57 protein-coding genes and 1 other annotated feature (2 of these 58 cut by a window edge) are annotated in these 57,671 nt (G+C 37.0%); of the genes, 32 read left to right on the top strand and 25 right to left on the bottom strand.

Going from position 1 to position 57,671, the window contains the following annotated elements; genetic code table 11:
* A protein-coding gene (locus tag AB1279_RS18420; protein WP_429751469.1) for an ornithine--oxo-acid transaminase crosses the window boundary here: on the bottom strand, nucleotides 1–17 show its beginning. 1,174 nt of this gene lie to the left of the window's left edge; the window shows 17 of its 1,191 coding nt (coding positions 1–17); the start codon lies at nucleotides 15–17; its stop codon lies beyond the left edge, outside the window.
* A 151-nt stretch (nucleotides 18–168) separates the two neighbouring features.
* Between AB1279_RS18420 and AB1279_RS18415 the strand changes: the two genes are divergently transcribed.
* Nucleotides 169–522 carry a YisL family protein gene (locus tag AB1279_RS18415; protein WP_429760246.1) on the top strand — a complete coding sequence of 118 codons (354 nt, stop codon included), beginning with the start codon at nucleotides 169–171 and terminating at the stop codon, nucleotides 520–522.
* Between the two features lie 67 nt (nucleotides 523–589).
* Here the strand turns inward: AB1279_RS18415 and AB1279_RS18410 are convergent, their stop codons facing one another.
* Nucleotides 590–1,141 carry a DUF2777 domain-containing protein gene (locus AB1279_RS18410; protein ID WP_429760244.1) on the bottom strand — a complete coding sequence of 184 codons (552 nt, stop codon included), beginning with the start codon at nucleotides 1,139–1,141 and terminating at the stop codon, nucleotides 590–592.
* A 142-nt stretch (nucleotides 1,142–1,283) separates the two neighbouring features.
* Here AB1279_RS18410 and asnB point away from each other — a divergent pair, with 142 nt between their 5' ends.
* A complete protein-coding gene (asnB, locus tag AB1279_RS18405; protein ID WP_429760242.1) occupies nucleotides 1,284–3,131 on the top strand; it encodes an asparagine synthase (glutamine-hydrolyzing) in 1,848 nt (615 codons plus the stop codon).
* 116 nt (nucleotides 3,132–3,247) lie between these two features.
* On the opposite strand, the gene AB1279_RS18400 is transcribed toward asnB, so the two are convergent.
* From AB1279_RS18400 to AB1279_RS18380, 5 genes are all read right to left on the bottom strand, one after another.
* Entirely contained in the window at nucleotides 3,248–4,072 is an 825-nt protein-coding gene (locus tag AB1279_RS18400; RefSeq protein ID WP_429760240.1) for a metal ABC transporter permease, read from the bottom strand.
* Nucleotides 4,018–4,725, bottom strand: coding sequence for a metal ABC transporter ATP-binding protein (locus AB1279_RS18395; RefSeq protein WP_429751459.1), 708 nt, complete (start codon nucleotides 4,723–4,725; stop codon nucleotides 4,018–4,020). The genes AB1279_RS18400 and AB1279_RS18395 overlap by 55 nt, the downstream gene beginning before the upstream one ends.
* Before the next feature lie 79 nt (nucleotides 4,726–4,804).
* Nucleotides 4,805–5,755 carry a metal ABC transporter substrate-binding protein gene (locus AB1279_RS18390; protein WP_429760238.1) on the bottom strand — a complete coding sequence of 317 codons (951 nt, stop codon included), beginning with the start codon at nucleotides 5,753–5,755 and terminating at the stop codon, nucleotides 4,805–4,807.
* 529 nt (nucleotides 5,756–6,284) lie between these two features.
* Nucleotides 6,285–6,545: a DUF3947 family protein gene (locus AB1279_RS18385; RefSeq protein ID WP_429761471.1), complete on the bottom strand. Its 261-nt coding sequence runs from the start codon at nucleotides 6,543–6,545 to the stop codon at nucleotides 6,285–6,287.
* 431 nt (nucleotides 6,546–6,976) lie between these two features.
* Complete coding sequence (locus tag AB1279_RS18380; RefSeq protein WP_429760236.1) at nucleotides 6,977–8,263, bottom strand: ammonium transporter; 1,287 nt, start codon at nucleotides 8,261–8,263, stop codon at nucleotides 6,977–6,979.
* Nucleotides 8,264–8,541: 278 nt separating this feature from the next.
* Between AB1279_RS18380 and AB1279_RS18375 the strand changes: the two genes are divergently transcribed.
* On the top strand, nucleotides 8,542–9,834 hold the full coding sequence (locus AB1279_RS18375; protein WP_429761470.1) for an alpha-amylase family glycosyl hydrolase: 1,293 nt from the start codon (nucleotides 8,542–8,544) through the stop codon (nucleotides 9,832–9,834).
* A 22-nt stretch (nucleotides 9,835–9,856) separates the two neighbouring features.
* Here the strand turns inward: AB1279_RS18375 and AB1279_RS18370 are convergent, their stop codons facing one another.
* Nucleotides 9,857–10,348, bottom strand: coding sequence for a YajQ family cyclic di-GMP-binding protein (locus AB1279_RS18370; RefSeq protein ID WP_429751449.1), 492 nt, complete (start codon nucleotides 10,346–10,348; stop codon nucleotides 9,857–9,859).
* Between the two features lie 403 nt (nucleotides 10,349–10,751).
* Between AB1279_RS18370 and AB1279_RS18365 the strand changes: the two genes are divergently transcribed.
* Complete coding sequence (locus AB1279_RS18365; protein ID WP_429751447.1) at nucleotides 10,752–11,606, top strand: CvfB family protein; 855 nt, start codon at nucleotides 10,752–10,754, stop codon at nucleotides 11,604–11,606.
* Nucleotides 11,607–11,646: 40 nt separating this feature from the next.
* Here the strand turns inward: AB1279_RS18365 and prsA are convergent, their stop codons facing one another.
* Nucleotides 11,647–12,498 carry a peptidylprolyl isomerase PrsA gene (prsA, locus tag AB1279_RS18360; RefSeq protein ID WP_429760234.1) on the bottom strand — a complete coding sequence of 284 codons (852 nt, stop codon included), beginning with the start codon at nucleotides 12,496–12,498 and terminating at the stop codon, nucleotides 11,647–11,649.
* A 129-nt stretch (nucleotides 12,499–12,627) separates the two neighbouring features.
* Nucleotides 12,628–12,759 carry a DUF3941 domain-containing protein gene (locus AB1279_RS18355; protein ID WP_377882427.1) on the bottom strand — a complete coding sequence of 44 codons (132 nt, stop codon included), beginning with the start codon at nucleotides 12,757–12,759 and terminating at the stop codon, nucleotides 12,628–12,630.
* A gap of 98 nt (nucleotides 12,760–12,857) precedes the next feature.
* Between AB1279_RS18355 and AB1279_RS18350 the strand changes: the two genes are divergently transcribed.
* Nucleotides 12,858–13,715, top strand: coding sequence for a YitT family protein (locus AB1279_RS18350; RefSeq protein ID WP_429760232.1), 858 nt, complete (start codon nucleotides 12,858–12,860; stop codon nucleotides 13,713–13,715).
* Nucleotides 13,716–13,776: 61 nt separating this feature from the next.
* Here the strand turns inward: AB1279_RS18350 and AB1279_RS18345 are convergent, their stop codons facing one another.
* The 3 genes from AB1279_RS18345 to AB1279_RS18335 all read right to left on the bottom strand — a co-directional run bounded on the left by AB1279_RS18345 (nucleotide 13,777) and on the right by AB1279_RS18335 (nucleotide 15,022).
* A complete protein-coding gene (locus AB1279_RS18345) occupies nucleotides 13,777–13,974 on the bottom strand; it encodes a DUF3813 domain-containing protein (protein WP_429751441.1) in 198 nt (65 codons plus the stop codon).
* Nucleotides 13,974–14,114, bottom strand: coding sequence for a hypothetical protein (locus AB1279_RS18340; protein ID WP_020059838.1), 141 nt, complete (start codon nucleotides 14,112–14,114; stop codon nucleotides 13,974–13,976). The genes AB1279_RS18345 and AB1279_RS18340 overlap by 1 nt, the downstream gene beginning before the upstream one ends.
* Nucleotides 14,115–14,212: 98 nt before the next feature.
* Nucleotides 14,213–15,022: a Cof-type HAD-IIB family hydrolase gene (locus AB1279_RS18335; RefSeq protein WP_429760230.1), complete on the bottom strand. Its 810-nt coding sequence runs from the start codon at nucleotides 15,020–15,022 to the stop codon at nucleotides 14,213–14,215.
* A 398-nt stretch (nucleotides 15,023–15,420) separates the two neighbouring features.
* Between AB1279_RS18335 and AB1279_RS18330 the strand changes: the two genes are divergently transcribed.
* Nucleotides 15,421–15,600 (top strand): YjzC family protein, encoded by a 180-nt coding sequence (locus AB1279_RS18330; RefSeq protein WP_429751437.1) that lies wholly within the window; start codon nucleotides 15,421–15,423, stop codon nucleotides 15,598–15,600.
* Between the two features lie 164 nt (nucleotides 15,601–15,764).
* Nucleotides 15,765–18,371 carry an ATP-dependent chaperone ClpB gene (gene clpB, locus AB1279_RS18325; RefSeq protein WP_429760228.1) on the top strand — a complete coding sequence of 869 codons (2,607 nt, stop codon included), beginning with the start codon at nucleotides 15,765–15,767 and terminating at the stop codon, nucleotides 18,369–18,371.
* Between the two features lie 83 nt (nucleotides 18,372–18,454).
* Here the strand turns inward: clpB and AB1279_RS18320 are convergent, their stop codons facing one another.
* Nucleotides 18,455–18,640: a YjzD family protein gene (locus tag AB1279_RS18320; RefSeq protein WP_429760226.1), complete on the bottom strand. Its 186-nt coding sequence runs from the start codon at nucleotides 18,638–18,640 to the stop codon at nucleotides 18,455–18,457.
* 156 nt (nucleotides 18,641–18,796) lie between these two features.
* Here AB1279_RS18320 and AB1279_RS18315 point away from each other — a divergent pair, with 156 nt between their 5' ends.
* Genes AB1279_RS18315 through AB1279_RS18305 form a run of 3 tightly spaced genes read left to right on the top strand, consistent with a single transcriptional unit; the run spans nucleotide 18,797 to nucleotide 20,656 of the window.
* On the top strand, nucleotides 18,797–19,528 hold the full coding sequence (locus AB1279_RS18315; protein ID WP_429760224.1) for an alpha/beta hydrolase: 732 nt from the start codon (nucleotides 18,797–18,799) through the stop codon (nucleotides 19,526–19,528).
* Nucleotides 19,529–19,578: 50 nt separating this feature from the next.
* Nucleotides 19,579–20,436: an NAD-dependent epimerase/dehydratase family protein gene (locus AB1279_RS18310; protein WP_429760222.1), complete on the top strand. Its 858-nt coding sequence runs from the start codon at nucleotides 19,579–19,581 to the stop codon at nucleotides 20,434–20,436.
* A 40-nt stretch (nucleotides 20,437–20,476) separates the two neighbouring features.
* Nucleotides 20,477–20,656, top strand: a complete 180-nt coding sequence (locus AB1279_RS18305) for a ComZ family protein (RefSeq protein ID WP_429751427.1) — start codon at nucleotides 20,477–20,479, stop codon at nucleotides 20,654–20,656.
* Nucleotides 20,657–20,707: 51 nt separating this feature from the next.
* Here AB1279_RS18305 and AB1279_RS18300 read toward each other — a convergent pair whose 3' ends face one another.
* On the bottom strand, nucleotides 20,708–23,836 hold the full coding sequence (locus AB1279_RS18300) for an efflux RND transporter permease subunit (RefSeq protein ID WP_429760221.1): 3,129 nt from the start codon (nucleotides 23,834–23,836) through the stop codon (nucleotides 20,708–20,710).
* Between the two features lie 275 nt (nucleotides 23,837–24,111).
* Here AB1279_RS18300 and AB1279_RS18295 point away from each other — a divergent pair, with 275 nt between their 5' ends.
* The 5 genes from AB1279_RS18295 to AB1279_RS18275 all read left to right on the top strand — a co-directional run bounded on the left by AB1279_RS18295 (nucleotide 24,112) and on the right by AB1279_RS18275 (nucleotide 29,531).
* Nucleotides 24,112–24,984, top strand: a complete 873-nt coding sequence (locus tag AB1279_RS18295; RefSeq protein ID WP_429760219.1) for a TetR/AcrR family transcriptional regulator — start codon at nucleotides 24,112–24,114, stop codon at nucleotides 24,982–24,984.
* Nucleotides 24,985–25,062: 78 nt separating this feature from the next.
* Nucleotides 25,063–25,995 carry a beta-ketoacyl-ACP synthase III gene (locus AB1279_RS18290; RefSeq protein ID WP_429760217.1) on the top strand — a complete coding sequence of 311 codons (933 nt, stop codon included), beginning with the start codon at nucleotides 25,063–25,065 and terminating at the stop codon, nucleotides 25,993–25,995.
* Nucleotides 25,996–26,023: 28 nt separating this feature from the next.
* The gene (gene fabF / locus AB1279_RS18285; RefSeq protein ID WP_429760215.1) at nucleotides 26,024–27,262 is read left to right on the top strand and encodes a beta-ketoacyl-ACP synthase II; all 1,239 of its coding nucleotides are present in this window, start codon (nucleotides 26,024–26,026) and stop codon (nucleotides 27,260–27,262) included.
* Nucleotides 27,263–27,485: 223 nt separating this feature from the next.
* Nucleotides 27,486–28,274 carry a DUF2268 domain-containing protein gene (locus AB1279_RS18280; RefSeq protein WP_429760213.1) on the top strand — a complete coding sequence of 263 codons (789 nt, stop codon included), beginning with the start codon at nucleotides 27,486–27,488 and terminating at the stop codon, nucleotides 28,272–28,274.
* A 510-nt stretch (nucleotides 28,275–28,784) separates the two neighbouring features.
* Nucleotides 28,785–29,531, top strand: a complete 747-nt coding sequence (locus AB1279_RS18275) for a YjbA family protein (protein ID WP_429760212.1) — start codon at nucleotides 28,785–28,787, stop codon at nucleotides 29,529–29,531.
* Between the two features lie 228 nt (nucleotides 29,532–29,759).
* Here AB1279_RS18275 and trpS read toward each other — a convergent pair whose 3' ends face one another.
* Nucleotides 29,760–30,749 (bottom strand): tryptophan--tRNA ligase, encoded by a 990-nt coding sequence (gene trpS / locus AB1279_RS18270; RefSeq protein ID WP_429760211.1) that lies wholly within the window; start codon nucleotides 30,747–30,749, stop codon nucleotides 29,760–29,762.
* Between the two features lie 128 nt (nucleotides 30,750–30,877).
* Nucleotides 30,878–31,094 (bottom strand) — a binding site (T-box leader).
* Between the two features lie 55 nt (nucleotides 31,095–31,149).
* Nucleotides 31,150–31,527, bottom strand: a complete 378-nt coding sequence (locus AB1279_RS18265) for a DUF3899 domain-containing protein (protein ID WP_429760210.1) — start codon at nucleotides 31,525–31,527, stop codon at nucleotides 31,150–31,152.
* An 856-nt stretch (nucleotides 31,528–32,383) separates the two neighbouring features.
* Here AB1279_RS18265 and opp3b point away from each other — a divergent pair.
* The 5 genes from opp3b to AB1279_RS18240 all read left to right on the top strand — a co-directional run bounded on the left by opp3b (nucleotide 32,384) and on the right by AB1279_RS18240 (nucleotide 38,291).
* Nucleotides 32,384–33,313, top strand: a complete 930-nt coding sequence (opp3b, locus tag AB1279_RS18260) for an oligopeptide ABC transporter permease (RefSeq protein WP_429760208.1) — start codon at nucleotides 32,384–32,386, stop codon at nucleotides 33,311–33,313.
* Nucleotides 33,310–34,326, top strand: a complete 1,017-nt coding sequence (opp3C, locus tag AB1279_RS18255; RefSeq protein ID WP_429761469.1) for an oligopeptide ABC transporter permease — start codon at nucleotides 33,310–33,312, stop codon at nucleotides 34,324–34,326. Before opp3b ends, opp3C begins: the two co-directional genes overlap by 4 nt.
* A 20-nt stretch (nucleotides 34,327–34,346) precedes the next feature.
* The gene (locus AB1279_RS18250) at nucleotides 34,347–35,390 is read left to right on the top strand and encodes an ABC transporter ATP-binding protein (protein ID WP_429760206.1); all 1,044 of its coding nucleotides are present in this window, start codon (nucleotides 34,347–34,349) and stop codon (nucleotides 35,388–35,390) included.
* Nucleotides 35,383–36,318, top strand: coding sequence for an ABC transporter ATP-binding protein (locus AB1279_RS18245; protein WP_377882403.1), 936 nt, complete (start codon nucleotides 35,383–35,385; stop codon nucleotides 36,316–36,318). Before AB1279_RS18250 ends, AB1279_RS18245 begins: the two co-directional genes overlap by 8 nt.
* Before the next feature lie 335 nt (nucleotides 36,319–36,653).
* On the top strand, nucleotides 36,654–38,291 hold the full coding sequence (locus tag AB1279_RS18240) for a peptide ABC transporter substrate-binding protein (protein WP_429760203.1): 1,638 nt from the start codon (nucleotides 36,654–36,656) through the stop codon (nucleotides 38,289–38,291).
* A 134-nt stretch (nucleotides 38,292–38,425) separates the two neighbouring features.
* On the opposite strand, the gene AB1279_RS18235 is transcribed toward AB1279_RS18240, so the two are convergent.
* Nucleotides 38,426–38,629 carry a hypothetical protein gene (locus AB1279_RS18235; RefSeq protein ID WP_429760201.1) on the bottom strand — a complete coding sequence of 68 codons (204 nt, stop codon included), beginning with the start codon at nucleotides 38,627–38,629 and terminating at the stop codon, nucleotides 38,426–38,428.
* A gap of 437 nt (nucleotides 38,630–39,066) precedes the next feature.
* Here AB1279_RS18235 and spx point away from each other — a divergent pair, with 437 nt between their 5' ends.
* Complete coding sequence (spx, locus tag AB1279_RS18230) at nucleotides 39,067–39,462, top strand: transcriptional regulator Spx (RefSeq protein ID WP_020059817.1); 396 nt, start codon at nucleotides 39,067–39,069, stop codon at nucleotides 39,460–39,462.
* 200 nt (nucleotides 39,463–39,662) lie between these two features.
* On the opposite strand, the gene AB1279_RS18225 is transcribed toward spx, so the two are convergent.
* A complete protein-coding gene (locus AB1279_RS18225; protein ID WP_429751406.1) occupies nucleotides 39,663–40,331 on the bottom strand; it encodes a TerC family protein in 669 nt (222 codons plus the stop codon).
* 438 nt (nucleotides 40,332–40,769) lie between these two features.
* Between AB1279_RS18225 and mecA the strand changes: the two genes are divergently transcribed.
* From mecA to pepF, 4 genes are all read left to right on the top strand, one after another.
* Nucleotides 40,770–41,438 (top strand): adaptor protein MecA, encoded by a 669-nt coding sequence (gene mecA / locus AB1279_RS18220; RefSeq protein WP_429760200.1) that lies wholly within the window; start codon nucleotides 40,770–40,772, stop codon nucleotides 41,436–41,438.
* 75 nt (nucleotides 41,439–41,513) lie between these two features.
* Nucleotides 41,514–43,058, top strand: a complete 1,545-nt coding sequence (gene cls / locus AB1279_RS18215; RefSeq protein WP_429751403.1) for a cardiolipin synthase — start codon at nucleotides 41,514–41,516, stop codon at nucleotides 43,056–43,058.
* Nucleotides 43,059–43,380: 322 nt separating this feature from the next.
* Entirely contained in the window at nucleotides 43,381–44,622 is a 1,242-nt protein-coding gene (locus tag AB1279_RS18210) for a competence protein CoiA (RefSeq protein ID WP_429760198.1), read from the top strand.
* 46 nt (nucleotides 44,623–44,668) lie between these two features.
* The gene (pepF, locus tag AB1279_RS18205) at nucleotides 44,669–46,495 is read left to right on the top strand and encodes an oligoendopeptidase F (RefSeq protein WP_429760196.1); all 1,827 of its coding nucleotides are present in this window, start codon (nucleotides 44,669–44,671) and stop codon (nucleotides 46,493–46,495) included.
* A 35-nt stretch (nucleotides 46,496–46,530) separates the two neighbouring features.
* Here pepF and AB1279_RS18200 read toward each other — a convergent pair whose 3' ends face one another.
* The 4 genes from AB1279_RS18200 to AB1279_RS18185 form a co-directional block, all read right to left on the bottom strand.
* Entirely contained in the window at nucleotides 46,531–46,704 is a 174-nt protein-coding gene (locus tag AB1279_RS18200) for a hypothetical protein (RefSeq protein ID WP_429760194.1), read from the bottom strand.
* Between the two features lie 230 nt (nucleotides 46,705–46,934).
* On the bottom strand, nucleotides 46,935–47,828 hold the full coding sequence (locus AB1279_RS18195; RefSeq protein WP_429760192.1) for a ClpXP adapter SpxH family protein: 894 nt from the start codon (nucleotides 47,826–47,828) through the stop codon (nucleotides 46,935–46,937).
* Nucleotides 47,828–48,223, bottom strand: coding sequence for a globin (locus AB1279_RS18190; RefSeq protein ID WP_253628950.1), 396 nt, complete (start codon nucleotides 48,221–48,223; stop codon nucleotides 47,828–47,830). The genes AB1279_RS18195 and AB1279_RS18190 overlap by 1 nt, the downstream gene beginning before the upstream one ends.
* A 319-nt stretch (nucleotides 48,224–48,542) precedes the next feature.
* Nucleotides 48,543–49,121: a CYTH domain-containing protein gene (locus AB1279_RS18185; protein ID WP_429760190.1), complete on the bottom strand. Its 579-nt coding sequence runs from the start codon at nucleotides 49,119–49,121 to the stop codon at nucleotides 48,543–48,545.
* A gap of 143 nt (nucleotides 49,122–49,264) precedes the next feature.
* Here AB1279_RS18185 and AB1279_RS18180 point away from each other — a divergent pair, with 143 nt between their 5' ends.
* From AB1279_RS18180 to AB1279_RS18165, 4 genes are all read left to right on the top strand, one after another.
* On the top strand, nucleotides 49,265–49,636 hold the full coding sequence (locus AB1279_RS18180; protein ID WP_429760186.1) for a hypothetical protein: 372 nt from the start codon (nucleotides 49,265–49,267) through the stop codon (nucleotides 49,634–49,636).
* Between the two features lie 130 nt (nucleotides 49,637–49,766).
* Nucleotides 49,767–50,402, top strand: coding sequence for a GTP pyrophosphokinase (locus tag AB1279_RS18175; RefSeq protein WP_429751392.1), 636 nt, complete (start codon nucleotides 49,767–49,769; stop codon nucleotides 50,400–50,402).
* A 21-nt stretch (nucleotides 50,403–50,423) separates the two neighbouring features.
* A complete protein-coding gene (locus tag AB1279_RS18170) occupies nucleotides 50,424–51,221 on the top strand; it encodes an NAD kinase (RefSeq protein WP_429751390.1) in 798 nt (265 codons plus the stop codon).
* A gap of 160 nt (nucleotides 51,222–51,381) precedes the next feature.
* Nucleotides 51,382–52,272: an RluA family pseudouridine synthase gene (locus AB1279_RS18165; RefSeq protein ID WP_429761467.1), complete on the top strand. Its 891-nt coding sequence runs from the start codon at nucleotides 51,382–51,384 to the stop codon at nucleotides 52,270–52,272.
* A 15-nt stretch (nucleotides 52,273–52,287) separates the two neighbouring features.
* Here AB1279_RS18165 and prpE read toward each other — a convergent pair whose 3' ends face one another.
* Together prpE and AB1279_RS18155 are read right to left on the bottom strand one after the other, a co-directional pair.
* A complete protein-coding gene (prpE, locus tag AB1279_RS18160) occupies nucleotides 52,288–53,028 on the bottom strand; it encodes a bis(5'-nucleosyl)-tetraphosphatase PrpE (RefSeq protein ID WP_429760184.1) in 741 nt (246 codons plus the stop codon).
* A gap of 77 nt (nucleotides 53,029–53,105) precedes the next feature.
* Nucleotides 53,106–54,266: an FtsW/RodA/SpoVE family cell cycle protein gene (locus AB1279_RS18155; RefSeq protein ID WP_429760183.1), complete on the bottom strand. Its 1,161-nt coding sequence runs from the start codon at nucleotides 54,264–54,266 to the stop codon at nucleotides 53,106–53,108.
* Between the two features lie 535 nt (nucleotides 54,267–54,801).
* Here AB1279_RS18155 and AB1279_RS18150 point away from each other — a divergent pair.
* The 3 genes from AB1279_RS18150 to AB1279_RS18140 all read left to right on the top strand — a co-directional run.
* The gene (locus AB1279_RS18150) at nucleotides 54,802–55,617 is read left to right on the top strand and encodes a TylF/MycF family methyltransferase (RefSeq protein WP_429760182.1); all 816 of its coding nucleotides are present in this window, start codon (nucleotides 54,802–54,804) and stop codon (nucleotides 55,615–55,617) included.
* A gap of 375 nt (nucleotides 55,618–55,992) precedes the next feature.
* Nucleotides 55,993–57,321, top strand: a complete 1,329-nt coding sequence (locus AB1279_RS18145; protein WP_429760181.1) for a glycosyltransferase — start codon at nucleotides 55,993–55,995, stop codon at nucleotides 57,319–57,321.
* Between the two features lie 44 nt (nucleotides 57,322–57,365).
* Nucleotides 57,366–57,671: the beginning of a class I SAM-dependent methyltransferase gene (locus AB1279_RS18140; protein ID WP_429760179.1), read on the top strand. Its footprint extends 378 nt past the window's final position; 306 of the gene's 684 nt are visible here — the first part of the coding sequence; it begins with the start codon at nucleotides 57,366–57,368; its stop codon lies off the right edge, out of view.

Genomic DNA, 57,671 nt, shown 5'->3' with positions numbered 1-57,671 from the left:
TCTTTTGTTTGAATCATGCTAGTTCCCCCTTTTGCTTTTACAAGAAGTTTGTAAATACTCTAAATATTATATCATTTAAACGTGAAAAAAGCTAAATGTTTCCTGAAAAGAAATGAACGTGGTATCATATAAAGTGAAAAAATGTGTAAAAGAGGAGGAAAGGTTTATATGTTACATATGCATATTACTGCATGGTCGTTAGGGATTATTTTGTTTTTTGTAACATATTCGATGTATAAGAATGGAAAGCAAGCAAAACCAATGCACATGGTGGTTCGTTTGCTATATATCTTGATTATTGTATCAGGATTATTAGTTTACAAAGACGTTCACTGGATGCCTATGCTATATGGGATGAAAATGCTCGGTGGTATTTGGGTAATTGCTGCGATGGAAATGGTTCTTGTGAAAGCAAGCAAAGGAAAATCGACAAGAGCGCTTTGGATTCAATTTGTTATTGTGTTGTTAGTTGTGTTATATCTTGGTTTACGATTACCACTAGGGTTTTCGCCGTTTGCTTAAAACACAAAATGAGGATGTTTTCAAAAGTAAGTATTCAATTACTTTTGAGACATCCTCGTTTTTATTTTTAATTGCTAATATGTAGTTCATCCCCATCTGCTTTTGTAATTTTAAATATATCCTTATTATGTGTAGAATAACGGACATAATGGTGATGAAGGGAACAAATCATTTCTTCATTATCAAATAAGAGAAAATTAACTCCTTCGCATGGCTGATCTTTTGGCTGGAAAGACAAAAAATTATGGGAATATATACAGTCGTATAAAGAATAACCTAGTGATTGTAATATTTCCGTTATAAGTGAAAAAGATGAATCTGGAAGTTCTTCTAGCCACTCATGGTAGCTTGTCATTAACTTTTTTCGGATACGAATTGTTTCGCCGTTTTGCAACGGATGATGTTCATCTGCTACTTGCAGAATATTGTGCTCATAAAAACGAGCAGGTAACCAATTATTGTTATATAAAACTTCAAATCCATCTTCAATCATATCTTCTAATAAAGAAGCTTCATCGCTTTCTTCATCGAAAAATACCCATTCATCGTTTATATATTCAACATTTCCGATTGTATGAGCACGCGGTTGGCTATACAAAATATGTTTACGCTGTTTCATTCCTGCGCCCTCCTTTTTTATAGAAGTTTTCTATTCTTGTTATAGACAGTTCGGTCTTTCTTTATAACCAAGGCACATAGAATTGAAATTGGGCATAAAATAAAAACAGACTGCAGATATGAGATGAGAAAGGGTGATTGGGATGTGTGGAATTACGGGGTGGATCGAGTATAAAAAAGTGTTATCAGAAGAAAAAGAGACAATAACGAGGATGGCAGAAACGCTCACGAAGAGAGGACCGGATGATACGAACGTTTGGCTGATGAATCATGTTGCTTTTGGACATAAACGGTTAATTGTTGTCGACCCAGAAGGCGGAAAACAACCGATGACGCGGATGAAAAAAGAAGAACGCTATACCGTTTCTTATAATGGAGAGTTATATAACACAGAAGATATTCGAAAAGAATTAAGGGAAAGAGGCTATACGTTTCAGGGACATTCAGATACAGAAGTATTATTAACAGCTTATATAGAGTGGAAAGAACAGTGTGTTGAGCATTTAAATGGTATTTATGCATTTGCTGTATGGGATGCGGAAGAAGAAAAAGTTTTTATTGCGCGCGATCGATTAGGAGTGAAACCATTATTTTACAGATGTGATGTAGGGCGATTGTTATTCGGCTCAGAATTAAAAGCGATTTTAGCTCACCCAGATATCAAAGCGGAGGTTACGACAGAAGGGTTAGCGGAAGTGTTTGGATTGGGGCCGTCCAGAACCCCTGGGCATGGTATATTTGCTGGAATTGAAGAATTGCGTCCAGGTCATGCGCTTACGTTTTCCAAAAACGGTTTAAAAGTTTGGCGTTATTGGAATGTCGTAAGTAAAGAGCATACACATAATTTTGAAGAAACAGTAGAACAAGTTCGTTTTCTATTGCAAGATGCGATTACAAGACAGTTAGTATCGGATGTTCCGTTATGTACATTTTTATCAGGAGGCGTCGATTCCAGTGCGATTACTGCATTTGCAGCGATGGCGTATGAACGGGAAGGAAAAGGGAGGCTTCATACGTATTCGATTGATTATGAGGATAATGAAAAATATTTTAAATCGAATGCATTTCAGCCGAATTCAGACGCTCCGTTTATTACGTTAATGACAAATACATTTGATACGATCCATCATCGCTGCGTTATTTCGAACGAAAGCTTAGCTCAGCATTTAACAGAAGCTGTTCTTGTTCGAGACTTGCCGGGGATGGCGGATATTGATTCCTCACTGCTTTGGTTTTGCCGAGAAATTAAACAAGATTTTGTTGTAAGTTTGTCAGGTGAATGTGCCGATGAAATTTTTGGTGGTTATCCGTGGTTTTACCGTGAAGATGACTTACAATCAAGTGCGTTTCCGTGGATGCGATCAACAGAAGCGCGTGAACAATTGCTAAAAAAAGAATGGCGTAAAAAACTAAAATTACAAGAGTATGTACAGTATCGTTATGAAGAATCTGTGCGCGAAACACCTGCGTTAGAAGGGGAAAGCATACTTGATGCCAAAAGAAGGCAATTATTTTATTTAAATATGATTTGGTTTATGACGACCCTTCTTGATCGAAAAGATCGAATGAGTATGGGAGCTAGTTTAGAAGTGCGTGTACCATTTGCTGATCATCGTCTTGTCGAATATGCATGGAATATTCCGTGGGAAATGAAAATGTATAAAAAACGCGAAAAAGGTCTATTACGTAAGGCACTAGAAGGTGTATTGCCAGATGATGTGTTGTATAGAAAGAAAAGTCCATACCCGAAAACACATAATCCGCATTATACGAAGGCAGTTACTTCATGGCTGCAAGAGTTGTTAACGGATAAACAGTCCATTCTTCATGAATTATTTGATAACGAGCAGTTGCAAGGGTTAATTGAATCAGGGGGCAGTGCATTTCAAACGCCGTGGTTCGGGCAATTAATGACGGGGCCGCAGCTGTTGGCACATTTAGGGCAAATTCATGTTTGGTTTAAGGAGTATAATATAAATATTAAAGAATAGAACTGAGGGTCATAGCGTGTAAACTATGACCCTCAGTTTTAATAAGTGTATTTTGGGAGCTGTTCTGCTTCTGTTGTCGTTAAGACAATACGTGACAGATTGTAATATCTCTCACTTTATGCGCGATTAAAACGAATATATTTCCAAACCCATTGAATGCACAAGCCGCAAAGTAAAAATAATACAAGGACAAGTGTAATAGTTGCCCCGGGCGGTGTCCCTAATTTATATGACGACGTGAGTCCTAAAAACATACTAATGACACCTATTGCCATACTAGATAGAATAGCTATTTTGAATCCTTTTACCAGACGCATCGCAATAGCAGCTGGTAATATCATAAGCGCTGATACAAGCAATGCACCTATAATAGGCATCATAACGGAAATGGTTAGCCCTGTTAATACGCTAAAGGACAAGGATAGCCATTTTGTAGGTAGTCCGCTTGTAAAGGCTGTATCTTCATCAAACGTCAGTACGTACATAGGGCGTTGAAACACTAGATAATAGATTCCTACCAAGATACAAACTACTACTAAGAAACGAAGCTGTTCTTGGCTAATTGTGATAATAGATCCAAACAGATATTGTTCTACATTCGTTGAAATACCGCCTTGATTTAAACTCATTAGGACGAGAGCTAAGGATAATCCAGCTGCCATAAGGATAGCTACGGATACTTCTGAATACGTACGATAAGTATTTCTCATATATTCAATTCCTAATGCACCAATAATAATGACGATAATCGTAACTACATTAACATTGGAATGAAGCGTTAGACCAAGTGCTACTCCAGCTAACGAAATATGCGAAAGGGTATCAGCCATTAAAGATTGGCGTCTTAAAATCAAAAACATTCCTAATATGGGAGCTATCATGGCAATTAATCCGCCTGCCCAAAATGCTCGCTGCATGAACCCAAAGTGAAGCATCTCCATTGTGTGTTCTCCTTTCTTTCTAAATAAATGTTTCGATCTGCATACGGTTTTACATCATCCAAGTCATGTGTAACCATGATGACCGTTCGCCCATGTTCTGTGACATGATGTCTCATCAATTGATAAAAATGATTGCGACTTTCAAAATCCATACCGGTAGTGGGTTCGTCTAAAACTAGAATGTCTGGTTCGGAAGCTAGGACACGAGCAATACAAATGCGTTGCTTTTGTCCTCCTGATAACTCTCCAATTTTGCTGCTGCGAAATTTCCACATATCGACGCCAAGTAGCGCTTGCTTAACATGCTCATGATCTTCTTTAGAAAGTGAACGAAACCATTTTCCGCGAGGGAAACGGCCAGATTGTACAAGCTCTAACACGGTACTTGGAAATCCTGCATTAAAGGAAGAAACTTGTTGAGGGACGTAACCAATGATAAGTTTCTGTCCTTGTTCATTTTTTTTACTGATGTTTACGGTTCCTCTCCAGGGCTTTAATAAGCCTAACATAATTCGTAACAGAGTAGATTTTGCTGCTCCGTTCGGCCCAGTCAGTGTAACAAATTCACCACTATTTATATCGAGAGAAATATCTTCTAAAATGGTTTCATTTCCATACTTAAATTGAACCTGATTCATAGATATGATTTTCATGAAATCTGCCTTTTCCTTTCTTTAGGTGTAAGTAGAAAAAGTGCGTTTTACATGATTGTAAAACGCACTACTATTGCTATTACATAATAGATTGTTTTAGTGCATCCAAGTTCTTTTTCATATAGCTAATATAGTCATTTCCTTTTGCTTGTTCTTCTTTTGTAATTCCTTCAATTGGACTTAATACAACTGTTTTTGCTCCCGTTTCATCCGCAAGAGTTTTTGCTATTTTTGGAGAAGCTACTTCCTCAAAATAAATGATCTTAATATTGTTGTCCTTCACATACTTTTGAAGTTCTGCTAATTTAGCTGGACTTGGTTCCTGATCAGGAGCAAGACCAGCAATTGGAACTTGAGTAAGACCATATTCTTTTGCTAAGTACCCAAATGCCGCATGTTGTGTTACGAATTCTTTATGTTTTGCATTACCGAGAGTTGTTCTAAATTGGTTATCTAAATCTTTTAGCTTTGCAGTAAATTGATCTGTGTTTTTTTCATAATCTTGTTTATGAGTTGGATCTGCTTCTATAACTGCTTGTTTAATATTTTCTACTTCTTTTTGGGCTAAAACTGGATCTAACCATACATGAGGATCCATTGGATGTCCTTGTTCCTTAGCGGTATGCTTATCTTTTTCATCCTCAGCGGTTCCTTCCATAAGTGAAATACCCTTACTTGCATCTACCACTTTTATATTTTTATTATCAAGGCTTTTTAGTACTTTAGGTACCCATGTTTCCATAGAGTCACTGTTGTATACAAACACATCGGCACTTTCAATTTTAGCAATATCTTTTGGAGAGGGTTCAAAATCGTGTGGTTCTGTCCCCGCAGGAATTAACACATCTACTGTTCCATTGGAGCCAACCACATTTTTAGTAAAGTCGTACATAGGGTAAAATGTTGTTACGACCTTAAGAGACTTGTCTTGTTTTGTAGTACCTTTTGCCTCATCTTGTTTAGAACAGCCCGCAATAGCAGTCGAAAGGGCTAAAGCAGTTACTAATGCACCAAATTTCCATTTTTTCATGATGTACTCATTCTCCTTTATACAAATATGAAACTTAATATAAATAATAGTAATTACGATTTACAAAAAGAATACTACCATCTGAGGTTAACCGCTTTTTAAATTGTCTCCTAGATAGTGGAGGAATATCCTGGATTGTAATAGTTTTAATTTTATTGCGATGTTCATGGTCACAGGAGTGATGATCTTGTTTATCTAAAACGAAATCGTTTTGATTTAGATTATAGCAAGTATATAGTAATAGGTACATACTTTATATTGACACTGCCTTTTAAAAATATTGTACGAATTGTAAGGAAGAGTTTTCGTATTGTAGGAAACAGCCTATCTGATGAGATTCACCAATGGACAAATGAAATGTTTTTATAGTCTATTAGAAACAGTGAATTTTGAAGGTGTATTGGATATACGGTTTATCCTGTAAAAGTTCGATTTGGCGGGATTCCGCTTAGTGGGGGATGGAAAAACCCTCACTGATGGAAGTTTCACTTTATTCGTGCAAAGAAAAAAGGAAAGGCGAAAGCTTTCCTTAGAGATAATATATTGAGCCAAAGGGAATTGCCGAGAGAGCAGCTGGATATATGACATGATGGGATATCACAGGGGGATGTACAATATAATGGGGCATAGCATAATGGTGTACGACATGTGTAAAAAGAGGATCTGCTGCCATCACCTGATGAATTGCGTGAAGTGTTTGTTGGGCAGAACTAAATGTGACGGCAGCACCTGCGCCCACACCCGCGCCTGTGCCTACTTGCCTTGTGTTGTTAAAGAATGGATTTATCATCATATTTCATAGAGCTCCTTCGTAGTAGTTGAATTCCTTGTTACATGTTATGACCGATATCTAGGGAAAGAGCGTATCTTTAATTAAATTAGGTAGATTACCTGTTAAATAATTTTATGAATCCACTTCAAAAAATTCGAATGTTGTAAATTGAAGAAGTATATAATGAAGAATTTTAAAAACATTGTTCAAAATCTAAATGGATTAGGATCCATTACAAATGTAAAAAATAATTTTTTTATTAATATAAGAGAATATTAACCGTTATATATCTTTTGTTGATTTTAGAAAAAGGCGCAGTAATAGTAGGAGTATGAAAGGTTTGTTTTTATCTTAGTGGGCATGAGTCAATTTTTCTATCTAGCTCTAATCATAGAAAAAAGAGGATTTCGTTATGAAATCCTCTTTTCGTCATTTCGTTTAAACGCGACCTATTTTGGAGAATTGTAAACACTTTGTTTTAACTTGCCGTCTAAAATATCTCCAATAAGTGGAGTTTCGACTTGTTCATATGCTCTTTCTCCGTGAAGGGAAAGATCGAGTCCCATTTTTTCTTCATGTTCATGCGCGCGAACAGGCAGGAATAAACTAATACCTTTAATAATTGCATACGTCGCTATGGCTGTGAAAGCATAGGTTGCTCCGATTGCGAGCAGTTGTTTCCAAAAAAGTGCTGCATTTCCGTAAAATAATCCGTCTGCACCTGCGCTGTTAACGGATTTTGTAGCGAATAGTCCTGTTGCAATGCCGCCCCAAGTTCCGCCGATGCCGTGGCAACCGAAGGCATCTAGTGCATCGTCGTAACCGAGCTTGTGTTTTAAGAAATAGACGGCCCCGAAGCAAAGAGCACCGCCAATTGCACCTATAATAAGGGCAGATAATGGTGTTACAAAGCCGCAAGCTGGTGTAATTGCAACGAGGCCGGAAATAGCTCCGCAAGCAGCACCTAGTACAGTTGGTTTTGCTTGAAAGAGCCATTCTGTAAGCATCCATGTAAGTGCAGCAGCTGCAGCAGCTGTATTTGTATTAATAAAAGCCGTGAGCGCAACGTCATTTAATGTTAATGTGCTACCGACGTTAAAGCCGAACCAACCAAACCATAATAATCCTGCGCCCAAGATTGTGAATGGTAAGTGATGGGGTGAAGAGTCGTGGGCATCTTTACGTTTTCCGAGGAAAATAGCTAACACAAGACCTGCGACGCCAGATGTAATATGAACAACATTTCCTCCTGCAAAATCGAGTGCTCCGAGTTCTCGAAGCCATCCTCCGAGCCCCCAAACCCAATGAGCAACAGGATCGTATACAAGTGTCGTCCAAAGTAAGATGAAAATAAGGAAAGCGGAAAATCGCATTCGTTCTGCGAATGCACCAGAAATTAAAGCGGGAGTTAAAATTGCAAACATGAGTTGAAACATCATGAATAAGTTATGTGGAATTGTAGCGCTGTAGGCCTCATTTGGCGTGAAAGTAACATGTTGTAGTCCGAACCAATCAAAATTACCAATAAGTCCATTCCAATCCGGCCCGAATGCTAAAGAGTAACCGATGAAAATCCATTGAATAGACACGATTGCCATTGCGCTATAACTGTGCATCGTTGTACTAAGTACGTTTTTACTGCGAACCATTCCTCCGTAAAACAAAGCAAGCCCGGGTGTCATAATCATTACCATCACCGTAGATAAAAAAAGAAATACTGTATCTCCCATATTCATCTTTTCCCCTCCAGTTATGTTATATAAATTAACATTAAAAGTTATATTTAGTATCATATTCATTTTTTAAAAATAAATCAACAGATTTTTCAGAAAATTTATTTTTTATGTAAGGAAATATAACATGAGAAATCTTTAGGTAAGGGAAAATATTGCTTTTGTGTAATCGAAATGCATGAGTATACGAGATAAAGATAAATTGTTATACTTTTCATATAATTTAAAAATTTGGGGGAAGCAATGTGAAGAGGGATTTTGGAAAGTATTTTTTATGTTTTATGTGTCTGTTATCTTTATTTCAATTACCGATTCATGTATCAGCGAAGGAAACGAGGCAGTGGCAAGATGAAATTGTGTATTCTATTATGATTGATCGTTTTAATAATGGTGATCCAAGAAATGATCAGGGGATGAATACGAATAATTTAGAGGCGTATCAAGGTGGAGATATACAAGGGATTATAAAAAAACTTGATTATATAAAAGAGATGGGTTTTACTTCTATTTTGTTATCACCGCCTACTGAAAGTAGTGGTTATGATGGTTACCATCCTACTGATATAACAAAAATGAATGAACATTTTGGAAAGATGAAGGACATGCAGCAACTTGTCCAAGAAGCACATAAACGAGATATGAAAGTCATGTTTGAATTTGTAGTGGATCATGAAGATGAAACGAGCACTATTGAAGGTGCTAAACGGTGGATTAAGGAAACGGATATAGATGGTTACCGACTGATACATACCGAGAGTGTTACAAAGGAATTTCTGAGTGAAGTAATGAAAGCTGTACAGGGTGTGAAACAAAATTTCTTTGTAATAGAGGATACGCAAAGTGGAGGAGGATTTAATCAGGCTTATCAGCAGCGTATTACAGAGGCATTTGCAAAACCGAATATTTCTGTAAAGCCATTGTATGATGTGACGAAAATTGGCAGCGATCGTATGGAAGGGACGTTTATAGATAATAGTCAAACGGAGCGTTTTGTTAGAATTGCAAAAGAAAATAAATATTATCCACCGACCCGTTTGAAATTAGCACTTGCCTATTTATATACATCACCGGGTGTTCCGATTGTATACTATGGTACTGAAATTGCGCTAGATGGAGGGAAGACACCGGATAATCGCCGTTTAATGGATTTTAAAACGGATGAGAAGTTTTTGCAGTATATAGAGAGGCTAGGAGAACTTCGAAAAACATTACCATCACTTCGGTACGGAACGTTTGAACTATTGTATGATAAAGATGGCATGAGTATTATAAAGCGTATGTATAAAGATGAAACAACATTTATTGCTATTAATAATACAACAGAAACACAAAAGGTGACGCTTGCTGCAAGTGAACTTGGAGAAAATCGTGAACTGCGCGGGTTATTAGAGGATGATATGGTACGAGAAGAAAACGGAGAATATTATCTTGTGTTGAAAAGAGAAACGGCTAACGTATATGCGCTTGCAGAAAAAACGGGGTGGAACTGGTCGTTTATTTTGGCGCTAGTTTGCGTTTATTTATTGTTCATGATTTTTATTGTATTAGTAAAGAAACGAAAAAAATCCTCTTAATTAGAGGATTTTTTATGTATGATTATCGATAGTTGATAAATTGTACGTCGATTGATAAGTCAGCACCGCGCACAGCTGCGATAACTGCTTGTAAGTCATCTCGGCTTTTACCCGTTACGCGAACTTGATCGTCTTGTACTTGCGTTTTTACTTTTAATTTTAATTCTTTAATAATGTTATTGATTTTTTTCGCGTTTTCTTTGTCAATGCCTTGTTGTAACTTTGCACGTTGGCGAACTGTACCGCCAGAAGCACTTTCAACTTTTCCGTAATCTAAGTTTTTAATAGGAACTTCACGCTTAATTAATTTTGAAATAAGAACGTCTTTTACTTGATCAAGTTTATACTCATCATCAGAAGTTAAAACGATTTCCTCTTTTTCTAATTTAATATCACTTTTGCTTCCTTTAAAGTCATAACGATTTTGAATTTCTTTTAACGCGATGTTAATAGCATTTGTTACTTCTGGAAATTCTACTTTTGAAACGATATCAAAAGAACTATCTTTTGCCATAGTAAGCACCTCCAAATTAAATTCTAATTCTTCCCCTGCCTTAACGGCAGTAATGTCCAGATTAAAGTATAGCGAAAAATACATGAGTTGGATAGGGAATTATCAGCCTATAAAGGCCTAATTGGTTCGACTAATAATCAGTGAGAGAGACTCCCTTACCGATTAAAGTCTCACCTTATTATAGTTAATTTTGGCGTGTTGGACAAATAAAGGAAAAAACGTGTATAATGAAACTTTGTTTGGAATGATAAAAAAATAAAGTAAAACTTCCATCGGTGGGGGCATTCCCACTGATAGTCAGTTATGTTAATTTAGTTTTATGAGCTGTTTTTACATGAAGAAACAATAAGGATACTACCCGTTAGAATAAGATAAATTTTATATAGAGAAGGGAATTTAAAATATGAAGCTACAACCAGGAGCGATTGAACAAGTAACAGTTTTACGCGAAACAGAAATTGGGTATATGGTCGGTTACGAAGAAAATGAAGTGTTTTTACATAAAAATGAAGTAGCTGGAGAGATTGCAGAAGGCGACACAATTGAAGTGTTTTTATACCTTGATCACCAAGAACGAATTGCTGCAACAATGAAGACACCGCTTATTACAACAAATGATTGGAACTGGGTTAAAGTTGTGGAAGTAAAGCCTCGTCTAGGTGTGTTTGTTGATATTGGTGTTTCAAAAGATATATTAATTCCAGCTGATGAGTTTCCGATTTATACGCCGGTTTGGCCGGAAGAGGGCGATGAATTATACTGTACATTAAAATTAACGAATCGTGGTCGTCTTATTGCTCTTCCGGCAAGGGATTCAGATATGCAAGAAATTGTAGTAGACGCAACGCCATCTATGCTCAATAAAAATATAAACGGTCGAGTGTACCGTTCTTTGCAAGTAGGATCATTTGTATTAACGGATGAACATTTCCGTGCATTCTTACACCATTCTGAGCGTAAAGAGCAAGTGCGTATTGGAGAGCGCGTAACAGGACGTATTATTGATGTGAAAGAAGATGGAACGATTAACATTTCTCTTCTTCCTCGTAAACAAGAAGGAATGGAAGATGATGCAGCGGTTATTTATGAGTATATGGAAAGCCGCGGCGGTGCAATGCCATTTTGGGATAAGAGTTATCCGGAAGATATTCAAGAGCGCTTTAACATGAGTAAAGCAGCCTTCAAACGTGCTCTTGGTAAATTGATGAAAGAAGAAAAGATTTATCAAGAAGAAGGTTGGACATACTTTAAAAAATAATGAGAAAACAGCCGAACAAATTAGATTTGTTCGGCTGTTTTCATGATTGTAGAGCATGTGTAAATGTATCTTTTAAGTCACTATCTTTTACTTTGATATTTGCTTTCTTTAATTCGTCTGTTAATACTTTTTGGCGCCACGTATTATCTTGTATACGTTCGTTTTCAATCGTTTTACGAATAGAATCTTTTACTTCATCATATGGTTTTAATGGTTTTTTATCTGTTAATTTAATAATATGGTAGCCCTTTGATGATTTTACAGGATCGCTAATTTCACCGACATTTAATTTATAAGCGGCTTCTTCAAATTCGGGTACCATTTTTCCTGGACTGAAGTAACCTAAATCTCCGCCGTTTGCTTTTGAAACCGTATCTTCGGAATATTGTTTTGCTAATTCTTCAAATGATGCTCCGCTGTTCAGTTGTTGTTTTATGTCGTTAGCTGTTTGTTCGTCATTTACCAAAATCTGGCTAGCTCTAATGTCTGGTTTATAGCGTGCTTTTATGTCTTTTTCTGTTACTGTTTCTTTAATTGCTTTGTCGATGGACAAGCTTGAACGAATTTGTTTTTTTAAGTCTTCTTCGTCTTTCATCCGATTGCTTTCGAGAAATGTTTTAAAATTATCACCGGCTTGATCTTTTACTTTTTTAAATTCCTTATCAACTTCCTCATCGGATACTTTATATTTTTTTATCATAATGTCTTGTGCCATCATTTCATAAAGCATATCTTTTCCGAAACGTTCTTTTAATGCTTGATCAAATTCTCCTTTTGTTACCGTACCAGCAGTTGAAGTTGCGATTGGATCAGAACTTTCCTTTGGATCGCATGCAGATAACATTAATGTCCCGAGCGTGGCTGCAGCGATAAATAATTGTCTTCGTTTCATGTAAACACCTCATCCAAAAATCGTTATTACTATTGTAGAAAACGGAAGTGAACATGATGTGAATTTGAGATGGTTTTTTGCATAAAAAAGTACATCAACGAAAATGTTGATGTACGAGGAGGGGTTATTTCATAGATGATCAGTCTTTTTGGAGTAAGCGTATTTTCCTTGTTGTATATTTTTTTGCTGTTCTTCATTTTTTTGCGTGCGTTTTGCGTTGTTATCACGCGCTTTTTTGTCGTTGTCGCTTGTGTGAGGCATATGGTTCAACTCCCTTCGTAACAGTTGTACGTTTATCATTTCCGTTTTCGTTAAGACTATGTATACAATGCAATTCATATAAAGGTGGGCTAGGAGATATGGATTTAAAGCTAAACTATGGTGAACTTGTAAAAAAATTAGTCGTTGTTATCGTTGCTGGTTTGTTGAATGCAATTGGGATGAACTTATTTTTAACACCAGCGAAAGTGTATGCGAGTGGTTTCGCTGGATTGTCACAATTACTCTCGCAAGTGTTAGCGGATTTTATGTCAATTCATATTTCGACAGGAGTTCTTTTTAGCTTATTCAATATCCCAGTTGTTATTTTAGCTTGGAAAAAAGTAGGAAAGTCATTTACTATATTTAGTTTTTTAAGTGTTGTATTTATGACGCTGTTTTTAGAAATAGTGCCAGTAAAAGCAATCTCTCACGATATCATTTTAAATGCTATTTTTGGAGGAATCATTTCTGCGTTAGGGGTAGGGATTGCTTTGAAGTGGGGAGCTTCAACTGGCGGTCTAGATATCATTGCGATGATTTTATCCAGAGTAAAAGATAAGCCAGTTGGAACGTATTTTTTCTTTTTTAATGCTATCATTATTATCGCGGCCGGTTATTTATATGGCTGGGAAAAGGCGCTCTATACGTTAGTGACATTATATGTATCTTCACGTATTATTGATGCCATACATACGCGCCATGTGAAAATTACTGCATTTATTGTAACGAAAAATGGGGGAGCAGTGCGAAAGGCAATTCATGAACGGTTAGTTCGCGGAATTACAACCATTCCAGCGATAGGTGGGTTTACGAATGAAAATAAAGAAATGCTAATGATTGTTATTACTCGCTACGAACTTTACGAATTAGAAAGGGTTATAAAAAAAGTAGATCCAGGTGCATTCACGAATGTTATCCAAACGGTTGGAGTGTTTGGATTGTTCCGTAAAGAATGAATAAAAGAGGACCATATGTGGTCCTCTTTTATTCATCTAGTCGGAGTTGCTTTGCTAAGCTTTACTCAGCTGTTGAAATACTTTGAAGTTCATCTTGCATTTCGTGTAATTGTACTTTTTCGGCAGTAGAAGAATTGGTATAAGCGGACAGCAAAGCATTTTTCGCTTTAGCAACAAGTGCTTGTTGTTCGCTATGGTTTGAACAAGATACAGCTTGTGAAACAGCATCTCGTGCTTGTTGGAACAGTAAGTTACCCATTAGAACCCTCCAAGAGAAGAGTTATTTCGTTCTTTTTCTGCTTCAGCTAATGTACCACGGTATGGGAATCTTGCGTCATGCTGCATAACAGAATCTGCCCCTTGTTGTACGAAACGTTTTGACTTATTCTTTTTGCCCATTCGTAATTCCCCCTTTTAGCAGAAAAGCATTGACACATTTGCTGTGTCTCCTATAGTATGTGCGCTTGGCGTCATACTATAAGCAGGGAATTTTCGCCTTACAATCCAAGTACCTCCTCTAAATAAAGAGCAATTCCATCTTCTTCATTTGTTAATGTTACGTAATTTGCTAATGATTTTAACTCTGGAATGGCGTTCCCCATTGCGATTCCGTGTCCGGCGAATTCAATCATTTCAAAATCATTGTCTTCATCGCCAAATGCGATGATATGTTCTTTTGGAATATTATAGTAACTTGAAATTTTTTGTAAGCCAATTGCTTTATTTAACCCGCTTTTTACAATTTCAATAATCGGCCAAGGAGCGCCCCATTTGCGGTGATCGATAACTTCTGCATGCATATCTGTCAAATGTTGGCGGATGGAATCCGATTTTGATTCGTGTGCATCGATTAATAAACATGTAGGATGTTCTTGTAAAATATCGAGTAAATCACCTGTGAAAATTTTAGGCGATCCAAATTCGAAAATATGTTTTTTATCTGAATCAATTTGTTTCACATATACATCATCAATAACTTCCGCGTAAATATTTTCTACACCAAAATCCATACATGCGCGAACGATTTCTTGCGCGGTAGCAAGCTCAAGCGGAGAGTGATGTGTTCCCCAATTTCTATCAAGTGGGTGATGGACGTATGCACCGTTGAAATTTACAATCGGTGTGTTCAATCCAAGTTCTTTATAATATGCATGACTCGCACGAAATGGACGACCGGTTGAAATAACTACGATATGACCTTGTTCTTTTGCTTTTGCAATAGTTTGTTTTGTACGCGCTGAAATCATTTTTTGATCTGTAAGTAAAGTACCATCTAAATCTAATGCAATTAAATGTTGTTTTTTCATGCGCCTCTCACCTTTTATAAAAAGTTTTGTATATCATATTCATCTTAATTCCTGCATTCTTGTGCTGTCTACTATTTGTCACTGGTAAATGGAAAAGTCAAGTTGTTTTCTGAAAGTTTGAATAATGTTTCTTTCATTTTGTACAATTTGTGAAAAGGGTTACAATGAACAGATTATTGTGTTTATAATGAGAGTGTAATCTTCTCGTAATAAGTTGTTTGACTCTCCTTTGGCACTGGTCGTTATGGCCAGTTTTTTTTGTTTCTACATATACTGATGTATCTCCTGCTAAAATGTGTAATTTCATTATATGAGTACGGTTTCCTAAACATAACAGAAAAGGTTTTCTAAAATGGGACATACTAAAGATGCAATGATGGAATGGAAGGAGAATGAATATGGGACAAAGTCATCGATTCCGAGCTGGTCAAAAAGCACCAAACGACGGCATATATGTTGAAATTGGTGAAACAGGAAGCATGGTAAAAGATCCACAAATGGTAAAGCTTTCTGCTGGGGATAGATTTCCGGAAGTTAAAAACCAAAACAGACAATGGACATATAAAAGAAAACCGTAATAAATCCCGCAGTTATAAGCTGCGGGATTTGTTATGACAGAATGAAATGGATTTCTTACATTCAATCGTGTTTAAGGTCCTCTTTGTTGTATAAAATACATAATTTGTCGTATAATCAAATCAAAGGTCAAAAAAAGTCAAAGTGTAAAGGAGCTGTGGCTGTAATGGACTTAAATCGAATGACAACAAAAACACAAGAAGCGATTATGAGTGCACAATCAATTGCTACGAAGCATCATCATCAAGAAATTGATACTGTACATCTTTTAGACGCGCTTCTTCAGCAGCAAGATGGACTAGCAATCCGTATTTTTCAAAAAATGAATGTAAATATAGATCAGCTTATGCAAGGAGTAGAGCGCTTGTTAAAGCAAAAGCCATCGGTTACCGGAGGCGGCGCTGAAGCGGGGAAAGTATATATTACAAGTGCGCTTCAAGGGCTGCTTGTAAGAGCGGAAGAAGAAGCGAAGCATTTGCAAGACGATTATATTTCAGTAGAACATATTCTTCTTGCGTTTTGTGATGAAAAGAAAGCGAACGATATACGTCAGCTGTTTACATCGCTTCGTATTACGAAAGAAGCGTTATTACAAGCATTAACAGAAGTTCGGGGGAATCAAAGAGTGACGAGTCAAAATCCAGAAGTAACATATGAGGCCTTGCAAAAATATGGCCGTGATTTAGTAGCAGAAGTACGACAAGGGAAAATTGATCCGGTTATTGGGCGCGATAGTGAAATTCGCCGTGTTATCCGCATTTTATCACGTAAAACGAAAAACAATCCTGTATTAATTGGTGAACCTGGTGTTGGGAAAACAGCAATTGTAGAGGGCTTGGCACAGCGTATTGTCCGTAAAGATGTACCAGAAGGATTAAAGGATAAAACAATTTTTGCGCTTGATATGAGTGCTCTTGTTGCAGGTGCAAAATTCCGCGGTGAATTTGAAGAGCGTTTGCAGGCGGTCTTAAATGAAATTAAAAAAAGTGAAGGAAAGATTTTATTATTTATCGACGAGCTTCACACCATTGTGGGTGCTGGAAAAACAGAGGGAGCAATGGATGCCGGGAATATGCTGAAACCGATGCTAGCGCGCGGGGAGCTGCATTGTATCGGAGCGACGACACTTGATGAATATCGGAAATATATTGAGAAAGATCCAGCATTAGAACGTCGTTTCCAGCAAGTATTAGCAGAAGAACCAACGGTTGAAGATACGATTTCTATTTTGCGAGGACTAAAAGAACGTTTTGAAATTTATCATAGTGTTAATATTCATGATCGTGCTCTTGTCGCAGCTGCAATGTTATCAGATCGTTATATTTCAGATCGCTTTTTGCCAGATAAAGCAATTGATCTAGTTGATGAAGCATGTGCAACGATTCGGACAGAAATTGACTCATTACCAACAGAACTGGATGAAATAACACGTCGTATTATGCAGTTAGAAATTGAGGAAGCTGCGCTTAGTAAAGAAACGGACCGAGGAAGTCAGGAGCGTTTGCAAACATTGCAGCGTGAGTTATCGGATTTAAAAGAAAAAGCAAGTAGCATGCGAGCGCAGTGGCAAAAAGAGAAAGAAGAAATTCATAAAGTGCGGGATTTGCGTGAAAGTCTAGAGCGCTTGCGCCGTGAGTTAGAAGAAGCGGAAGGAAATTACGATTTAAATAAGGCAGCAGAGCTTCGTCACGGTAAAATTCCAGCTGTAGAGAAGGAGTTAAAAGCAGCGGAAGAAGTAAATGCCAATAAACAGCAAGATAATCGCCTTCTTCGTGAAGAAGTAAGTGAGGAAGAAATTGCAAATATTGTATCGCGTTGGACTGGAATTCCAGTTGCAAAACTCGTAGAAGGAGAACGTGAAAAGCTGCTTCGTTTAGAGCAAATTTTATCAGAGCGTGTCATCGGTCAAGAAGAAGCGGTTGGTCTTGTGGCGGATGCGGTATTACGTGCCCGTGCTGGTATTAAAGATCCAAATCGTCCGATTGGTTCATTCATTTTCTTAGGACCTACAGGCGTTGGGAAAACAGAACTTGCGAAAACATTGGCGCAGTCATTATTTGATAGCGAAGAACAAATCATTCGAATCGATATGTCTGAGTATATGGAAAAACATGCAGTATCCCGCTTAATCGGAGCGCCTCCTGGATATGTTGGATATGAAGAAGGTGGACAATTAACGGAAGCTGTGCGCCGTAAACCATATTCTGTTATTTTATTAGATGAAATTGAAAAAGCGCACCCAGAAGTGTTTAATATTTTACTGCAAATGTTAGATGATGGACGTATTACAGACTCGCAAGGACGTACAGTCGATTTTAAAAATACAGTCATTATTATGACGTCCAATATCGGATCGCAATATTTACTAGAAGGATTAGGAGAAGATGGTTCTATCCAAGAAGAAGCAAGAAATCTTGTAATGGGACAACTTCGCGGCCATTTCCGTCCGGAGTTTTTAAATCGAGTAGACGAAATTATTTTATTTAAACCACTCACAACAAATGAGATAAAAGGTATTGTCGATAAAATTGTGAAAGAGCTGCAAAATCGTTTAGCAGACCGTCATATTACGGTTGAACTAACAAATGTGGCAAAAGAGTTTGTTATAGAATCGGGATTCGATCCAATGTACGGTGCACGTCCATTAAAGCGCTACGTACAGCGTCAAATTGAAACGAAGTTAGCGCGTGAACTCATCGCAGGTACAATTACAGATCATAGTCATGTATTAATTGATGTAGTAAATAACGAGTTAGTTGTAGAAGTTCAATAAAGTAAACTCCTATCTGTGGGGGTCTTACTGTTTGCGAATAGCGAGATAAAAAAAGAGTCCGGAAATGATCCGGACTCTTTTTATTAATGCTGCTCTGCAGGCTCGTTTGGGATTAATGCTCCTAGAACGATCACAATTACAGTGATAATTACAGAAAAAATAGTTGCTTGTTGGAAATCGTATGTAACGCCTGGCGTCATGGAGCTAAGTACGTAGCTCGCCATTTGCACAAGCAGGAACGACCAGATAAAGGCCCAAATTACACGCATCTTTTTACACCTCTATTCGTTCAATTTATTTTTATTGTAACATAACTCTAAAAAGAATATAGAAAAAATATTTGTTGTTTTTGCAAAGCAAATTGCTATTCGCATCATACATTATAAAAGAGTAATTTTGATGTTGTTATATAAGGCGGGAGAAGTATGGGAATCACGGAGCGTTTTTTCTTTTTAGAGCAAGAGCCATGTGTAATTCATTTGCCGGAAAAACCGAATGGATTCGGCATATTGCTGCTGGGCGATTACAATTATTTCATTGAGAATGGTACAAGTTTATGGCTTCAACATGCAGGACGGTTACACTTTTTAAATGAATTGCGTAAGGAAGGCTATACGATTTTTTCTTCTAATTTACACGGGAGACATTGGGGGAATGAACAGGCGGTTCTTTTAGCGAAGCGATTGTATCATGTTGTCATGAAAAAGGAGATTTTGAATGAAAAAATTCATATCATAGCAGAAGGGATGGGCACGCTTGTAGCTCTGCAAATGATGAAACAATATCCAGAGTGTGTTCGTTCTGTTCTCATGTTTAATCCGTGTATTCACTTACCGGCACATGTTGAACTTGAAAAAGAGCATAAATTTTTTTATAAGCGGTTAATTCGTGAATTGATGCAAGCGTATGATGCGACAGAATCAGAATTAGAATCGAAAATTGAAAAGAAAGCATTTCCGTACTTAGCATCATCTGTTCCGGTCAAAATATTTGTATCCATTCAAGAAAAAAAAGAACGAAAACAGTTGCTGCGGGAATATGAAAAGAAACGTTTGCAAGAGAATTGCCCGACTTTATTATCCTTTCATCTACAAGATAAAAAATATAAAACAGCGAAAAATGCGTGTCAGTTTTTTAAGTGGTATGAAGATCTATAAAGCTCCTATACATAAGGAGCTTTTTATATATATTTGAGGAGGAATAGAAAATGAAACGAGTAATTGTTGTTGGGGCGTTGACATTTATCGGCTATCATCTTGTGCAGAAGTTTCTTGAAGAAGAGGTTGAAGTGTATGCATTGGATTTTGATGATATGAAAAGTGTTTCCAAAGTGAGTGAAGAAAAATTATGTTTAATTGGTCGGAATGCATTATTTACGTATTTTTCGCTGCGGGATGATGAAGGATGGGAAGTGTTGGAGAAAACTGATATTGATGCTGCGTATTTTTGCTTATGTGAGCCAAATCAGCAAAAGGATTTTCGGAATGAACGTATCATATTGCAATATGTAAAGCGATTTGAGAGTTTTTGCAGAAGAAAAGAAATAAAATTCATCGTTTTATCTTCTGTAGAAGTGGGTCATGCTTGTAGCAATGAAAATAATATACTTTTTTCAAAAATAGAGAGAGAGGTAAAGAAGGGGAGTGCGGATTATTGTATACTGCGCGTTCCGACTGTATATGGACCGTGGCAGCCGTTGTTTATGGCATACCATCATGTTATTCTTTCGCAAATGAAGCAACAAACTATTTCTGTTCCCGTAGAGGAATGCACATGTGACCTTATATATGTTGAAGATGTTGCTCGATGTTTATATGAACTCGGTCAAAAAAGGATGGAAAGAAAAATATATTCTCTTTGCAGCGGAAAAGAAAACCAATGGCAAAAAGGAATTGAATTATTACAGGAAACAGGTAAAATTCAAATACATCATAAAGAGTGTCAAAAAAATGAGGAAACAGAGATGATTGTTACAAATCCGATTGCATTAGAAGATGGATTACAGCGTCAAATTTCTCACATAAAACATTATAAGGAGTTATACGAGGGAAGCGGCACGTGGTAAACTAGAAAAGAACGTTTTAATGTTGAAAGGATGAGGAGATATGAATGAAAAAAACATGCAATTTTTACAAATCGCAATGAAACATTTTCCAGAAGCAAAGGCGATTTTAGATGATAGTGGTATTGCATTGGATATGGAAAAAGCACAGCCTGTATTAGAGTTATTAATGAAGGTTATGGATGAAGCTTATGAACTTGGGAAAGCGGATGCAAAAGAGTAATAGAACTCTATAAAAGAGACCTTTCCGTCTTGATGGAAAGGTCTCGCTTTTTTACTTGACTACTTTATTTTTTCGTTTCAATTTACTTAATACTTCATATACAATCGGTACAATTAATAACGTTAATAGCGTAGAGCTTGTTAATCCCCCGATTACTGTTACGCCAAGACCTTTGGAAATAAGGCCGCTTCCTTCAAAGCCTAATGCAAGTGGAAGTAAGGCGCCAATCGTTGCGATAGCAGTCATTAAGATTGGGCGCAATCTTGTTGCGCCAGCTTCTAGTAATGCGTCGCGTGTTGTAAATCCTTCACGTTCCTTATGAATAACGCGGTCAATGAATACGATGGCGTTTGTGACAACGATACCGATTAACATGAGAGCACCAATCATTGCAGAGATGCTTAATGTTTCTCCCGAGATTAATAAGGCAACAACGGCGCCGATTATTGTAAATGGAAGCGAGAATAAAATCGCAAATGGTGCCAGTGCCCCGCCGAATGTTACAACGAGAACGAAGTATACAATCGCAATCGCAGCTAACATCGCTAAGCCAAGCTGTGTAAAGGATTCTTGAATATCTTTCGATACGCCGCCCATCGAAACATCAATGCCAGATGGTAATTTCATTTTATCTACTTCTTTTTGAATGTTTCTAGAAGCCTTTGCGACATCATCTGTTGTTGGTTTTGCAGTTACTTCCGCATATACGCGGCCGTCACGTCTTGTTATTGTATTAGACGTTTCTCCTTCTTTTACAGTCATAACGTCTTTTACAGCCACTTCTGTACCAAGTGGTGTTTGTATTTTTCGGTTTGTTAAATCATCAATGTTTTCGTAGTTTTGTTTGTTAACTTCGACATACACATTCATCTCTTTGTTATCTTCTTTTACTGTTGTTAAGACAGGTCGTTCGTGAGAGTCGGAAAGCCCCATGCCTACTTGCGCAGCAGTTAAACCGAGTTTACTTAACTTCTCTTGATCTGCGACCAATGTGTATTCATCGTATGTTTTTGAAAGGCTAGAGTCGATATTTTTTAACGTTTTATCTTTTTTCATGATATTTTGGATGTCTTTGACGACAGGTTTAATCTCTTCTAAGCTGTCGCCGTATACATATAGCTTAATTTCATTGCTGCTTCCGCCAGATGAGAAGTCTTGGTTTTTCCATTCGCCTTTTTCCGTCATCTTTTGTAAGTCTTTAACAACTTTTTCTTTTTCCTTCTCGAAGTTCTTTGTATCGTTTTTGTATTGAACAAAGAATAATGCCTGGTTCGATTTACCTGGGCTCATTGGGTTTTCCCCGCCAAGTGAGAATTGAATTGTTTTTACATCTTTATTTTTCTTAAAGTAATCTTCTGCTTTTGTTGCAATGCTTGTGACATCTTGTAATGTTTGTCCAGGTTCTGGATTATAAGAGGCAATTACTGTTTTCTCTTCTTCAGATGGTAAGAAACTTACACCTACAATTGGGATAAGAGCAATGCTTCCTATTAATAATAAAACTGCGATGCTAGATGTAATAATTTTATGATTTAATACCCATTCTAGAAGGCGTTTATATCCATTAGCAAGTTTGCTTGGATGCTCTTCGTGATTGTGCTGTTGTTTTTCTTTCGTACTTTCTTTTTTAAATAAAGAATGTGCCATCATTGGAACAATTGTAACAGCTACAAGAAGAGATGCTAATAAGGCGAAAACAACCGTTAAAGCAAATGGTAAGAACAGTTCACCAATCATTCCTTTAACAAGACCAAGCGGTAAGAAGACCGCAATGGTTACGATTGTAGATGACATAATCGGAACAAACATTTCTTTCGTTGCTTCGCGAATTAAGTCTTTTCCTTTTAATTTTTCGTTGGATAAAGCCATGCGCCGGTAAATGTTTTCAATAACAACGATTGAGTCATCGACAACGCGGCCGATAGCGACGGTCATTGCCCCGAGCGTCATGACATTTAATGTAATATTCATTTCTTTTAATAGTAAAATTGCTATTAATAAAGAAAGTGGAATTGAAATAACGGAAATAAGTGTTGTTCGAATGTTACGTAAGAACAACATGATAATAATAACAGCGAAAATGGCACCAAAAACAGCCTTACTTAACATTGTACTAACCGATTTTTCGATTGGTGCACCTTGGTCGAATGTCGAAGTGATTTCGATGTTATCAAATTTCTTCTCAAAATCTTTTGTTTTATTTTTTACAGCATTTACAACGTCAACTGTATTTGCATCAGCAGCTTTTACAATTTGAAGGCTGATTGCTTCTTTTCCGTTTGTGCGTGAAATAGACTCTGCTTTTCCAACTTGTTTAATATCGGCAATATCTTGCAATGCTACAGTTGGAATTGCGAATCCTTGTCCTGTTGCAGCAGGATTCATATTAGGCTGCTGCGCCTGCGTTGGCCCTTGTGAACTTCCTTGGTTTGTAGAAGGAACAAGTGGGATTTTCATTTCTTTTAAAGCACTTAACGTTGTAATGTTGCCATCTACAACAACGGATTTTTCTTTATCTTTAAATGTATACAGTCCTAGCGGCATGGATACATTAGAACCTTTAATCATGTTCTTCACAGTATCTTCGCTAAGGCCTAATTCTTTCATTTTTTCTTTGTTGAAGACAAGTTGTACTTCTTCAACTTGTTGTCCTGAAATTTGAACAGATGCAACGCCGTCTAGCCCTTGTAAGCCTGGAACAATATCTTTTTCTACGCGTTCTGTCAGCTGCGCAAGAGACTCATTCTTACCTGTGACACTTAATGAAATAACAGGGAAAGCATTAAAGCTAAGGCGAGAAACTTTTGGTTCTTTTACGCCCTCCGGTAAAGGTAGGTTAGCGAGTGCCTCTTTTACTTCTGTTTCTGCTTTTTCCATATTTTTATCAAAGTTATATTCTACTTGAATAGAAGACGCATTTTGATAAGAAGAGGAGCTGACAACGTTTACTCCACTTAAGTTTTGCAGTCGTTGTTCGATTGGTTTTGAAATCTTTTCTGCTACTTCAGCTGGAGTAGCACCAGGATAAACAGTTGTTACTGTTACAAGCGGTGTTGTGATGTCCGGGATTGTTTCTAGCTTCATGCGAAGACCAGAATAGATTCCTGCAATCGTAATAATAATCGTTAATAGCCAGACTGCGAACTTATTGTTTAACGAAAAGTTAATAATTTTCTTCATTTCTACGCTCCTTTTTATGAAAACTGACTCATTGGTCATAACGAACAAAGTATAACTGACTGATCGGTCAACGGTCAACTGAAAGGGCTGATGGTTAGTTGAACCAATCGGGCATTAACGGGCAGTTATCCCCAACTATTTTCTTTGATTTTCTCAAACTCTTGAGGTGGGGATCTTACTGCCCGTTAATGCGGGATAAAATATTGAGAAATACTTGCAATTTTTGACCAATGAGTCATAATTCGAATAAGAGTGTTTTTTTAGGAGAGAAAAAGATGAAGGAAAAAGAGCGGTTAATTATTGAAACAGCAATTAAATTATTTGCAATGAAGGGTGTTAGTGCAACATCTATTCAAGAAATAGCAACGGAATCCGGTATTTCCAAAGGCGCATTTTATTTGCATTTTAAATCGAAAGACGCTTTAGTATTGGCAACGCTCGAGTATTACTACGATCGGATTCAAAATAAAATGACGGATATTGAAAAAGAATCATTACCTCCACGTGAGAAATTTGAAAAACAAATGCACTGTCAGTTTTACGAATTACAACAAAAAAAAGAATTCATTATTATGTGTATGAGAGAAAATGTAATTCCCTTTAATAAAGAAGTAGAAACATTTATGACGAGAATGAAATTAGAATCACATGCTTTTTATCGAAACAGTTTACTTTCTATTTACGGGGAAGAGATTACCTCTCATCTTGTTGACTTAATTATCATGCTAGAAGGAATATCACGTGGATATTTAGAGCTAATTATCTTTAATACGGTAAATTTAGATATACTGTATACGGCAAAATTTATCTTAAAGAGAATGGATGATATCGTAGCGGGGCTGCAACGTTCAAAAGACGAACCAGTCATTACAGAAAGAGAACTCAATCATTTATTATGCAATACGAATGTAATGAACGAGCATAAGGAAGAATTATTTATAAATGAAATTATTAAGTTAAAACGTACGCTAGTAGATCAATTAGGGAATAATGAATTAATGGTTACACTAGATGTGCTAGAGTCAGAAATGAAAATGAATCATCCGCGAGTTCCAGTTATTCAAGGAATGTTGTCTAACTTAAAAACGTATCCTGAATTGCATGATTTCCGTGAAAGACTTGCGTTGTATTATAAAATAACAAATTAATATTATAGACAAAAGGAAACTTATCATTTAAAATTAGTACCAAGTCATAATAATTGATATAAAACGGAGGGTTGCAATGTGAACGTAGGCATTTTAGGGATCGGGAGATATGTGCCGGAAAAAGTTGTCACAAACCACGACTTAGAGAAAATGATGGACACATCTGATGAATGGATTCGTACAAGAACAGGAATTGCAGAAAGACGAATTGCTGATGATACAATAGATACTTCATATATGGCTGCGGAAGCTGCAAAAAAAGCACTTGAAAATGCAGGGATTAGCGGGGAAGAAATTGATCTTATTTTAGTTGCAACAGTAACGCCAGATCGTTCGTTTCCAGCGGTTGCTTGCGTAGTTCAAGAACAAATTGGAGCGAAGCATGCAGCAGCTATGGATTTAGGTGCAGCTTGTGCTGGTTTTATGTACGGAATGATTACAGCACAACAATTTATTCAAACTGGAACTTATAAAAATATATTAGTAATTGGTAGCGATAAGTTATCTAAAATTGTAGACTGGAATGACCGAAATACGGCAGTTTTATTTGGCGATGGAGCAGGCGCGGTCGTTATGGGAGCTGTTTCAGAAGGAAAAGGTATTCTTTCATTTGAATTAGGAGCGGATGGAAGTGGTGGTAAGCACCTTTATCAAGATGAATATATTACGATGAACGGAAGAGAAGTCTTTAAATTTGCTGTTCGTCAACTTGGTGATTCTTGCCTTCGTGTTTTAGAAAAAGCAAACCTTACGAAAGAAGATGTGGACTATTTAGTGCCTCACCAAGCAAATATTCGTATTATGGAATCGGCGAGAGAGCGATTAAATTTACCACAGGAAAAGATGAGCACGACGATTTCTAAGTTTGGGAATACGTCAGCTTCTTCGATTCCAATTGCTATGGTAGAAGAATTGCAAAATGGACGCATTCAAGATGGTGATCTTATCATATTAGTTGGTTTTGGCGGTGGATTAACCTGGGGAGCACTTGCTCTTCGTTGGGGTAAATAAGGATTGAGAGAAAAGGAGTGTATTTTGTATGGAAAAAAAGCGTGTTGTAATTACAGGATTAGGAGCAGTTACTCCTGTAGGAAATGATGTAGAAACTGCGTGGAACAATATTAAGCAAGGTGTATCTGGAATTGGACGTATTACACGCTTAGATGCAGAGCAATTTCCGGCAAAAGTAGCAGCGGAAATTAACGACTTTGAAGTCGAGAAATATATCGATAAGAAAGAAGCGCGTCGTATGGACCGCTTTACACAATATGCTGTTGCAGCTGCAAAAATGGCTGTAGAAGATGCGAAATTAGAAATTACAGAAGAGAATGCTCCTCGTATCGGAGTGTGGGTTGGATCTGGAATTGGCGGTATGGAAACATACGAAGAACAATTCAGAGTATATATGGAAAAGGGTGCACGTCGCGTAAGTCCATTTTTCGTACCAATGATGATTCCAGACATGGCAGCTGGTCAAGTATCGATTGCCACTGGAGCAAAAGGAATTAATACGTGTTCAGTAACAGCTTGTGCATCAGGAGCGAATTCAATTGGTGATGCATTTAAAGTAATTCAGCGCGGTGACGCGGATGCGATGATTACAGGCGGAGCAGAAGCACCGTTAACAAATATAGCATTTGCAGGGTTTAGTTCTGCGAAAGCATTAACATTTAATGAAGATCCGGCAACAGCTTGTCGTCCGTTTGATAAAAATCGCAGCGGTTTTGTTATGGGCGAAGGTGCTGGTATCATTATCTTGGAAGAGTTAGAGCATGCGTTAGCACGTGGTGCTCATATCTACGCAGAAATCGCTGGTTATGGTGCAACAGGTGATGCATTCCATATTACAATGCCAGCTCCTGGCGGTGAAGGCGGTGTTCGTGCAATGCGTCAGGCATTAGCTGACGCTGGATTACAGCCGGAAGACATTGATTATATTAATGCGCACGGTACAAGTACAGAAGCGAATGAAAAGTATGAAACGATGGCAATTAAAGAAGTATTTGGTGAGCATGCATATAAAGTAGCGGTAAGCTCAACAAAATCAATGACAGGACATTTACTAGGTGCAGCTGGTGCAGTAGAAGCAATTATATCTGTTAAAACAATTACAGATGGCATTGTTCCGCCAACAATTAACTATGAAACACCAGATCCAGAGTGTGACTTAGATTGTGTGCCAAATAAAGCAAGACAACAAGAGGTACGTGCTGTATTAAGTAACTCATTAGGTTTTGGTGGTCATAATGCAGCATTAGTATTTAAAGCATATAAATAATAAAGTAAAACTTCCGTCAGCGGGAGCTTCATCCTCACTGACGGAAAGCCCGCCCAATCGGGCTTTTACGGGCAGTTATTCCCGCCTATCTTCTTTGTTTTTAGGTGGGGGATTACTGTCTGTTCATGCGGGATAAAGGAAAAAAGTGCAGATGAAAATCTGCACTTTTTTTATGCCTTCTTTCAGTTAGTTGCATATGTATGGAACTAAAGGAGGGAGAAAGATGGGCGTGGTTAAAACGGCAGAATGGATGCGTACGTATTATCAAGAGCCAGAAAAAATTTGTGAGAAGTTTACAAAATATTTTCCGCTTCAACAAGAAGCGTTGTATCGATTTCTTGTTTCAAAAGGAATGTTTCGCCCGGTGATAGATGGCGAGAAAGAAATCGACATATTACAAAAAGAACGAGTATGGGAGAAATTAGCATTAGAGTACAAAGAATTACGGGAATGGTTAAAAGGACCTGATATACCGATATTTATTTTATTATCTGATCCATATAACCGAACTGTTCAGCGAGAGTATAACGGGAAAGCAGGATTAACAATTCGAGATGCTTTATTTTTATTTGTGAGTTCACAAAATTCGATTGGTGAGTTAAAGGCATTGCTTACCCATGAATACCACCACATATGCCGTATCCATGAAACTGAAATAAAAGAAGAACAGTATACGATTCTGGATACGATGGTTATGGAGGGCTTAGCAGAACAAGCGGTGTATGAAAGATATGGAGATTCTTACCATGCTCCGTGGGTGTCTTATTATAGCAAACAGGAAGCAATTAGGCTTTGGCATCGGTTTCTATATGATAGATGTAATGTGAACCGAATGACCAGGGAGCATGATGTGCTGTTAAATGGATGGAGATTCTATCCACGTATGCTTGGATATGCTGTAGGATTTCATATCGTAAAGGATTGTGTAGCGCATACGAAATATAATACAAATGCTTTACTAGAAATGGATGCGAAAACGATTTTAAAAGAAGCAGTTTCTTTTAAATCATAAGAATGATGTATGGACTTAGCTGTGGCTAAGTTTTTTTATTTTGTCCCGCTATTTGCGGGCAGTAGGATCCCATCTCAAGATGCAAAGAGAAATGAGAAAGAGAGGTGGCATTGTATTCATTTCTTGACTAATTATTAGAGGGAAAGATATTTGGTTCATCACCAAAAGACGGGGGTGACATATAGATAGATGTACACGTAACGAAGAGTGGACGCTTTCCGCGGGCGAGAGCGAGCCTCCTCGGCAAGCCTGCGGGGTCTCACTTTCCTCGCTATTCCCGCAGGAGTCGCCACTCTCCGTTCCGTGTATGAAAAATGATTCATTTTCAAAAAATCAACCCCATGTTACGGTGATGAACCGGATATTTACTAATGAAAGTTTTATCTGATGAGAATGAAAGGTGAGAGGCAATGAAGAAATTAATAAGAATATATTTCCTTCATTGGAATAAATTTTACGAAAGATGACCATAATGAGAGCTACAAACAGTTGTGAAGTGAGGGGTAAACAATGTTATATCTGCATGATGTATGGGTAAATTGGTTTGAAGGTGAAGAAAACGGGTATAACGTCTGTCATTTCTATGAATGGCGGAAGGATGATACGATCGAATTGTTAGATCAAGTACCATTAGTAAAAGTAGATTCCACATTATATCATTACATCGAGAACGAATTGCTAGAGCTTCCGTCAAAACTATTGGAAGACGTACATCATAAGGCGTATATCCGAAAAAACCATGAACGACTGCAACAAGAGTATTGTTTTGTTGTATCAGATGGAAAAGGAATTATTGCAATTGATACAATCGGATACAATATTCCGATACGCAAAAGCCGACTGATTCCAAGACAAGAGCAAATGGTGTATGAAATGGTAGAAAACGTACAGGCAGAAACATATGATTTTGAAGTGGAAGGATCGCAAAAGGAGCATCATATTTTATCACCTTCCCCGCACATGATGAATGGGCTAACGCGGAAAGAAAGACAATTAAAACAACTGCTCTTTATGGCGCTAGATCAACTACATACAACGAAAAACCCAGCGGAGATTCGCTATTGGTATACAGAATGGGATCCAGCAGCATATCCATCTGTGCAACACTTGCCATTTGAAGAAGTGTGGAACCGTTTATATGAAGAAGCAAAGTATGGCTGGTCAGATAAACATGAACAGCTTTGTGAACGACTTGTGAGAGGGCAACCGTTCTTTGAAAAGTTGTGGGAAATGGAAAACGAGCAAAAGGTAAATTAAAAGGAATGATCCAAAAGGCACGTAGGTGCCTTTTAGGATCATTCCCTTTTTGTGTGTTTACAAAGATATTGACGGATGCGAGTAGTCAAGCCGCTTCCGCTTTTCTTGTCCAGCTCTGCCTCCTAGCCCCTTCTGTCTAAGAACCTTCCGCACGAGAAAGTACAAAACACTTTCTGTGCGAAAGAACCTTAGCCAACAGGGCTAAACAGTCGGTGCCGCTTTTCTTTCTTATCTACGTTTTCTGCTTAATCCCATTGCGTTTTCAACTTTGCGAAGTTGTTTGATTGCGACGCGGTTTGCTTTTTCAGCACCTTTATCAAGGATTTCATCTAATTCAGGAGAATTAATGAGGTCATTATATTTTTCTTGAATTGGGCGGATTGCTTCAACAACAACTTGTGCTAAGTCACCTTTAAAGTCGCCGTATCCTTTACCTTCGTACTTTGCTTCTAACTCTTCCACTGTTTTCCCTGAGAATGAAGAGTAGATTGTTAATAAGTTAGAAATACCAGGTTTGTTTTCTTTATCGAATTTTACGATGCCGTCTGAATCTGTTACAGCACTTTTAATTTTCTTTTCGATTGTTTTAGGATCATCAAGCATACTGATCATTGATTTTGGATTTGGATCTGATTTGCTCATTTTTTTCGTAGGTTCTGTTAATGACATAACGCGTGCACCTACTTTTGGAATGCGAATTTCCGGAATCGTAAATACTTCGCGATAACGATTGTTAAAGCGTTCTGCTAAATCACGTGTTAATTCAATATGTTGTTTTTGGTCATCGCCAACTGGAACAATCTCTGTATTGTATAGTAAAATGTCTGCTGCCATTAATGGTGGGTATGTTAATAAAGCAGCCGGGACAGATTCTCTTCCTTGTGACTTATCTTTATATTGTGTCATACGTTCTAATTCGCCTACGTAGGCAGTACATTGCATAATCCATCCAAGTTGACCGTGTGCTGGAACTTCTGATTGTACAAATAATGTAGCTTTCTCTGGATCGATGCCGCATGCTACGTATAGTGCTGCTAGACTGCGGATATTTTTGCGAAGCTGTACTGGGTCTTGTGGTACAGTAATCGCATGTTGGTTTACAATACAGAAGTAGCAATCATGTTCATTTTGCAGTTCTGTAAACTGCTTCATTGCTCCTAAATAGTTACCAAGTGTAATTGTTCCGCTTGGCTGAATGCCTGAAAAAATAACTGACATATGTATTTCCTCCTTAAAAAGTTGTATAGTTTTCATTTTTTGATATTTTGGCTTAGAGTTCTAGCGCCTTGTAATTTTGAGCAAACCGCTTCCACTTTTCCAATAAAAAAAGCCCATTCATCCCTAAAAATAGGGACGAATGGACCGCGGTACCACCCTAATTATTTTGCTAAAGCAAAATCTCTTTATCCATTGTAACGTTGGATGTAACGCCAAAGCCTACTCCTAAAATGTTTCGGTTTGGTGCTCAAAAGCCCATTCCATACTGTACAATTACTTGTTTTCACCAACCACAAGCTCTCTGAAATTGCTTCAATATGTACTCTTCTTTCTCGTCGCATGCATATAAATTTGTGAAATGTTTTTGCACTATTATAACACACAATGGGTGGTTTGCAAATTATATAAGAACAGTGAAGGTAAGGATTGTTGATAGTGCTCCTAATATGATAGCGGTAATAACGATAGGATATGTCCATGCAAAAGAATATGTGCGGTACAATCTTTCTTTTGGATTGTACTTTTCATCGCCCTCAATTAAAGATTGCATTTTTTCCTTTGATCGGCCTAGCTTATTAAAAGCATACATTGTTACATTGAAAAAGCCACGCTGAAATAGAAATAAAAATCCTCCGATAATAATAAAGAGTAGAGCGATATAAAACATAATATTGACAAAATTCAACAAAAAAGAAGTGGAAAGAACAAAAGCCCAAACACAAGAAACTGTAATTGTGATGCCAGTTAGTATACTAATGCGTGAAAAAAGCGTATTCAAATGCTGCACCTCCACAAAAAAATTACTAGAATTATTATACTATAAAAGTTATAATGAGCACTATAAAGAATTTTTAGAAAAATATACATAATTTCGTATTTTGTTGCAATTAGGCGGCTGTAATGTTAATTTCTTTCTTTACAAAAGATACAAAAAAATACTAAAAAGTACATTTTAATTTAAAAATTTTAACAAAAAAATAAAAAACTATATTCACAATCGTCTTATTATATGTATAATGAAAATTGTAGAAACTTGGAGATTATTCTTTCAATTCTATATTTTTTACATAGTTAGGGCGTAGGGGGTGCACGTAGGGGAGGCAATACAACTTGAAGAAGAAGAAGCTGCTATTATTACTTGCATTGGCATGAATAGTTAGCATGCTAGGAGCTTGCAGACAAAAAGAGAATAAGCAAGCGAAGGCGGCAAGTAATAACAATGGAAGCGAGGGTTTAATTTAACAGAAGTACATAAAATTCCGACAAGGGATGTATTTTTCGTTGTAATATTCCGAATATTCTAAAGTGCGAGGCGATAGGGTCGAAGAGCTATACCGAATTGGAATGAACTGTTAAAAGTTGAGAAAGTTTTTATTCAAGAGGATGCAGTTATTGCTCCTGTGTTCCAAAAGGGAACATTCATATATGCAAAAAAGTGCTGTAAAAGATGTTATCAAACATAATTATAGCGGCAAGTTTTTTACAAGCGGGCTTCAGTCCAACAATAATATGCTTTACTCCATCAGTTACAACGGGTATATGCCTATGATGGGCATATACTCTTATTTTAAAAACAATAGTAAGAATATTTTAAACTATCTTATTGCTTTTGAGAAAATGGGGAGGTGCTAGTTATGGGACGTTATACATTGCAACGTTTCGCGTACATGATTATTACGTTATTTTTAATCACAACACTAACATTCTTTTTAATGAAATTATTGCCGGGTTCTCCGCTTAAAAACCAAGAGAAATTATCGCCAGCACAAAGAGAAATCATTTTAGAAAAGTATGGTTTAAATGATCCTCTACCAGTGCAATATGCACATTACATGGGGAACTTAGTTAAAGGGGATTTAGGGGTATCATTCCAGTATGACAACCGTCCAGTAACAGATATGATTGTTAGTCGAATTGGTCCATCTGCACAGTTGGGTCTTCAAGCAATTGTTTTAGGAACTTTTATTGGATTACTACTTGGTATTGTTGCAGCTCTTCGTACGAACACGTGGGCTGATTACGGGGCGACGTTCATTTCGGTACTCGGAATGTCTGTACCAGGATTCGTTTTTGCGGCTTTATTACAATATTATGTAGCAGTACAAGCTGGATGGTTACCAGTAGCATTTTGGAAAGGATTTGAATATACAATCCTACCGACGATCGCATTATCTGTAAGTGTAACAGCTACAATAGCTCGTTTTGCACGTACAGAATTAATTGAGGTTATGCAAGCTGAGTACATTTTAACGGCAAAAGCAAAAGGGCTTAGTAAAGGTGTAGTCATTGTAAAACATGCACTGCGAAATGCTCTTATTCCGATTATTACAATTTTAGGTCCAATGGTTGCTAACTTGTTGACAGGAACACTTGTTATTGAGCAGGTATTTGCTATACCAGGTTTAGGGGAACAGTTCGTTAAGTCTATCTCAGTGAACGATTATACAGTTATTATGGGTACAACCATTTTCTATAGTGCCATTTTCATTTTTGTTATATTTATTGTCGATGTACTATACGGTGTAGTTGATCCTCGTATTCGTTTAGTGGGAGGGAAAAAATAATGAAAGATGTACAAAAAATATCGCCAGATTTATTTCAACCAGCAAATCGCAGCAATACTGATAATGAAGTCATTGCCCGTCCGAGTATAAAGTTTTGGCAAGATGTAAGAAGACGCCTGTTTGAGCATAAAGGTGCAGTTTTTGGGATGATTATTCTCCTTCTAATTACTCTATTAGCGATTTTTGGTCCGATGATGAGTAAGTATTCGTATAAAGATCAAGATTTAAACCGTGCGAAATTGCCACCGAGAGTGCAAGGGCTAGAGCATATTCATTGGCTGCCGTTTGATGGTGTGGATCAATACGGTGTAGACCAATATGAAAAACATGATGTTAAAGAATATTTCTGGTTTGGTACAGACGATCTTGGCCGCGACATATGGACAAGAACATGGCAAGGAACACGCGTATCTTTATATATCGCATTATTAGCAGCAGCAATTGATTTACTTATTGGGGTTGCATATGGTGGTATTTCCGCATTCTACGGAGGCCGCGTTGATAACTTAATGCAACGTTTCGTTGAAATATTAAACGGTATTCCGCACTTAATTATTGTAATTTTAATGGTAATCGTGATGGATCCTGGTATTTTATCCATTACATTTGCGATGGCTATTACAGGATGGATTGGCATGTCACGTGTTGTTCGTGGACAAGTACTGAAAATGAAAAATCAAGAGTATGTATTAGCATCTCGTACGCTTGGAGCAACAAATACACAACTAATTGTAAAGCATTTAGTGCCAAACTTAATGGGTACTATCATTGTTATGACAATGTTCACAATTCCAAGTGCAGTGTTTGGAGAAGCTTTCTTAAGCTTCATTGGTCTTGGAATTCAGCCGCCGTTAGCATCATTAGGTTCTCTAGTAAGTGATGGGTATAAGTCAATTCAAACATATCCGCATATGATGTTTATTCCAGCGGCCGTAATTAGTATGTTGATTTTAGCATTTAACTTAGTAGCAGACGGTTTACGTGACGCGTTAGATCCGAAAATGCGTAAATAAGGAAGAAAGGAGAGAGAATGATGAAAACATTGTTAGACGTAAAAGATTTACATGTTTCCTTTGACACACATGCTGGTGAAGTACAAGCAGTGCGTGGAGTTTCTTTTGACTTGAAAAAAGGAGAAACGATAGCAATTGTAGGGGAGTCTGGTTCTGGTAAGTCCGTTACATCTAAAGCGTTGATGGACTTAATACCAAAGCCGCCAGGGCGCATTAAAAAAGGAGAAATTCTTTTTGATGGTCGTGATTTAACGAAGTTAACAGAAAAAGAAATGCAGCAAATTCGCGGGAAAGAAATTGCGATGATTTTCCAAGATCCAATGACATCGTTAAATCCAACGATGACAATCGGTAATCAAATTATGGAAGGTCTTATTAAACATCAAGGAATGAATAAGGTCGATGCTCGCAAAGTTGCGTTAGAGCTCCTTGACCTTGTAGGAATCCCAAATCCGGAAGCACGCTTAAAACAATATCCACACCAATTTTCAGGCGGGATGAGACAACGTGTTGTTATTGCAATGGCGCTAGCTTGTAACCCGAAATTATTAATTGCCGATGAGCCAACGACTGCACTTGACGTAACAATTCAAGCGCAAATTTTAGAATTAATGAAAGACATTCAACAAAAAACAGAAGCAGCTATCATCTTTATTACGCATGACTTAGGTGTTGTTGCGAATGTGGCGGATCGCGTAGCCGTTATGTATGCGGGGAAAGTTGTAGAAATTGGAACGGTTGATGAAATTTTCTATAATCCAAAACATCCATATACATGGGGATTGTTAGCTTCTATGCCAAGTTTAGATGGCGAAGAAGAGGAATTGTATGCAATTCCAGGCACACCGCCAGATTTATTAAAGCCGCCAAAAGGTGATGCATTTGCAGCGCGTAATCCACAGGCGTTAAAGATTGATTTTGAAATGGAACCACCTTTATTTAAGATAAGTGATACACATTATGCAGCAACGTGGTTACTTCACGAAGATGCTCCGAAAGTGGAGCCGCCTGAAATTGTCCAAAGACGTATTCGACAAATGAAAGCGGGTGAACAGCATGACTAATAATCGTGAAAAATTGATTGAAGTAAAAAATGTAAAGCAATATTTTAATGTGAACGGCGGAGTTGTAAAGGCGATTGATGATGTCACCTTTGATATTTATCGAGGAGAGACATTTGGACTTGTAGGAGAGTCTGGCTCTGGTAAATCGACAACAGGAAGAACGATTATTCGTTTATATGATGCAACGGCAGGCGAGGTATTATTTGATGGTGAAAATGTGCACGGTAAAAAATCACGTGCTGAATTAAAGAAATTTAACCGTAAAATGCAAATGATTTTCCAAGATCCATATGCATCATTAAACCCGCGTATGAGCGTTGCGGACATTATTGCAGAAGGTATTGATATTCATGGTCTTGCCAAAAACAAAGAGGATCGTATGAAGCGTGTGTACGAATTGCTTGAAACAGTTGGTCTAAACCGTGAGCATGCAAGCCGTTTCCCGCATGAATTCTCTGGCGGACAACGTCAACGTATTGGAATTGCGAGAGCGTTAGCGGTAGAGCCGGATTTTATTATCGCGGATGAGCCAATTTCAGCACTTGACGTGTCGATTCAAGCGCAAGTAGTTAACTTATTGAAGAAATTACAAAAAGAAAAAGGGTTAACATATTTATTTATTGCGCATGATTTATCAATGGTAAAATATATTAGCGATCGCATCGGCGTTATGTATCACGGGAAAATTGTAGAGCTTGCAACGAGTGAAGAGTTATATGAGCATCCAATTCATCCGTATACAAAATCATTATTATCAGCAATTCCACTTCCAGATCCAGATTACGAGCGCAATCGTAAACGTATCGTGTACGATCCATCTCAGCATCAATACGGGAATGAAGAGCCAAAGATGCGCGAAATTCGCCCAGGGCATTTCGTTCTTTGCTCAGAAGCTGAATATAAGAAATATAAAGAAATTTATCAATAAGAGAAGACGAGCACATGAAAAATGTGCTCGTTTTTTTGCTTTTTAGAAGAAGGTAAATCATTGTTCTTTTTTAGATAGTTTAATAAAAACATATATGATGAAAGGGTAGTAATTATATTTTGATAATTTTAATAAATTTAAAAATAATAGAAAACGGAAGAAAAACGCGTTATAAAACGCTTACAAGACATATAAGTATTAACAGAAAATTTTCATAAGATAGAAAAATAAGTATACAAATAATCAATTTGTATGTATAATATGAATTGTTAGAACTTAATTACTTTTCATTCTTTTTAATGGAAGGGCTAACATTTTTGGGGAGGGTATAATACATGAAGAAAAAAGTGCCGATGCTACTTGCATCAACATTAACAGTAAGCATGATTCTAGGGGGATGCGGATATTCAAAAGAAGATTCGCAAGCAAAAGCAAAAGGGGACACAAGTAGTGCAAAGCAGGTGATTAACCTGGTTGAAACAGCTGAGCTTCCAACGATGGATACAACATTAACAACAGATGCGACATCTTCTAGTGTAATGAACAATACGATGGAAGGGTTATATCGTCTTGGAAAAGATCAAAAATTAGTTCCAGGTGTTGCCGAGTCGTATGAAAAATCAGCAGATGGAAAGAAATATACATTTAAATTACGTAAAGATGCAAAATGGTCAAATGGGGACCCTGTAACAGCAAAAGATTTTGTGTATTCTTGGCAGCGAGCAGTAAATCCAGATACAGCTGCGAAATCTGCTTACATAATGTTTGATGTGAAGAATGCAGAGAAAATTAATATGAAACAATTGCCGGTAGATCAATTAGGTGTAAAGGCAGTTGATGATTATACATTAGAAGTAGAACTAGACAATCCAGTTCCATACTTTGTGAGTTTAACAGTATATCCGTTGTTCTTCCCACTTGATGAAAAATATGTGAAAGAGCAAGGTCAGAAATATGGATTAGAAGCAAATACAACATTGTATAATGGACCGTTTGTATTAAGTGAATGGAAACATGAACAAAGCTTCCAATTAAAGAAAAATCCATCTTATTGGGATAACAAAACAGTTAAATTAGAGGAAGTCAACTATAATATCGTAAAAGATACAGCAACAGCGGTAAATTTATATGAAACAAAAGCAATTGACCGTGTTGGTTTATCGGCAGAACTTGTAGATAAATATAGAAAAGGTAGCGATTTTAAAACGGTAAACGATCCAACAGTATATTTCTTACGTTTAAATGAAAAAAATCCAGCTTTAGCGAATAAAAATATTCGTAAAGCCATTTCCATGGGCTTTGAGCGCGAAGCAATGGTAAATACATTGTTGAATAACGGTTCAAAAGGGGCATATGGTTTAGTTCCAGATGACTTTGTTAAGGGAACAGATGGAAAAGATTTCCGAAAAGAGAATGGAAAGCTTGTAAAAACTGATGCAAAAGAAGCGAAAAAGTATTGGGAAGCTGGTAAAAAAGAACTTGGAAAAGACACAATTGAATTATCATTATTAAACTCTGATACAGACTTAGCAAAGAAAACAAGTGAGTATTTAAAAGGTGAATTAGAAAAGAATTTACCAGGTTTAAAAGTGAATTTGAAAACACAACCTTTTGCGCAATTGTTAAAATTAGAGAGCAGCGGTGATTATGATATCTCATTTAGCGGTTGGGGACCAGACTATCCAGATGCAATGACATTCCTTGATATGTTTGTGACAAACGGTGCGCAAAATAAAATGGGTTACTCAAATCCTAAGTATGATGAAATTATTACAAAAGCTAAACAAGATGGTTCAGACTTACAAGGGCGCTGGAATAATTTATTGAGTGCAGAGAAAATGTTATTCGACGATGCAGCTATTGCACCAATCTATCAACGCGGAAGATCGTATTTACAGCGTGAAACAGTACAGGATATTTATATCAATAAATATGGCGGAGAGCTAAGCTTTAAATGGGCTTCTGTAAAGTAAGTAAAATGAATTTTTAATCCTAGAGGGTGCTTCATCATTCTTTACGGATTATGAATTGAAGAGAAGTTTAAAACTTGTTAGTTTAAAATAATGAACATAAAAATGAAGCAGGAAAACAATCCTGCTTCATTTTTTTAGTACGTACGCTTTTTATAAATTCCTTTACCTCCAACTTGATTCCAACCAGCTTGCACTTCAGAGGATTTATCTACGAATTTCATTTTGTCTTTACCGCCAAACAATTTTTCCCCAATCCCATTTGTAATAATTCCGACTGTTGCGGTAATCCCGATGACTAATGCTGCAACGATTGCGAAATCAAGAAAAAATGCCCCCATACATAAGCCCCCTTTGTATATGTATATATGTATTGTATGTGAAAGAAGGTGAAAAAGAAAGAATTGTCAGATAAAAATGTATGTATTTTTGTAATTTCTGTAGACAGAGGAAAAGTAGTTTGGTAAAATATAAAAAAGAACAAACGTTCCCTTTGGCTAGATACATAAATTTTTCTTACAAAATACACATCTTATACATAACTTTTATGTATATTATGAAGAAAATTTACTGTATATTTCTTTCTTGTTCTATTGTATAATGATTATAGAAGTTACTTATTTAAAGTAATTGTTTTTTTAGAAAGGTTCGCTTACAAATTTTGAAGTTCTTTATTTTTAGACAAGTAGTCATGAGCGATACAGAATTTGTTTGAACATAATTATGAAAATGTGAAATAGTACAGAATTTGTACTCTTTTAAGGAGAGTGAGTAATGTATGGTAACACTATATAGTTCTCCAAGTTGTACGTCTTGTAGAAAAGCGAAATTATGGTTAGAGGAAAACCATATTCCTTATACAGAACGTAATATTTTCTCTGATCCATTATCGATTGAGGAAATTAAAGAGATTTTACGTATGACAGAAAGCGGAACAGATGAAATTATTTCAACTCGTTCTAAAGTTTTTCAGGAATTGAATATTAATTTAGAATCTTTACCTCTTCAAGATTTATATAAGCTTATTCGTGATTACCCAGGTATTCTTCGTCGTCCTATTATAATTGATGAAAAACGCCTGCAAGTTGGTTATAACGAAGATGAAATTCGCCGCTTCTTACCACGTACAGTGAGAACATTTCAATTACGCGAAGCGCAGCGTCTTGTAAATTAATATAATATGAAAAGGAGCTAATCCCAATTCTGCTTTAGCGGAATGTGGGCTATTGGCTCCTTTTCTTTTTGGATAGATTATGCATGTCGTATTTTGCTAAAAGGTGATAATTCACTGATATTGTTGTCTCGCTGCTCGTGGGTAAAAATTCGATTGAGCGAGCTTTCCATAGTGGAAAAAAGCGTCCGAGTAGTTGAACTTCATGTATTTCGCAGCTTTAATTGGTTTACAAAAATGCCAACTAGTAACACTGTAATCGTGAAGAGAAAGGGAATACTAGCTGTGAAAAATGGATTCCTCTCGAAAAAAGATATGAAAAATTTTTCATGTGTTATCATATTACCTGCTGTATAAGCTAAGATGGCAGCGCCAATATAAACGAGAAGAGGAAATCTTTCCATGCATAATAAAATGAGTTTACTTCCCCAAATGATAATAGGAATGGAAATGAGTAATCCGCTGATAACTAATGCAATATTTCCATGTGAAGCCCCGGCGATTGCGAGTACATTATCGAACCCCATAACAAGGTCTGCGAAAACGATTGTCCGTACGGCTTGAAATAAGGTTGTCTTTGCCTTAATGCTAGAAAGATCATGATTGTTATCTGTGAGCAGATTGATTGCGATGAGAGTAAGGAAAAAACCGCCGATTGCTTGTAGAAATGGGATGTTAAGTAAATAAACGGCTAGTACTGTGAGGAGGATCCGTAGTATGATGGCTAAACCAGTCCCTAAAACAATCGCTTTATTTCGCTCTGCTTCTGGTAAATTTCGACTTGCGAGTGCGATGACAATCGCGTTGTCGCCGCCTAACACAACATCGATACCAACGATTATAAGGATGGATGTGAGAAAGTCTAAATCCATTCAGTTTGCCTCCGTTTGTTCTGTCCTAATAGACAGAAACATTGTCTATTAGGATTGGATTTGTTTTCGTTAGAATCACTATGTAAGAAAAGAATTGTATTTAATATGAATGGTAAATGTATTGTAAATCATAGAAGAAGGAATGTCCTTTTTAGTTTGTTTCGTTTACATCATATGCAGGAAAAAAGAATATAGGACAATCATTTATGTGGATAACATGTCCAATGTTTTCTTGAGAGAAGGAAGAGTCATTATGGGATTAAGGGGAATACTTTAATGAAAAATTAGGTAAATGACTGTTTTTTTTCTAAATACGGTGATTTTATTTCCATTCTGGAGCATCTTATCATAAAATGAGAGTACAAGATTCTAACTTTTTTGTAATATGATTGGGGAATCCCTTCATAACCATTCCAAATAGGAAGGGAGAGGTGTATTTTGGATATTGAAAGAGTTAATGATCATACGGTGAAATTTTATATCTCGTACATTGATATAGAGGACCGCGGATTTAACCGTGAAGAAATTTGGTATAACCGCGATAGAAGTGAACAGCTGTTTTGGGAGATGATGGATGAAGCGCGTGACCATGATGACTTTTTTATTGATGGACCGCTTTGGATTCAAGTTCAAGCGCTTGAAAAAGGAATTGAAGTACTTGTAACGAAAGCGCAGCTTTCGAAAGACGGACAAAAATTAGAGTTACCAATTGGCCTCGATAAAATTATTGATATTCCTCTTGATGAGCGAATTGAATCGTTATTTGAACAGGAAATAGAAGAAGCAGGAGCAATTTTTAACGAAGATGGTATATTCGGCTTTTTAATTAAATTCGATGACTTTGAGCATGTTATTTCATTAAGCCATCGACTTATATTTGAAGAGATCAAAGATGAATTATATTCATTTGAAGATCGCTATTATGTATATGTCGAATTTGATGAGGTAGTGCACGATGAAGAGGAGATTGACCGTATTTTAAGTGTGATATTAGAATATGGAGAAGAATCCGCTTTAACGATTCATCGCGTTCGTGAATACGGAAAGCAAATTGCTGCTGAAAATGCACTTGAAACAATTCGTAATCATTTTTCTCCTGGAATGTAGGCCGATTTCTTTATATTGAAATCGGCTTTTTAAATGTGTATATACGAAGAGGGATTGTATGTAAGGGGGTCAGATATGAAAAATATATTGAAACTATTGTTCTTTTTGGTTGGTTTATTCACTGTGTTTATTTTGTTACGCATGTTTATTGATGTAACATTTTATACAGATGTAATTTGGATTAAAGATATTTCATTTTTAGGAATTTTAAGTACTTTATTTACAATATCAGCATTTTTAATTGGATTTGTCATTTTTTTAGAAAATCGTCATCCCTCGAAAACATTAACTTGGTTAATGGTGCTTGGGGTTTTTCCAGTAGTAGGTTTTTTCGCATATCTTCTATTTGGACAAAATTTTCGGAGAAAACGAATGTTTCAAAAGAAGGCGCTTTTAGATGAGCAGGCGTTTTTACAATATAAAGGGAATGAGTATTATCAGGACCGTATATTGAAAAAACATGAACATCAAGAATTATTGTTTCGGTTAGCCGATCGTCTTGGAGCATTAAATATTTCTTTTCATACGGAAACGAGAGTATTAACAAATGGGGAAGAGACATTTCAATCTATTTTAGATGGATTGAAAAAGGCCAAGCATCATATTCATATGGAATATTACATTGTGCGTGATGATAAAATTGGTACAAAAATTAAAGACATTCTCATCCAAAAAGCAAAAGAAGGTGTGAAGGTTCGATTTTTATATGATGCAGTAGGGAGTTTTAAACTTTCAAAAACATACATTGAGGAATTAAATCATGCAGGTGTTGAGATGGTGCCGTTTTTTCCTGTACGTTTTCCTATTTTAAATGACAAAATTAACTATCGAAATCACCGTAAAATTGTTGTTATTGATGGAAATGAAGGCTTCGTTGGAGGTTTAAACATTGGAGATGAATATTTAGGAGAAAATAAATATTTTGGATTTTGGCGAGACACTCATCTCTATTTACGAGGAGAAGCAGTGCAAAGTTTGCAACTTATCTTTTTACAGGATTGGTTTTATATGACAGGCGAAGCTGTCTTAACACCAAACTATTTACAGGCGGAAGCTGTAGAAGGAGAAGGACAGGGAGGCGTACAGCTCGTTGCGGGCGGACCTGATAGTAAGTGGGAAACGATTAAGCATTTATATTTTGCGATGATTGCTTCGGCAAGGAAATCAATTTGGATTGCAACGCCATATTTCATTCCAGATGATGACATTTTGTCAGCGTTAAAAGTAGCGGCCTTAGCAGGTATGGATGTTCGCTTGTTAATGCCGAGTAAACCGGATAAGAGGACTGTATTTTATGCGTCTCGTTCTTATTTTCCAGAATTATTAGAGGCAGGCGTAAAAATATATGAATATGAAAAAGGGTTTTTACACAGCAAGATTGTGATTGTTGATTCTGATTTGGCGTCAATTGGAACAGCAAATATGGATATGAGAAGTTTTCATTTGAATTTTGAGGTGAATGCTTTTTTATATGATACTAACAGTATTCGCAAGCTTGTGGCAGATTTTGAAGAAGATTTGCAAGTATCAAATGAAATTTATGTTGATCGCTTTAAGAAGCGCCGCCTTGTGATGCGGATTGTGGAATCAACATATCGTTTATTATCTCCTTTGCTCTAAAGGCTCATGAAAATGAGCTTTTTTATTTCGCTCTAATAAGCAGTAAATTTAGGTATTTCATGAAGGAAAACTGCCCGTAAAGCCCAAGTGGCGAGAGCTTTCCTTCAGTGGGAAAAAGCGTTCACTGAAGGAAGTTTCCCTTTATCCCGCACTAACAGGCGGTATAAAGGGATATTTCATGAAGGAAAACCGCCTGTAAGAGCCCGATTGGTTCAACTAACCTTCAGTGGGAAAGGCGTCCACTGAAGGAAGTTTCACTTTATCTGAGCAGGAATTCGTGTGTGGTTGTAGAATAGTCCATACGGAAGAAAGGAGTGATTCTATGTTTGTTGCAAAAAGAGAGAATGGAGAGGAAATTCATCTTCTTCATGGATGGAAGGAAAAACAGCTTATTATATTACGGAAGAACGAGCGTTTTTTCTGTCCCATTTGTCACTTAGAAGTGCAGCTAAAACTAGGAAAGCAAAAAAAGTGGCATTTCGCTCATAAGAAATCACATAGCTGCAAAATCGAGTTTGAAAATGAATCGGCATATCATTTGCGGGGAAAAGAGCAGTTATATAGATGGCTTCAGTCACAAGTTTGTTCGATAAAAATGGAGCATTATCTGCCCGCAATTCAACAGCGACCTGATTTGTTTGTTGTAATTGATAATCGACAAATCGCTATTGAATATCAATGTGCAACTTTATCGGTAGAGCAGTTGTTAAAACGAACGGAAGGATATTGGAAAGAAGGGATTCAAATATTATGGATATTGGGAGGGAATCAGTTAAAACGTCATGCAACATATTGGCTGTCACTTTCTTCTTTTCATTCTTGCTGCGTGCAATATTATTCAAACCCCTATATCCTCTATTTTTGTCCAGATGTAAAGGCATTTTTCAAATGTAATCTTCTTCTACCTTTTTCTTCTTCTACCGTCTTTTCACATGTAATTTATTTTCCGCTTCATACGACTACATTAACATCTCTTCTTACAACATCATCTATATCGACCCAACGTCTAGAAAAAGAATGGTTGAATAAAAAGCAACGTCTTAGGGCAAATGGTATTTATATGTGGAATCGAAGTGAGCGCCCCTTTTTAGAGCTTCTTTATCATCATCATATATCCCCATCTTGTTTTCCTGCTGAAATTGGTGTTCCTTTACCATCACTCCTAGCATTTCGTACTCATTCTTTTATATGGCAAGCTTACATTTTAATTGAGCTATTAAGCAAATTTACGGTAGGAGAATATTTTTCATTGCACACCATTTTTCAATATGTAGAGAGGAACAGAGCGATTCATAGACGGTTATTACCGTATTTTCCCCCAACATTTTGGCAACAGGCAGTGAGAGAATATATGCAATTTTTATGTCAGATTGGAGAGATTGAGCAAGTTGATGTTTATAAATATCGAAAGGTACGTTGTTTTTTTGTGCCAAAAATAGAAGAAGAGGTACAGAAGTTTGATCGCTTATTTTTAGCGGAGGCTCTTAAGCTTGTAGAAGCAAAGTATAACATGAGTGAAGAGAAAACGGATATAATAAAGAAGTACCCAGAAGGAATTACATAAGAAGAATCGAATTGTACTAGGAGATATGAATAAGGAGGGCTTACACATGGCTGAACAAAAAACAGTAAGAGCGTTGCCAGCACGTAGTGAAATTGAAGTAGAAAATACGTGGCGTTTAGAAGATATTTTCCAAACGGATGCAGAGTGGGAAACGGAATTTCAAGCGATAAAAGAGTTACTGCCAAAACTGACGGAATTTAAAGGAAAGCTTGGAGAATCAGCGAATGCACTGTTAGAAGTGCTACAATATGAAGATGAAGTATCGATGCGTCTTGGTAAATTGTATACATACGCACATATGCGTTACGATCAAGATACAACAAATTCATCTTATCAAGCGTTAAATGATCGGGCGAAAAGTTTGTATTCGCAAGCATCAAGTAGTATGGCATACATTGTTCCAGAAATTTTAACGATTTCAGAAGAGACGTTACAATCATTTTTACAAGAAAATAAAGAATTAAAAGTGTATGAGCATGCACTAGAGGAAATTACACGTCAGCGTCCTCACGTATTATCAGAAGCGGAAGAAGCATTGTTAGCTCAGGCTTCTGAAGTTATGAGTGCATCTAGTAATACATTTGGTACATTAAATAATGCCGATCTAAAGTTTCCATCTATTCAAGATGAAAATGGGGAAGAGGTAGAAGTGACTCATGGTCGTTACATTCAATTTTTAGAAAGCGATGATCGTCGTGTTCGCCATGATGCGTTTCATGCTGTATATGAAACGTATGGAAAATATAAGAATACATTTGCAAGCACATTAAATGGTGCAATTAAACGAAATAATTTTTATGGGAATGTTCGTAAGTATGATTCTGCTCGCCAAGCTGCACTGAGCAATAATAATATTCCTGAGTCTGTTTATGATCAGCTTGTGGAAACAGTAAATGAAAACTTACATTTATTGCATCGTTACATTGATATTCGTAAACGAGCACTTGGATTAGAAGAATTGCACATGTACGATTTATATACACCGCTCGTACCAGAAGTGAAAATGAACGTAACATATAAAGAAGCGCAAGATATATTATTACAATCATTAGATGTACTTGGAGAAGAGTATGTTGATATTTTAAAAGAAGCTTACGAAAATCGCTGGGTAGATGTATATGAAAATAAAGGAAAGCGAAGCGGTGCTTATTCATCTGGTGCATATGGAACAAATCCATATGTATTAATGAACTGGCATGATAATGTAAATAATTTATTTACGCTGGCGCATGAGTTTGGTCATTCTGTGCATAGTTACTATACAAGAAAAACGCAGCCTTATGTGTATGGTGATTATTCAATTTTCGTTGCGGAGGTAGCGTCTACATGTAATGAAGCACTTCTAAATGATTATTTATTAAAAACGACAGATGATAAGAAGAAGCGTCTATACTTATTAAATCATTATTTAGAAGGTTTCCGTGGTACAGTATTCCGTCAAACAATGTTCGCTGAGTTTGAGCACGTTATTCATCAGAAAGTGCAAGAAGGTCATGCAGCAACGCCGGATATGTTAACGGAAATTTACTATGAGCTAAATAAAAAGTATTTTGGTGATAGTTTAGTTATCGATAAAGAAATTGGTTTAGAGTGGTCCCGTATTCCGCATTTCTATTACAACTATTATGTATATCAATATGCAACGGGCTTTAGTGCAGCGACTGCTTTATCAAAACAAATTCTAGAAGAAGGTAAGCCAGCTGTAGAACGTTACATTAATGAGTTCTTGAAAGCAGGAAGCTCTGATTATCCGATTGAAGTATTGAAAAAAGCTGGTGTTGATATGACATCATCAGAGCCTGTAAAAGAAGCAATGCAAGTGTTTGAAGAGAAATTAAATGAATTAGAAGCACTTCTATTTGAAGAGAAGTAGAACAAAAACGAGAGTCGTATGACTCTCGTTTTTGTTTAAAATCCTTTAAATCGCTTTTGGGTATTGAAGTATGATACAGCCAATACGATTGCCCCAAATAAAAGGGGAAGTGATAAAATGAGTGGAAATACTTGTAACAATGATAGAACGTATAAACAAAAGAAGAGGACAATGATACAAATGAATAATAAAAAATAGGACTTTTTCAATGGAACCCCTCCTACAAATACTCTCTATATATTGTATTCAAAAATGAAAACGTTTAGAATGTGACAAAAATGTGAAATTCGACAAAAAGGGTTGTCATCTGACGTCTAATCTTGTAATATAATAAACGTGAACGAATTCACATACAAACATATACCCCTTTGTTTGAACGTGAAATTTCTCCCATCCCCTTTAATATTTTTATAAGCCGTAAAGAAAACGACCTGGTGTTTTACACCAGGTCGTTTTCTTTTGTAATCCATTTCCAATAGCGCTCTCGTTTTGTCTCAATCATGCGTACTTTTCTTTTCAATAGCAATTTTTTCATTTCTCGTTCTATTTCATTTTGAGAGTAGTTATAAATAAAAGCAATTTCATTTGTTGACATAAACTGTACATGCTCTAGTAATACCTCTAGAGAGGGAAGTGGTTGTGGTTCAATTTCTTCTTTCACAATTTCTTTTAATACTTGTACATATACATCGTAAGAATAAATACCAGCAATTTTAATTCCTTCTTCATTTGAATTCGCATGGAAGAAAACGAGAGAAGGGATCTCTGTAATGTGCATTTCATTTGTAAATTTCAAATCACATTGAAATGCTTTTGCAGCACTAATAGAGTGTAAATCCTGTTTAAATTCTTTCGTATCAATTCCGCTTTGTTTCGCACATATAAGCAGCGTATCCATATCTGGCTTTGATATATCTTCAAGCAAAATGTATTCTTGAAGTTTTCGTAAAAATTTCGAACCTGCTTTTCGACCTTGTAATTCTGCCGCTTTAATGGCCAGCGAAGTTATATACGGAGTTGATGAAGCCCCGTGCATGTATACTTTTCCGTCGCAAGAAAATCCGTGTAAACTCGTTGTTTTTTCCCACACAAATCGAATATTAGCAGGTTTATTCCATTTGTGTGATGGGGAAGTGGCCCCTTCTACTTTACCGGTAACAATGTGACGGAGTGAGAAATATTTTCCATATTCAAGCCATAGTTTGATCACTAATGGCTCGATATCCCAACAATCTTTGCAAAGTGGATCAATAAATAAATATGCTTCTACAGACTTAGGCTCACATTTGGAAGGCGGGATTGATGCACTATATTTTGCTTCCTGTTTTTCCATTAAGCTTCACCTGTTTCGGGAGTATTGACCATATGCTGCGCCGTTAACGTCAAACGTTCAAATACAAAATCACGAATCGGTCCGTGTACATTCGTATCATCCATTGCTTGTTCCATGCACGAGAGCCAAGCTTTTGCTCGCTTTGGTGTAATTTCGAACGGCAGATGACGAGCGCGTAACATTGGGTGACCATGCTCTTCTGTATAAAGGTTTGGTCCTCCTAAATATTGTGTTAAAAATTGTTTTTGCTTCCTAGCAGTTTCCGTTAAATCGTCTGGGAAGATGGGAGATAAGTCAGGGTGTTTACTGACATAGGAATAAAATGTATCGACTAATTTTGCAATGCCTTGTTCACCGCCAATTGCTTCAAATGGTGTCGTTGGTTGCTTGTTCATCCTTGTAACTCCTTTTTCCATCAAATGTATATCTATCCCGCTACTTGTGGGCAGTATCTTCATGTATTTCACGATGCAAAACTCTCTGTAAGAGCTTTCTATCAGTGGGAAAAAGCGTCCACTGATAGAAGTTTAACTTTATCCCGCTCGAATGGGCAGTACTTTTAGGTGTTTCACGATGCAAAATCCTCTGTAAGAGCTCGATTGGTTCAACTAACCTTTCATGAAAAAAACGTTCATGAAAGGAAGTTTCACTTTATTGTAGCAACGGATTGTCACGAAGAGCAAATAAATAGCTCTTAATCAACCCTTTGCTAGTTTATTGTTCTTTTTGGCCTTTGGCAAGAAAAAAGCGTTGTACTTTGTTTTTTGTGTGTCTGATAGGAATATTATGTTCTTTTAATAAAGAAGCAAATGCTGCTTGTCCAGCCTGTTCATCGCTTACTTCATATTCAAGTTCATAATCATCATGTTCGTAATAGAAACTATGATCAAACACGAGTATCCCGCCTTCAAAGGTTGTTTCTGCTCGCTCTGTTGTTAAGCTTCCCATGTATTGTAATGAGGAAACAGGAATTTGTAGGGTTTCTAATTGCTTAGAAACAGCTCCCTTGATTAGCTTATTTGTTTCAATCATTATGTTAGCTTCTTCTTCTGTTAAAGTTTGATGCGTCTCTAACAATCCAATCTCTGCCGGTTGTTTTAGTGTAAGTGTATAAGTATTATTTTTACAACGAATACGAAGTGCAGAGCCAGCATTTTTTAATGAAAATGTAGGCGTCTCGAAATAATGATTTACTTGTTTTGCGAATGCTGTAATACAAAATGCATGACATAAAGAATGGAATTCTTCTTTTGTGACCATGTTTTTAAATTCAATTTCAATTTCTTGTTGCATATGCGCTCTCCTTTTGTGAAATATCTGTTACTCATTATCGCTTTTTCCTAAATTTCATTCAATGTTTTATTTGTTTCGTTGTATGTTATGTTACAATAAAAGTGTTGATTATGACAGGAAGTAGGATATGGAGGAGTTAAAGCATGCAAAATAAAATTCAAGTTAAGAGCGTAGAAAAAAGAGAAGATGCTCTTATTTTTTGTGCAGAAAATACGGATCTACGTGTAGAGGGTTTAAAGGCGCGTAGTCACGTACTTGTAGATTCAGACAATTTATCATTTTTATATATTTTAGAGAATGAAACATCATTCATTTACGTGAGTATCCCGCATACGTGCTGGGAAGAATTAAAAAATGCAATGAAGAACGATGAAACAATGTTTGTTCGTATTCATGACGTTGAAATTGAATTAGAACAAATGAAAGAAGAATTGGAATATTTAATAGGAAATATTGAAGGAAATGCGAATTACGGTGAGGAACTCGTAAATACAGTAGAAAAAATGTTTCTGTAAAGTGAAACTTCCATCAGTAGGCGTTTTTCCCACTGATGGAAAGCTTTCACTAATCGGGCTCCAACGGACAGGTATCTTCCGTCCGTTGGAGCGAGATAAAAGAAACTGATTTGTTTTGGTGGTGGTTACATTGAATCGAAATTGGGAAGAATTTTTAGCTCCCTATCATCAAGCTGTAGGAGAGTTGAAGGTAAAATTAAAAGGAATGCGTTCTCAGTTTGAAATGTTGTCTGAACATTCGCCCATTGAGTTTGTAACAGGTAGAGTCAAATCCTTCGCAAGTATTATTGATAAAGCAGAAAAACGCAATATTCCACTTGACCGTTTGCAAGAAGAGATGCAAGATATTGCTGGGCTTCGTATGATGTGCCAATTTGTTGATGATATTAAGCCGGTTGTAGAGTATTTACGAAAGCGTAACGATTTTGAAATTGTGGAAGAACGCGATTATGTGACGCAAAAGAAAGAAAGTGGATATCGTTCCTATCACGTTGTCATTAGTTATCCTGTGCAAACGATTCGTGGGGAGAAAAAAGTGTTAGTTGAAATTCAAATTCGAACGTTAGCAATGAATTTTTGGGCAACAATTGAGCATTCTTTAAATTATAAATATCGTGGGCGCTTTCCAGAAGATATTAAAGTGCGTTTGCAGCGCGCAGCTGAAGCAGCTTATCTATTAGACGAAGAAATGTCTTCGATTCGTCTTGAAATTAAAGAAGCACAAAAGATTTTTTCGCGCAAGCAAGAGGCGAAAGAAACAGAATAATAAGCTAAAGGGTGTTGGGCGATGAAATTTGCAATTATGTCAAAGGGAGATCAATCATCAAATGCGCTTACAAGTACAATGACAGAGTACTTATGCAATTTTGAATTTACAATGGATGAAGAAGAGCCAGATATTGTAATTTCTGTTGGAGGAGATGGAACATTGCTGCATGCGTTTCATCGCTACCAGAATCGGTTAGACAAAACAGCATTTGTCGGTGTACATACTGGGCATTTAGGATTTTATGCAGATTGGTTACCAACAGAAGTTGAGAAGCTTGTCATTGCGATTGCGAAAACGCCTTTTCAAGTTGTTGAATATCCATTATTAGAGGTCATTATTCGTTACATGAATGGGAGTAAAGAATCACAATTTTTAGCACTAAATGAGGCAACGGTAAAAAGCAATGAAGGAACGCTTGTTATGGATGTAGAAATTCGCGGTGAATACTTTGAGACATTTCGCGGAGATGGTCTTTGTATTTCAACGCCTTCTGGGAGTACGGCGTATAATAAAGCACTAGGCGGGGCGATTATTCATCCGTCTTTAGAGGCCATTCAAATTACGGAAATGGCGTCTATTAACAATCGAGTTTTCCGTACAGTTGGATCTCCGCTCGTATTACCGAAGCATCATACGTGTGTCTTAAAACCAACTACTGGAATGAACTTGCAAATTACAATTGATCATTTGACGATGGTTCATCAAGATGTTAAATCGATTCAATACCGGGTGGCAAATCAAAGGGTTCGGTTTGTGAGATTTCGTCCATTTCCATTTTGGAAACGGGTGCGTGATTCCTTTGTCGCAGATCAATAAAGCGAAACTTCTAGCAGCGGGTGTTTTTTCCGCTGCTAGTTAGTTGAGCCAATCGGGCTCATACGGGCGGTTTTGCATCGTGAAATACATGAAAGTACCGTCCGTTAGAGCTGAGCTAATCTCAGACAATGTTAGAGAGGAATAGAATAGAGTTATGCAGTTGAGAAGGTTTACTTTAACTTGGTGTATAACAAAAACAGATGAAGGAATGCTTATTCGAGAATTTTTAAAAGCGAAAGGTATTTCTAAAGCAGCGTTAACAGATATAAAGTTTCATGGCGGAGCGATTGAAGTGAATGGACATCCTGTAAATGTACGTCATGCTTTGCAAGAGGGAGAGAAGTTAGCGGTATGCTTTCCGCCTGAGCAAAGAAGTGAAGGGATGCTAAGCGAGAATATTCCTCTTTCAGTTGTGTATGAAGATGATTCTGTTCTTGTTATTAATAAGCAGCCGTACATGTCAACAATCCCATCAAGAGAACATCCAAGTGGGAGTGTAGCGAATGCTCTTTTGCACTACTATGATCAGCAAAATCTTTCAAGTACAGTACATATTGTAACAAGGCTTGACAGAGATACATCTGGTTTAATGCTAATTGCAAAAAATCGTTTTATTCACCATTTGCTATCAAAGCAGCATCAGCAAAAACAAGTGCAAAGAACATACGAAGCGATTGTTCATGGAACGATAATAGAGGACAGTGGAACAATTGATGCTCCCATTGCACGAAAAGATGATAGTATTATTGAGCGCATGGTCCGTGAAGATGGGCAGCGAGCAGTTACTCACTTCCATGTGCAAAAGAGATGGAAAGATAAGACGCATGTGTCACTTCAATTAGAAACAGGGCGGACGCATCAAATTAGAGTACATATGGCGCATCTTGGTCATGCGTTACTTGGTGATGATTTGTATGGCGGGAAAACGGATGAAATAGGACGGCAAGCTTTACATAGTACAAATTTGACGTTTTATCATCCTATATTAGAAAAGCAGCTTACATTTCATGCGGAGTTGCCGGAAGATATGAGAAAGCTGATGGAATCATGATTCCATCAGCTTTTTTCAGTCAATAGAACGAAATTTCTCCGGCACAAACGGCAGCGAAGAAGGAACGGAAACTGTTTCCATTTCTGGATAACGAAGTCCTGTTAATTTTCCGCCAAATACTGATCCAGTATCGATATTCACAGTATGATTGACGAATCTGGGTTCTTGTACAGGTGTATGTCCATATACAATCCAAGCATCTCCAGTATAATGTTTCGCCCAATCACGGCGGACAGGAGAACCGTCAGGATGCTTTTCGCCTGTAATATCCCCATATAAGACGAAAGTTTGTACTTTTTTATCACTTCTGCCGATATAATCTTGGCGAATACCAGCGTGACAAACAACGAGTTTTCCGTCATCCAGTACGTGATAAAGAGGTGACTGTTCGTAAAGATCAATAAATTTTTTCTGTACGATTTTTTGCTCACGTACAGGTAATGCTTCGTATTCAGCGACGGTTGTTTCTAAGCCATGCGCCACTTGCACTTTGCGTCCAAGGAAGTAACGATATAATTTGTTACAATGATTACCAGGGGCATAATATGCTTCTTTTTTATGTAAGACAAGGTCCCACACAATTTCAATCATGCGAAGAGAATGAGAGCCGCGGTCTGTAATATCCCCTACGAAAGCAAGTTGCCGTTTTTGTGGATGAACAGGTAACCCGCTATCCCATTTATAGCCAAGTTGTTTTGTTAATGTTTGAAACTCCTCTAAACAGCCATGAATATCTCCGATAACATCATACTTCATATTGGATCACCTACTCTTTTTTTGATTAGTATACCGCTACAAAGGCAAGAAAAAAACCATATCCACTAGGATATGGTTTAATCAAACATAAATTTTTTCGTTCGTGACTGGATATTCAGAATGAAGCCAATCGCAATCATATAGGTGAGCAAGGAACTACCACCGTAACTTAAAAGCGGTAATGTAATCCCGGTAATAGGAAGTAGCCCGATTGTCATCCCAACATTTTGGAACACCTGGAATGTAAACATTCCTATGGTTCCCGCACATATGTAACTTCCGTATGGATCATTACTTTCTAATGCAATGTGAATCATACGATAAATCAGTAGGAAGTAAAGTGAAATGACGACGCTTCCTCCCAAGAATCCGAATTTCTCAGCGATATTTGTAAAAATAAAATCGGTATGAGGTTCAGGGAAGTATACTTGTCCACCGTCCCAACCTTTTCCGTATAACTCGCCTGATCCAGTCGCTAAAAGAGCCTGGGTTAACTGATAACCTTGTGTTTGGTATTCATAAGGTGCTAACCAACCATAGAAACGATCTAGTTGATACTCTTTTAAAATATGTGCTTTAAAAAATGCTGTGTGTGCAAAGTAAATATACACAAGTAGTGCACCAACGGCAGTGACAATACCAGCTAAACTTAAAATAAAACGCCAGCGAATGCCAGATACTAGAATCATTGCGGCAAGCATTGCTGAAATTACCATCGAATTTCCTAAATCGGGTTCTTTTGCAATTAACAGTAATGGTGGTAAACTTGCTGCAAATATTTTTCCGAGTAAGATTAAATCTTCTCGCGGCGTTCGAATTACATATTTTTCATTATGGTTTACGATAATACGCCCAATTACAAGAATTAAAAAGAGTTTCATGATTTCTGAAGGTTGGAAATTACCAAGACCCGGAAGTGCGTACCAAGCTGTTGCCCCTTTAATTGTTACCGCACCTGGAAAATGAAGCTCAAGCCCAAGAAGAAGAACCATTGCAACCCCGTATAAATACCAGGAAATTTGTTTGTATCGATCAAAGTCGACCACCATAATCGCAGCAATTGCAATCGCGCCAATTACATACCATTTAACTTGCTGTGCAACGAAGTTAACCTTTTGTAAATTTGGTGGCAAGGACGGCTGTGCCATTGCGATGGCTAAGCAACTTACTGTAGCGATTGCAAGTACAATTAGTATTAAGACGTAATCTATTTGATATCGAGAACTTTTATCTTTCACCGTACTGTATTCCTTTCTATTGCTCATTGTTATTAAAAAAAGACACTATTACCATCTTAGCGGATTTTTGGTTGTTTGCAAATATGTTGTTTAGATTTTGGTTAGAAATGTCAGATGTGTGGACTGTTATAACATAAAAATTTTTTCCGTAAAAGTCCGTTCTAATGGGTAGTCTCCTTGGTGTTTCACGATGAAAAACTGTCCATTAGAGCCCGATTGGGCGGGCTTTCCATTAGTAGGGAAAAGCGCCTACTGATGGAAGTTTCATCTTGTGCGGTTAATCTGTATACATATATAAACAGAAATAACATATTAATTGATAATCATAAAGTAAACTTGAAAAACATAAGATTTCTTTAAGTTTATTTTATCAAACTTGAATTATAAATTTGGGGCAATGTGATCTTTATAAATGCTATCTTTAAAGGAGAAAAATAAAGGGAATTGTCGCTTAAATTTTAATTTATTTATGGTTCGGAAAGAAGGAAGCCTCCACTACTGGAAATTGTACGATATTTAAGGGGGAGGAGAGAAAATGCAAGCAGAACGAGGGATAGAGCTGTACCTTGAATTGTTAAAAAAAGCAATTTTGTTCGAAATTTGGCAAGAGCATGAAGTATATTTACCTGTTACTACTTCAGTTCCACAATATGTAAAGGAATATATTCAATACAATAATTTAAAGCTTATACAAGAAGTCAAACCTAATCGTGAATCGCGTTTGCAAGGGTTAGATTGGCCGGCCATTGCGCACAGTATGATTGGTCGCATGCGAATGAACCAATTACAATTAGCAATGGAGACTGTTGTTAAAGAAGATATCCAAGGGGATTTTATTGAAACAGGTGTATGGCGCGGTGGATCGTGTATCTTTATGCGTGGTTTTTTAAAAGCATATGGTATAACGGATCGAAAAGTATGGGTGGCAGATTCGTTCGAAGGATTGCCAAAGCCCGATGTTGAGAAGTATCCGCGTGATGCAGGAGACACTTTGTATACGTTTGATTATTTACGTGTTTCATTAGAACAAGTACAAGAAAATTTCAGGAAATATGATTTGCTTGATATACAAGTTCGATTTTTGCAAGGTTGGTTTAAAGATACATTGCCAACTGCACCTATTGAAAAACTTGCGATTGCCCGGCTAGATGGTGACCTTTATGAATCGACAATGGATAGTTTAACAAATTTGTACGATAAAGTAACAGAAGGTGGCTTCATTATTATTGATGATTATGCTTTGCCAACATGTGAAGCGGCAGTTACAGATTTTCGAAAAGAGAGAAATATTACGGAACCACTTATTAAAATTGATCATTATGGAGTGTACTGGAGAAAGAGAACGTCGTAAACTTCGGATCATTCGTTGCTAAGTCATAACATGTATAAATTGAAACTTCCATCAGTGGGGCGCTTCATCCCCCACTGATGGAAAGCTCTCACCAATCGGGCGCATGCCAGCAGTTATCCCCACACCTATCTTCTGTAGAAAAGCGGAAGCGGCTCGCCCAGAATCGCAGGACGCCCTCGCACAAGGCAGAGAGGTGCTTTTTGCCTCGTCCGAGGGGGATGGAGCTTCTGACGTAGAGGTGTTTTTTACCTCGTAGGAAGAAGCGAAGCCACCGAACATTCTAGTCACTGGAGCTGGACAATACCTTCACCAAATCTTGAGGTGGGGCACGAATAGCGGGAGAAATAGTATGCGAGGGGAAGGGAGGGGGGTTTTATGTTAACGAGTATTGTTATTTTAACTCACAACCAACTCCATTACACGAAACAATGCATTGATAGTATAAGGAAATATACTAAAAAAGAAAGCTATGAGTTAATTGTTATTGATAATGCATCAACAGATGGAACGGTAGAGTGGTTGCAATTGCAGTCAGATATACTTCTTGTAAAGAATGAAACGAATGTTGGATTTCCGCGAGGCTGCAACCAAGGGATTGAAAAAGCGAAAGGTGACAACATTTTATTATTAAACAATGATGTAGTTGTAACAGAAAATTGGTTAACGAACTTACTAAATTGTTTATATGAACAGCCTGATACAGCAGCTGTAGGACCGGTAACGAACAGTGCTTCCTATTACAGTACAATTCCTGTTTCTTATACAAATTTAGAAGAGATGCAAGAGTTTGCTGCTGCATATAATCAAAGTGATGCAACGAAATGGGAAGAAAGAATAAAGTTAATCGGCTTTTGCATGCTTATAAAGAGAAGTGTTTTAAATGAGATTGGTTTACTAGATGAGCAGTTTACACCAGGCAATTATGAGGACGATGATATATCACTTCGGATGCGCCAAAATGGATATAAATTATATTTATGCCGTGATACATTTGTACATCATTATGGAAGTGTATCTTGGAAAGAAAATATTCCGGTATTTTATAATTTGTTGCATGCGAATGGATTGAAATTTCAGCAGAAATGGGGTTTCCCTTCTAGTGATTTATTCATTCGTTTTGAATTATTACAATTGTCGGATATATATTACAAAGAAGGAATGAATATTCTTCATATTGGAGCGGGATGTGGTGCAACGTTACTTGAAATGAAGCGTCGTTATCGAAATGGAAATTTTTTTGGTGTTGAAGAAAAAAAAGAAGCGGTGAGAATTGCTGAGTATGTAGCACCGACACTGCATGTGAAACTAAATGAATTAGAGACGAATTTTGTAAATGAGAAGTTTTCTATTATTCTACTTTCATGTCCTGTGTACCGTGAACATATGTTAGCTGTCATAAGAGGAATCTCTCGTTTATTACATCAAGATGGTGTTCTGATTATGTCATTTCCTAATTCTAATTACTACACACGAATTGAACAACGATTTCAAGTTCAAGGAAAGAATGAGGAAGATGAGCAGAGTTATAATCTAGAAGAAATCATGATTTTATTAGAAAAAGAGCGATTAAAAGTGACAAATATTCTAGAGCTGGCCGGTGATTTAGGAAGATGGAATGAACAATATGCGCCTTATTGCACCTCGCTTATCGGTAAAATGGATGCACATTTAGCAGGGTATAATATTATTGTTTCACATGTATAACATCATTATTTTGTTTTAAGTGGAATGTATAGGAGGGGAATAGAATGGGAACAGAAGACTCCTCTTTATATCGAGAAAAACGTGATGATTATTATGAAGGTGCAAATCCTTATTTATTAAAGCATATAAAAGAAGAGTGGAAAGAAGTTCTTGATATTGGTTGTTCGCGAGGTGGATTAGGAGCTGCTATAAAAGAAAAGGGGATACGTGTTTCAGGTATTGAAGCTTTTGAAGAAGCGGCTCAGATTGCAAAAGCAAAACTAGATCATGTTATCAGGGGTAATATAGAAACAATGGAATTACCGTATGAGAAAGAACAGTTTGATTGTATCATTTTTGGAGATGTATTA

This window comes from Bacillus sp. S14(2024), from assembly GCF_050473785.1.
Classification (GTDB): domain Bacteria; phylum Bacillota; class Bacilli; order Bacillales; family Bacillaceae_G; genus Bacillus_A; species Bacillus_A yunxiaonensis.
Note: the sequence above shows the minus strand (reverse complement) of the source record. Positions and strands in the feature narration are given on the sequence as shown.

Bases quoted from the DNA above. Each gene is read 5' to 3' on its own strand.
- AB1279_RS18410 (WP_429760244.1), bottom strand. From the start codon at position 1,141: ATGAAACAGCGTAAACATATTTTGTATAGCCAACCGCGTGCTCATACA.
- cls (WP_429751403.1), top strand. From the start codon at position 41,514: ATGAAAAATATATTGAAACTATTGTTCTTTTTGGTTGGTTTATTCACT.
- AB1279_RS18350 (WP_429760232.1), top strand. From the start codon at position 12,858: ATGGATTTAAAGCTAAACTATGGTGAACTTGTAAAAAAATTAGTCGTT.
- AB1279_RS18150 (WP_429760182.1), top strand. From the start codon at position 54,802: ATGCAAGCAGAACGAGGGATAGAGCTGTACCTTGAATTGTTAAAAAAA.
- AB1279_RS18280 (WP_429760213.1), top strand. From the start codon at position 27,486: ATGGGCGTGGTTAAAACGGCAGAATGGATGCGTACGTATTATCAAGAG.
- AB1279_RS18295 (WP_429760219.1), top strand. From the start codon at position 24,112: ATGAAGGAAAAAGAGCGGTTAATTATTGAAACAGCAATTAAATTATTT.
- AB1279_RS18225 (WP_429751406.1), bottom strand. From the start codon at position 40,331: ATGGATTTAGACTTTCTCACATCCATCCTTATAATCGTTGGTATCGAT.
- opp3b (WP_429760208.1), top strand. From the start codon at position 32,384: ATGGGACGTTATACATTGCAACGTTTCGCGTACATGATTATTACGTTA.
- AB1279_RS18310 (WP_429760222.1), top strand. From the start codon at position 19,579: ATGAAACGAGTAATTGTTGTTGGGGCGTTGACATTTATCGGCTATCAT.
- asnB (WP_429760242.1), top strand. From the start codon at position 1,284: ATGTGTGGAATTACGGGGTGGATCGAGTATAAAAAAGTGTTATCAGAA.
- AB1279_RS18340 (WP_020059838.1), bottom strand. From the start codon at position 14,114: ATGGGCAAAAAGAATAAGTCAAAACGTTTCGTACAACAAGGGGCAGAT.
- fabF (WP_429760215.1), top strand. From the start codon at position 26,024: ATGGAAAAAAAGCGTGTTGTAATTACAGGATTAGGAGCAGTTACTCCT.
- pepF (WP_429760196.1), top strand. From the start codon at position 44,669: ATGGCTGAACAAAAAACAGTAAGAGCGTTGCCAGCACGTAGTGAAATT.
- AB1279_RS18365 (WP_429751447.1), top strand. From the start codon at position 10,752: ATGAAGCTACAACCAGGAGCGATTGAACAAGTAACAGTTTTACGCGAA.
- AB1279_RS18375 (WP_429761470.1), top strand. From the start codon at position 8,542: ATGTGTCTGTTATCTTTATTTCAATTACCGATTCATGTATCAGCGAAG.
- AB1279_RS18355 (WP_377882427.1), bottom strand. From the start codon at position 12,759: ATGCCTCACACAAGCGACAACGACAAAAAAGCGCGTGATAACAACGCA.
- AB1279_RS18275 (WP_429760212.1), top strand. From the start codon at position 28,785: ATGTTATATCTGCATGATGTATGGGTAAATTGGTTTGAAGGTGAAGAA.
- AB1279_RS18400 (WP_429760240.1), bottom strand. From the start codon at position 4,072: ATGGAGATGCTTCACTTTGGGTTCATGCAGCGAGCATTTTGGGCAGGC.
- AB1279_RS18315 (WP_429760224.1), top strand. From the start codon at position 18,797: ATGGGAATCACGGAGCGTTTTTTCTTTTTAGAGCAAGAGCCATGTGTA.
- AB1279_RS18210 (WP_429760198.1), top strand. From the start codon at position 43,381: ATGTTTGTTGCAAAAAGAGAGAATGGAGAGGAAATTCATCTTCTTCAT.
- AB1279_RS18385 (WP_429761471.1), bottom strand. From the start codon at position 6,545: ATGATAAATCCATTCTTTAACAACACAAGGCAAGTAGGCACAGGCGCG.
- AB1279_RS18180 (WP_429760186.1), top strand. From the start codon at position 49,265: ATGCAAAATAAAATTCAAGTTAAGAGCGTAGAAAAAAGAGAAGATGCT.
- AB1279_RS18390 (WP_429760238.1), bottom strand. From the start codon at position 5,755: ATGAAAAAATGGAAATTTGGTGCATTAGTAACTGCTTTAGCCCTTTCG.
- prsA (WP_429760234.1), bottom strand. From the start codon at position 12,498: ATGAAACGAAGACAATTATTTATCGCTGCAGCCACGCTCGGGACATTA.
- AB1279_RS18380 (WP_429760236.1), bottom strand. From the start codon at position 8,263: ATGAATATGGGAGATACAGTATTTCTTTTTTTATCTACGGTGATGGTA.
- AB1279_RS18170 (WP_429751390.1), top strand. From the start codon at position 50,424: ATGAAATTTGCAATTATGTCAAAGGGAGATCAATCATCAAATGCGCTT.
- AB1279_RS18185 (WP_429760190.1), bottom strand. From the start codon at position 49,121: ATGCAACAAGAAATTGAAATTGAATTTAAAAACATGGTCACAAAAGAA.
- spx (WP_020059817.1), top strand. From the start codon at position 39,067: ATGGTAACACTATATAGTTCTCCAAGTTGTACGTCTTGTAGAAAAGCG.
- AB1279_RS18395 (WP_429751459.1), bottom strand. From the start codon at position 4,725: ATGAAAATCATATCTATGAATCAGGTTCAATTTAAGTATGGAAATGAA.
- AB1279_RS18330 (WP_429751437.1), top strand. From the start codon at position 15,421: ATGGGACAAAGTCATCGATTCCGAGCTGGTCAAAAAGCACCAAACGAC.
- clpB (WP_429760228.1), top strand. From the start codon at position 15,765: ATGGACTTAAATCGAATGACAACAAAAACACAAGAAGCGATTATGAGT.
- AB1279_RS18370 (WP_429751449.1), bottom strand. From the start codon at position 10,348: ATGGCAAAAGATAGTTCTTTTGATATCGTTTCAAAAGTAGAATTTCCA.
- AB1279_RS18245 (WP_377882403.1), top strand. From the start codon at position 35,383: ATGACTAATAATCGTGAAAAATTGATTGAAGTAAAAAATGTAAAGCAA.
- AB1279_RS18345 (WP_429751441.1), bottom strand. From the start codon at position 13,974: ATGGGTAACTTACTGTTCCAACAAGCACGAGATGCTGTTTCACAAGCT.
- AB1279_RS18415 (WP_429760246.1), top strand. From the start codon at position 169: ATGTTACATATGCATATTACTGCATGGTCGTTAGGGATTATTTTGTTT.
- AB1279_RS18320 (WP_429760226.1), bottom strand. From the start codon at position 18,640: ATGCGTGTAATTTGGGCCTTTATCTGGTCGTTCCTGCTTGTGCAAATG.
- AB1279_RS18305 (WP_429751427.1), top strand. From the start codon at position 20,477: ATGAATGAAAAAAACATGCAATTTTTACAAATCGCAATGAAACATTTT.
- AB1279_RS18190 (WP_253628950.1), bottom strand. From the start codon at position 48,223: ATGAACAAGCAACCAACGACACCATTTGAAGCAATTGGCGGTGAACAA.
- AB1279_RS18145 (WP_429760181.1), top strand. From the start codon at position 55,993: ATGTTAACGAGTATTGTTATTTTAACTCACAACCAACTCCATTACACG.
- AB1279_RS18195 (WP_429760192.1), bottom strand. From the start codon at position 47,828: ATGGAAAAACAGGAAGCAAAATATAGTGCATCAATCCCGCCTTCCAAA.
- trpS (WP_429760211.1), bottom strand. From the start codon at position 30,749: ATGTCAGTTATTTTTTCAGGCATTCAGCCAAGCGGAACAATTACACTT.
- AB1279_RS18240 (WP_429760203.1), top strand. From the start codon at position 36,654: ATGAAGAAAAAAGTGCCGATGCTACTTGCATCAACATTAACAGTAAGC.
- AB1279_RS18300 (WP_429760221.1), bottom strand. From the start codon at position 23,836: ATGAAGAAAATTATTAACTTTTCGTTAAACAATAAGTTCGCAGTCTGG.
- AB1279_RS18250 (WP_429760206.1), top strand. From the start codon at position 34,347: ATGAAAACATTGTTAGACGTAAAAGATTTACATGTTTCCTTTGACACA.
- prpE (WP_429760184.1), bottom strand. From the start codon at position 53,028: ATGAAGTATGATGTTATCGGAGATATTCATGGCTGTTTAGAGGAGTTT.
- AB1279_RS18335 (WP_429760230.1), bottom strand. From the start codon at position 15,022: ATGAAAAAACAACATTTAATTGCATTAGATTTAGATGGTACTTTACTT.
- AB1279_RS18235 (WP_429760201.1), bottom strand. From the start codon at position 38,629: ATGGGGGCATTTTTTCTTGATTTCGCAATCGTTGCAGCATTAGTCATC.